This window comes from Actinacidiphila yanglinensis (genome assembly GCF_900107965.1).
Lineage (GTDB): Bacteria > Actinomycetota > Actinomycetes > Streptomycetales > Streptomycetaceae > Actinacidiphila > Actinacidiphila yanglinensis.
The window spans coordinates 287,086-344,756 of record NZ_FNVU01000009.1 but is presented as its reverse complement, the minus strand read 5'-3'; the positions used below and the strand labels follow the sequence as shown (position 1 = coordinate 344,756).

The window sequence follows — 57,671 nt, the reverse complement described above, 5'->3', positions numbered from 1 at the left end:
CACCGCGCTCGCGGTCCATCTCGACGCCGGCCGGTCCATCGGCTGGGTCACGGCGGGGCCGCTGCTGTTCGCCGGGCTCGGCAGCGGGCTGGTGATCGCGCCCAACCAGACACTCACGCTCTCCGAGGTGCCCGTGGCGCGCGCCGGCAGCGCGGGCGGGGTGCTCCAGACCGCGCAGCGGATCGGCTCGGCCGCCGGGATCGCGGCCGTCGGGTCCGTGTTCTTCTCCCGGGTCGACGCCCACCACGCCGACTGGTCCGGCGGGTTCCAGCTGGGCGTCCTCACCTCGACCGGGCTCGCCGCACTGGCCCTGGTGGTCGCCCTCGTCGACATCCTCGGCTCCACGGGTTCGACGGCGCCGGACCGCAGATAGCACGCCGGCCGCGGGATCAACGCACTCCGTGCGGCCGGAACTGCACGCTGATCCGGCCGCCGACCACCGAACGGGTCTTGGGGATCGCGTGGTCCCAGGTCCGCTGGCAGGACCCGCCCATGACGATGAGGTCGCCGTGCCCGAGCGGCCGGCGCACCGTCGCGGGACCACCGCCGCGCGGGCGCAGCAGCAGGGGCCGGGGCGCGCCGAGGGAGACGATCGCGACGAGCGTGTCCTTGTCGCTGCCCCGCCCCGTGCGGTCGCCGTGCCAGGCGACGCTGTCCCGCCCGTCGCGGTAGTAGCAGAGCCCGGCGGTGGTGAACGGCTCGCCGAGTTCCTCGGCGTAGTGCCCGGTGAGCGCGGCGCGGGCGTGCTCGAGGATCGGGTCGGGCAGCGGGTCGCCGTCGCCGTAGTGCGCGAGGAGGCGGGGTACGGCGACCACGTTGTCGTACATCTGCCGACGCTCGCCGCGCCAGGGGACCTCGGCGGCCAGGCGGGCGAAGAGGTCGTCCGCACCGGTGAGCCAGCCGGGGAAGGTGTCGATCCAGGCGCCGGCGCCGAGCCGGGTCCGGCGCGCGGCGGCGAGGTCGCCCAGGCCGGGCGCGGCCGTGTCGAAGAGGGACGCCTGCTGGTGGTGCATACCGCCAGCGTAACCGAGATTCGTACGCCCATTCGAATGAAACCGGTCACGCCCGTGCGGGAGCGCGCGGCGGCTCGTCGGCGCACGATGGAACCATGCTCTTCGCCGAGGTGGCCAGGGTCTCCAGGGAGGTGGCGCGGACGTCCGCGCGGTCCCGCAAGACGGAGCTGCTCGCCGAGTTCTTCCGCGCCGCGCAGCCGCAGCCGCAGGACGCGCCGATCGCCATCGCCTACCTGGCGGGGCGGCTGCCGCAGGGCCGGCTGGGCATCGGCTGGGCGGCGCTGCGCGACCGGGCGGAGCCGGCCGCCGAGCCGTCGCTGACGGTGCGCGCGGTGGACGCGGCGCTGACCGAGGTCGGCGCGGTGTCGGGCCAGGGCGCTCAGGCCGGGCGGCGGGCGCTGCTCCAGGATCTGTTCGGCGCGGCCACCGCGCCGGAGCAGGAGTACCTGCTGGGGCTGCTCACCGGCGAGGTGCGGCAGGGCGCCCTGGACGCGGCGGCGGTCGAGGGGCTGGCGGCGGCGACGGGTGCGAGGCCGGCCGACGTACGGCGCGCGGTGATGCTCGCGGGGGCGCTGGAACCGGTGGCGCAGGCGCTGCTCGACCGGGGACCGCAGGCGCTGGCCGGGTTCGCGCTGACCGTGGGCCGCCCGCTGCTGCCGATGCTGGCCGGCGCGGCCAAGAGCGTCGAGGAGGCGGTGGTCCGGCTCGGCGCGTGCGCGGTCGAGGAGAAGCTCGACGGGATCAGGGTGCAGGTGCACCGCGACGGCGAGCAGGTGCGGATCTTCACCCGCACCCTGGAGGACGTCACCGCCCGTCTCCCGGAGATCGTGGCGGTCGTCTCGGCGCTGCCCGCGGAGCGGTTCGTGCTGGACGGCGAGGTGCTGGCGCTGGACGCCGACGGGCGGCCCCGGCCGTTCCAGGAGACCGCCGGCCGGGTCGGCTCCCGGGTCGACGTGGCGACGGCCGCCGCCGCGCTGCCGGTGCACCCGGTCTTCTTCGACGTGCTGTCGGTGGACGGCCGCGACCTGCTCGACCTGCCGTACGCCGAGCGGCACGCCTCGCTGGCCGCGCTCGTCCCGGCCGAACTGCGGGTGCGCGGCGTGCTGGTGGCCGATCCGGGCGACGAGCAGGAGATGCGGACGGCGGAGAACTTCTTCGCGGCGACGCTGGCCCGCGGCCACGAGGGCGTCGTCGTCAAGAGCACGGGCAGTCCGTACGCGGCGGGGCGGCGGGGCGCGTCGTGGCTGAAGGTCAAGCCGGTGCACACCCTGGATCTGGTGGTCCTCGCCGTCGAGTGGGGCCACGGCCGGCGCACCGGGAAGCTGTCGAACCTGCACCTGGGCGCGCGGGCGGACGACGGCTCCTTCGTGATGCTCGGCAAGACCTTCAAGGGCCTCACCGACGCGCTGCTCGACTGGCAGACCGAGCAGTTGCTGGCGCGCGCGGTCAGCGACGACGGCCACGTGGTGACCGTACGGCCCGAGCTGGTGGTGGAGATCGCCTACGACGGGGTGCAGACCTCGCCGCGCTATCCGGCCGGGATGACGCTGCGCTTCGCCCGGGTGCTGCGCTACCGCGAGGACAAGACCCCCGACCAGGCCGACACGGTGGAGTCGGTCCGCGCCGTCCACACCGGCGGTTAGGGCCTGTCGTGTGGATCTCCGCGGCGTCGCGGGGCCCCGCACGCACATCTGCTGCGTTCTCGTCGGTCACCGACTCCCCCACAGCCCGCGGCGTGGGAAGGCCCCCCGCGTCGACTCCCTCCTCCGCCTCGCATCTGCACGCACCGGACCCCGCTCCTTCATCCACGGAGATCCACACGACAGACCCGAGGGCCCGAGCGGGCCGCACCGGCGGCTCATCCTGCTCGCGGTCACCAGCCGGCGGCCTGCGGCGCAGCGCCCACCCGCGGCGCGCGGGTGGGCGTCCTCGCCCCGCGCCCGGCCGGGCCTTCCGCGACGGGCGCCGCCCGGCGGCCCTTCCCCCCTGGTTCTCCCGGTTCTACTGGTTCTCCAGCCGCAGCCGGGCCTCCTGCTCCTGGTCGCCCGCGGCGGTGCCGACGACACGGACGGCGAACGCCTCCGCGAGGCCCTCGCGGAGCCGGTCCACCGCGCGGTAGCCGCCCTGCGCGGTGACGGTGACGGGCTGGGAGAGCTTGGCCGGGCCGGCCAGGCCCAGGGTGCGCGAGACGTCGAACGTGGCGGTCCAGACGGTGGGCTGCCCGCCCTCGGCCTCCACGGGCTCGTCGTCCACGGCACGGTCGGACGGGAAGCTGGACTGGAGCGCGGCCAGCACGACGACCGCGTCCTCCCTGGCGCAGCCGTCCAGCACGACGGCGACCTGCGCGGCGGGGTCGGGTTGTTCTTGCGCGGTACTCACGGTGAAGTCCTCTCGGAGGGACCGGGCGGGCAGGCGGTCCGCGAGCGCGGCGGGCCATGGTCAGCGCATTTCCGCTGCACGCCGGACAAAACCCCGTGCTGCGCCGAACGGGTGCGGGCTGCCCGGGTGATCCCGCGCGCCTCCGCCGCCGTACCGGCCGCGGCACGGGCTGCGGCACAATCGGGGGATGCCGCCACGTGCCACCCGTCCCACCCGCGCAGCCCGCGCCCCCCGCCCCGATCCCGTCGCCCTCCCGGCGTCCGCCGCCTGCCCCTGCGGGCTGCCGGCGACGTACGGCGACTGCTGCGGCGCCCTGCACGCCGGGCGGGCGCCCGCACCGACCGCCGAGCGGCTGATGCGGTCGCGCTACAGCGCCTTCGCCGTCGGCGACGCCCCGTATCTGCTGCGCACCTGGGCGGCGGCGAGCCGGCCGCCCGGCGTCGACCTCGACCCCGGGATGCGCTGGACCGGCCTCGACATCCTCGGCACCACGGCGGGCAGTGCCTTCCACACCGAGGGCACCGTCGACTTCCGGGCCCGCTACCGGCTGCGCGGGCAGGACGGCGAGCAGCGGGCGAACAGCCGCTTCGTCCGCGAGGGCGGACTGTGGGTCTACCTGGACGCGCGCGCGTGACCGCGGTGCCGGGGCTCGACCCGGTGGTCCGGGCGGCGCTCGCCGGCCACGTCATGGAGGTGCTGGCCCGGGCCTGCCCGGGCTCCGGGACGGACCTGCGCGGATCGCTCGCCCGCGGCACCGCCGACCCCTACAGCGACATCGACATCGCCTGGACGGTGCCGGACGACCGCTTCGGCGGCTGCGTGGACCGGGCCGGCGAGGTGCTCGCCCGGGTGCGCCCGGTGATGTCGCTGCGCGGCGACCCGGAAAGCGCCGAAACCCCCGGGCACCGCCTGCTGTTCGTGGCCTTCGAAGGGCTGCCGCCCTTCTGGCGGCTCGACCTCGACGTGCGCGCCGAGCCCGGGGCCGCGCCCTCCGCCCCGGCCGTCCGCCATCCCTGGCGGCCGGCCGCCAGCGCGCTCGCCAACGGCGTCGCCGCGGTGAAGGCCCTGCACCGCGGCGACCCGGCGACGGCGCACGCCCTCCTCACGCGTGCCTACCCGCGCGTCGGCCTGCCGCCGCACCCGAGCGGCCACTTCCCCGCCGACCTGGCCACCCTCGCGGAGGCCGCCACCGCCCTCGACTCCTCGCTCGCCTCCCAGGCGGCCGCCCTCACCGCCCTGCCGCTCCCCTGAGCCGCGCCGGCACCCGGGGTCGCGCTACGCGATCGGGTCGCGGGCGTCGTAGTGGATGAAGCCGCGCTGGAACAGCCCGATCAGCGTGATGGCCAGGATGCAGGCGAGGCCGCCGCCGACCACCGCCGCGGCCGGAGTGAACAGGTCCGACGCGGAGCCCGCGAGGAAGTCGCCGAGGCGGGGGCCGCCGACCACGACGACGAGGAAGACGCCCTGGAGCCGGCCGCGCATGTCGTCCGGCGCGGCGGACTGGAGCATGGTGTTGCGGAACACCATGGACACGGTGTCGGCGCAGCCCGCGAGCGCGAGGAAGAACAGGCCGAGCAGGAGGTTGCGGGTCAGGCCGAAGACGGCGACGGCCGCGCCCCACGAGCCGACGGCGACCAGGACCGCGAACCCCTGCCGGTTGACCCGGCCGAGCCAGCCGGAGAAGACGCTGCCGAGCAGCGCCCCGGCCGCGGGCGCGGCGGCGAGCAGCCCGACCGTGCGGGTGTCCCCGCCGAACCACAGGCCGGCGATCGCCGGGAAGAGCACGCGCGGCTGCGCCAGCACCATGGCGGCGAGGTCGGAGACGAACGTCGTCCGGAGGTTGGGCCGGGCGGCGAGGTAGCGCAGCCCCTCGACGACCGACGGCCGCCGGCGCACCGCGGCCGCGTTCGCGCCCGGCTCCCCCGGCAGCATCGCGGGCAGCCGCCACATCGCGTAGAGGGAGGCGGTGAAGGCGGCGACGTCGATGAGGTAGGCGGCCTGGTAGCCCCAGAACCCGACGAAGACGCCGCCGAGCATCGGCCCGGCCATCTGCCCGACCCCGCCGGCGAGGGAGGCGAGCGCGTTGGCGGCGGGCAGCCGCTCGGGCGGCAGCAGCCGGGGGATCATGGACGAGCGGGCCGGCGAGTTCATCGCGAAGCACACGGCCTGGAGGGCGACGATCACGTAGAGCGGCCACACCTTGTGCACGTGGACGATGGCGGCGACGGCGAGCGCGGCGGACAGCACGGTCGCGCCGCTCGCGGTGACCAGCCCGAGCCGGCGCCGGTCGACCGCGTCGGCGACCGCCCCGCCGTACAGGCCGAAGACGATCAGCGGGACCAGCGAGCACAGCCCGACCAGGCCCACGTAGAAGCTGGAGCCGGTGATCGCGTAGACCTGGAGGGCCACTGCCATCGCGGTCATCTGCTGGCCGATGTAGGAGACGGTGTTGCCGAACCACAGGCGCCGGAAGTCGGCGTGCTCCCGGAGCGGGGAGATGTCCGCGAGCAGCCTCGATCGGCGCTTGACGGGCTCCACGACGGGAGCGACGGCTATGCCGGGCCCGGGCGCCGCCCCGGACGGCCCAGGAACGTCGCGGCTGTCTTCTTCACTGTTGAGCACGGCAAACGGTAACAACCGGAACCGGCGGGAGAACCCGCGGGGTGTCGCCCCTGAGCAGGGTGGCGCACGGGTGAGCGGCCCACCCGGGTGGCCGAGGGCAGGGTGAAACCGGCTGGTGGCGCGCTCGGCGTCGGCATACGCTGACCGGGACGAACAGGCTGTCGGGGAAGTACCTGGCCCCCCGGCCCGTCCCGGAACCAGTCGCCGACTCGGCCACGCTTCCGGCACCGGCATCAGGCGCCACCGCGTCCGCACCGCCCGAAAGACGAGGACATCCAGCCGGGCGCCGTGACGCGAGGAACAGGCCGCGTTCGGCGTTTCCGGACCACGCGACGCTAAGGAGTGCGCGGTGTCAGCAGAGAAGCTCACGCACAAGGACACGACAGCCGAACGCGGTCGGGAGAGCAGGACCCTGCTCAAGGAGGAGCGCCCGCTCGACGCGTGGTCCCGGTGCGCACCGATCCGGCTCGCCGGATACGAGGACGACCCGACCGAGACCCACATCCTGCGGAGCATCGACTGAGCGACCGCCCCCAGGCGTGAGCGGGAACCCGCAGGCATGAGCACGCGCCCGCCGCCCGGACGACCTCCGGGGGCGGGCCGTGGCCGCCTCGCCCCTGCTGAGGGGGCGTCAACGGCTCCTCGTACCAGGCGTATCGACGCTCCCGGCCGCCCCACGGGTACGCGACCCGGGCCGCGCGTGTGACACGTGTCATGCGCGGATCGACGTAAATTCTGCGTGTATTCCGCATGCAGGCAGCAGGACCGGGCAAACGGCCCTCGTGTGCGCCGTTTTCGCCGAGCCTCTGAGGAGTACCCCGATGCTGATGGCCAGCCCGATCGTCCTGCGCAACCTGATGGAGCGTTACGAGACGCTCCGCGCCGTCCTCGACGAGGGACATGCGGACGGATCGGATCGTACCGAGGGCGCGGACCCGGCGGTGCGGCAGCAGTTGCAGGACACCATCTACACCCTGTGCGTGTCGACCGGCACCCGCGAGATCGGGGCCGCGCTGGCGGCCGCACGCGGGCGGATCGGGGCCGTCACGATCGACGCCTTCGCCGCGGACCCGGCCCGCGACGCCAGCGCGGCCTGAGCCCCCCCACCGCTGGCCCCACCGCACCACCGAAGCACCGAAGCACCGAAGCACCGACCGGACGACGGCGTACCGGATGGCGGCACTCGCGGAGGCGGGTCGCGCGCTCACCCGCGCGACCCCGCCGCCCGCGCAGCCGCCGACTCCCACCAGGCTCGCCAGGCAGTGGAGTTCGCCATGGCGCGGTAATCCCGCGCGTTACCGGGCCATTCCCGAAGCGGCTGTCCTCTCCTTGTCAGCGAGTGCCCGATCCTCGATCATCGGATCGATCGTGGCTGCCGAACGACGCGGGCCGGGCCGTCCGTGCGCGCCACGGGAGCCGGCCACCCGCGCGCCACCACCGAGGAGTCCGCCGTGTTGATCGATGCCCCCTCCTCCGCCACCGCCACCCCGCTGGAGACGGAGGCCGAGGCGGTCGCCGCCGAGGCGGCCGGCTACGACGGGTTCGGGGCGTCCGAGACCCGGCACGACGTGTTCACCGCGCTGGCCCTCGCCGCCCGCGCCACGTCGCGGATCAGCCTGCAGTCGTCGATCGCGGTGGCCTTCGCCCGCAACCCGATGAGCGTCGCGATCCACGCCAACGACCTCCAGCTGATCTCCGGCGGCCGGTTCCAGCTCGGCCTCGGCTCCCAGGTCAGGCCGCACATCGTGCGCCGGTTCAACATGCCGTGGAGCAGCCCCGCGGCCCGGATGGAGGAGTTCGTCACGGCGCTGCGGGCCATCTGGTCGACCTGGTCGAGCGGTGAACGGCTGATGTTCCGCGGCGAGTTCTACGAGCACACCCTGATGACGGACTTCTTCAACCCCGGCCCGAACCCGTACGGCAACCCGCCGATCATGCTGGCCGGCGTGGGGCGGCTGATGACCGCGGTCGCGGGGCGCTCGGCGGACGGGATGCTCTGCCACAGCCTCACCACCGAGAGCTATCTGCGCGAACTGACCCTGCCGGTCCTGCGCGAGGCCCGCGGCGGCTCGCTGAACGGCTTCACCGTGGGCCTGCCCGCACTGGTCGTGCTGGGCGCCGACGAGAAAGAACGCACGGTCGCCGAGCGGGCCGTGCGGGAGCGGATCGCGTTCTACGCCTCGACCCCGTCCTATCTGCCCGTGCTGGAGCACCACGGCTGGGGAGACCTGCACAAGCGGCTCACCAACATGTCGCGGCGCGGGGAGTGGGAGGCGATGGGCGCGGAGATCGACGACGCCGTGCTCGACGCGTTCGCCGTCTCGGGCGACGCCAAGCAGGTCGCCACCGCGCTGTCCGACCGGTTCGGCTCCGTCGTCGACCGGCTCTCCCTCTACCTGCCGTACTCCGCGCGCCCGGAGCTGGTGGGCGCCACGGCGCAGGCGCTGCGCACGTTCTGACCTGGCATCAGAAGCAGCGTCCCTCCCCGGCGGGCATTATCGACACCAGGCGAACACCGCCAGTGCGCGGTCACTCGTTGGGAGGAATTGGCCGACCGGCATGACTCGTTCGGCCGCGCCGCGCGTTGTCCTCGGTGCGGGCACCCCGCCCGCGAGGACTTCCCGGAAGGCAGTGAGCGTATGAACAAGGTCGCCCGAAAGGGACTGGTCACCGCGATGGTCGCGGGCGGGGTGCTCGCATCCGCCGGATACGCGCAGGCGGACGCGGCGGCCGGCGGCGAGAGCGCGGACTCGCCGGGCGTCCTGTCGGGGAACTCCGTCCAGGTCCCGGTGCACGTCCCGATCAACGTGTGCGGGAACACCGTCGACGTGGTGGGGCTCCTCAACCCGGCCTCGGGCGATACCTGCGCCAACACTTCGTCCGGCAGGTCCGGCCAGTCCGCGACGTCCGGATCGCCGGCGTCGTCCGGCCCGTCCACCGGTGCGCGCCCGGCCAGACGTCCGGGCCGGACCGCCGGCGGGTCCACGGCCGCCTCGTCGGTCGCGCGCACCTCCGGCGGCGCCCACACGGCGGACCGTGACACCGGCTCCGCCGGCGTGCTGTCCGGGAACTCCCTGCAGCTGCCGATCGACCTCCCGATCAACATCTCCGGCAACTCGGTGAACGTGGTCGGGATCGGCAACCCGGCGTCCGGCACCACCTCGGTCAACGGCGCGCCGCCCGCCGACCGGACGCCGCCTCCTCCGCCCGCGCACCAGCCGATCCCCGCGCCGCCGAACGAGGTGTCCGCCGCCGAGCCGTCGGCGGCGCCGACCCTCGCGCACACCGGCGCCGACGGCCTCGGCTGGGCCGGCGGCGCGAGCGCCGCGCTGATGCTCGGCGGCGCCGTGCTCTACCGCCGGGCCCGCCCCGCGGCGTGAACGGCCGACGCCTCGGGGGGCTTTCGGGCCGCCCGCGGCTGAGCACCCGCAGATGACCACCACGCGGCGGGTGGCCCGCACGGGCCGCCCGCCGCGTGGCGTTCCGCCTCCGTCCGGGCCGCCGCCCGATCACGTTCCCGCACGCCGGGGACCAGGAACGACACCGCTCCGCCAGGTCCCGCGCGACTCCCGACCTCTAGGGTGGAGCACGCACGAGTTCCGCATGCCGGCTTCAGCGCCGAAGCCCGCACCTGCCGTGCCGCACCCCTTACCGCATCACCGCGAAGACGTGATTCGAGGAGTCCCGCAATGGCGTTGCCGCAAGGCACGCTCAGCCACCGCTACCGTGGCGAGCATCCTCTCCGTACTCTCCTCTACCTCTTCCATCCCGACCGGCGCCGCGTCGGCATGGCCGTCGCCGCCTTCCTCGCCAAGCACGCCCCCGTATGGCTGCTGCCGCTCATCACCGCCAACGTCGTGGACGTCGTGGTCCAGCACAAGCCGATCTCCATCCTGTGGTGGAACTCGGCGGTCCTGCTGGTGATCCTGGTCCTCAACCTGCCGCTGCACCTGACGTACGTGCGCTTCATGCAGGGCTCCATCCGGCGCACCGGCACCCGGCTGCGCACCGCGCTGTGCCACCGGATGCAGCAGCTCTCGATCGGCTACCACTCCCGGGTCAGCGCGGGCGTGCTGCAGGCGAAGGTGATCAGGGACGTCGAGACGATCGAGACCGCCGCCCAGCAGACCGCGGACAACGGGCTGGCCGCGATCGCGACGCTGTCCGGCGGCCTGGTGGTCATCGGCATCCAGGCACCCGCGTTCCTGCCGGTGTACCTGATCGTGGTGCCCGCCTCGGCGACGCTGGTGGTCCGGCTGCGCCGCCGGCTGAAGGACCGCAACGAGTTGTTCCGGCAGCAGGTCGAGCAACTCTCCTCGCGTGTCAGCGAGATGACCACGCTGATCCCCATCACCCGGGCGCACGGCCTGGAGAACACCGCGCTGCACCGGATGGACCGCACCCTGGGCGAGGTGCTGCACGCCGGGCTGCGGCTGGACCGGCTCAACGGCTGGTTCGGCTCGATCGCCTGGATCCTGCTCAACGCGATCGGTGTCGCCTGCCTGTCGGTCTCGGCGATGGTGGCGTACTACGGCTGGCTGAACGTCACCCCCGGCACCGTGGTGATGCTCAGCGCGTACTTCTCCAGCCTCACCGCGTCGGTGACCACGCTGCTGACCCTCGCCCCGCAGATCGGGAAGGGCCTGGAGTCGGTGCGCTCGATCGGTGAGGTGCTGCAGGCCCCCGACCTGGAGCAGAACGACGGCAAGGCCGAAGTGGCCGGGGTGACCGGCCGGTTCGAGTTCCGCGACGTCGAACTGACCTACCCCGAGGGCGGCCGGCCGTCGCTGGCCGGCTTCGACCTCGACGTGCGGCCCGGCGAGACCATCGCCCTGGTGGGCGGGTCCGGCGCCGGCAAGTCCACGGTGCTGAACCTGGTGATCGGCTTCCTGCGCCCGACCCGCGGCCGGATCCTGCTGGACGGCGTCGACATGGAGTCGCTCGACCTGCGGGACTACCGCAGCTTCCTGTCGGTGGTGCCGCAGGACTCGATCCTGTTCGAGGGCAGCATCCGGGAGAACGTCACCTACGGCATGACCGAAGTGCCCGACGACCGGGTGCGCGCCGCGCTGCGGGACGCCAACGCGATGGAGTTCATCGACCGGATGCCCCACCGCCTGGACACGGTGGTCGGCGAGCGGGGCGCCCGGCTGTCCGGCGGGCAGAAGCAGCGGCTGGCCATCGCCCGCGCGCTGATCCGCGACCCGCGGGTGCTGGTGCTCGACGAGGCGACGTCCGCGCTGGACTCCCGTTCGGAGTCGCTGGTGCAGCAGGCGCTGGGCCGGCTGGTCAAGGGCCGCACGGTGTTCGTGGTGGCGCACCGGCTGTCCACGATCAGGAACGCCGACCGGATCGTGGTGCTGGACGAGGGCCGGATCGTCGAGATCGGCTCGCATGCCGAACTGCTGTGCAGCGGCGGCGCGTACGCCGGTCTGCAGGCGGCGCAGCTCGCCTGAGCCGCCGCACGGCGCCCCCACGCGAAGCCGGGACGCGGGGCCGGACGCGGGGCGTGCCCGGGCACCAGAGGCCCGGGCCGCCCCGCCGGCCCCGCAGGAGGAGGCGTCCTTCAGCCGCCGAGCGCCGCCGACACCATCGCGCGGGCCTCCTCCTGCACCCGGGCCAGGTGCTCCTCGCCCTGGAACGACTCGGCGTAGACCTTGTACACGTCCTCGGTGCCCGACGGGCGGGCGGCGAACCACGCGCTGTCGGTGCAGACCTTGATGCCGCCGAGCGGGGCGCCGTTCCCGGGCGCCTCGGTGAGCACCGCGGTGACGGGTTCGCCGGCCAACTCCCGGGCGGGCACCTGCTCCGGGGAGAGCTTGGCCAGGACGGCCTTCTGCTCCCGGTCGGCGGGCGCGTCGATCCGGGCGTAGGCCGGCGCACCGAACCGGGCGGTCAGGTCGGTGTAGTGCTCCGACGGGCTGCGGCCGGTGACCGCGGTGATCTCGGCGGCGAGCAGCGCCAGCAGGATGCCGTCCTTGTCGGTGGTCCACACGCTGCCGTCGCGGCGCAGGAACGACGCGCCCGCGGACTCCTCGCCGCCGAACGCGAGGGTGCCGCCGATCAGCCCGTCCACGAACCACTTGAAGCCGACCGGGACCTCGGTGAGGGTACGGCCGAGCCCGGACACCACCTTGTCGATCATCGACGAGGACACCAGGGTCTTCCCGACGGCCAGGCCGTCGCTCCACTGCTCGCGGTGCCCGATCAGGTAGTCGATGGCCACGGCCAGGTAGTGGTTGGGGTTCATCAGGCCGCCGTCGGGGGTGACGATGCCGTGCCGGTCGGCGTCCGCGTCGTTTCCGGTGGCGACGGCGTACTCGTCCTTGCGGGCGATCAGCGAGGCCATCGCGTACGGCGACGAGCAGTCCATCCGGATCTTCCCGTCCCAGTCGAGCGTCATGAACCGCCACGTCGGGTCGGCGTACGGGTTGACCACCGTCAGGTCCAGGCCGTGGCGTTCGGCGATCCGGCCCCAGTAGCCGACGGAGGCGCCGCCGAGCGGGTCGGCGCCGATGCGGACGCCCGCGCGGCGCACCGCCTCCAGGTCGAGGACGGCGGGCAGATCGTCGACGTACCCGCCGAGGAAGTCGTGCCGGCCGGTGGTGTCGGCGGCCAGTGCCCGGGCGTAGGGGATCCGGCGCACCTCGCGCAGCCCGTCCGCGATCAGGGCGTTGGCACGGTCCTGGATCCAGCCGGTGGCGTCGGAGCCGGCCGGGCCGCCGGTCGGCGGGTTGTACTTGAACCCGCCGTCGCGGGGCGGGTTGTGCGAGGGGGTGACCACGACCCCGTCGGACAGGCCGCTGGTACGGCCGCGGTTGTGGGTGAGGATGGCGTGCGAGACGGCCGGGGTCGGGGTGTAGCCGTCGGCGGCGTCGATCAGGACGGTCACGCCGTTCGCGGCGAAGACCTCCAGTGCGGTGACCCGGGCGGGTTCGGAGAGCGCGTGGGTGTCCGCGCCGAGGAACAGCGGGCCGTCGGTGCCCTGCGCAGCCCGGTACTCGCAGATGGCCTGGCTGGTGGCCGCGATGTGGTCCTCGTTGAACGCGGTGTCCAGCGCGGAGCCGCGGTGCCCGGAGGTGCCGAACGCCACCCGCTGCCCGGTCACGCCGGGGTCCGGGTGCAGGGCGTAGTACGCGGTGACCAGCCGGGGGACGTCGACCAGGTCCTCCGGCCGGGCGGGGGTTCCGGCACGCTCGTGCGGCATCCTGCACTCCTTCTCGCTGCTGGCTGTCGTGGTGGGTGACCTGCCCTGCCCGACTATTCTCACGCGCCGCCCGCGCCACGCCACGACGGCCCCGCCGGGAGGAGGGCATCTCCCGCGCGGCGCTAGGGTGGTGACGCTTCGGCGGGCGCCGTCCGGCGCCGGCCGCACGGGAGAGGCGGAGGCGATGACCACGGCTGGGCTGCCCGCGTCGGGCGGTGTACCGCTGTCGTCGGGGACCGGGCGGTGGGTGCTGGCCTGCTCGGTCCTCGGCTCGGGGATGGCCCTGCTCGACGGCACGATCGTGAACATCGCGCTGCCGCGGCTGGGCGAGGACCTCAACGCGTCGCTGGCCTCACTGCAGTGGACGGTCAACGGCTACCTGCTGACGCTGGCCGGGCTGATCCTGCTCGGCGGCGGGCTGGGCGACCGGTACGGGCGGCGGCGGGTGTTCGTGGTCGGCGTGGTGTGGTTCGCGCTGGCCTCCGCGCTGTGCGGGCTCGCGCAGGACAGCGGCATGCTGATCGCCTCCCGGGCGCTCCAGGGGGTGGGCGGCGCGCTGCTCACGCCGGGGTCGCTGGCGCTGGTGCAGTCCACCTTCCGGCCGGAGGACCGGGCGAAGGCGGTCGGGGCGTGGTCGGGCCTGGGCGGGGTGGCCGGTGCGGTCGGGCCGTTCCTGGGCGGCTGGCTGGTGGACGGGCCGGGCTGGCGGTGGATCTTCTTCATCAACGTGCCGGTCGGCGCGGTGGTCGTGCTGATCGCGGTGCGGCACGTGCCCGAGAGCCGGGACCGGAACGCGACCGGGTCCTTCGACATCACCGGCGCGGCGCTGGCCGCGCTGTCCCTGGCCGGGATCACCTACGCGCTGATCGCCGCGTCCAGCCATCCGTCGCTGCTGACGGTGGGGTTGCCGGTGCTGGCGGGGGTGCTGTGCGGTGCGGGCTTCCTGCGTACCGAACGGGTCCGGGCGCATCCGATACTGCCGCTCGGCATCTTCTCCTCCCGGCTGTTCAGCACGATGAACCTGGTGACGCTGTGCCTGTACGCGGCGATCGGCGGGGTGTTCTTCCTGCTGCCGGTGCAGTTGCAGGTCGCCGCCGGGTACACCGCGCTGCGCGCGGGGCTCGCGACGCTGCCGGTCACCGTGCTCATGCTGCTGCTGTCCGCGCCCGCGGGCGCGCTCGCCCAGCGGATCGGGCCGCGCTGGCCGCTCACCCTGGGGCCGTTGCTGGCCGGCGTGGGCATGCTGCTGCTCACCCGGGTCTCGCCCGGCACCTCCTCCTACTTCGCCGACGTCCTGCCGGCGGTGGTGGTGCAGGGGCTGGGGATGTGCCTGTTCGTGGCGCCGCTGACCGCGACGGTGCTGGCCTCCGTCGGGGTGGACCACGCGGGGGTGGCCAGCGGGGTCAACAACGCGGCCGCGCGGGTCGCCCAACTCCTCGTCGTGGCCGCGCTGCCCCTGGCGATCGGGCTGTCCAACAAGGCGTACACCTCGGCGCATGCGGTGAACACCGCGTTCGACAAGGCGATGATCATCTGCGCAGGGCTCTGCGCGGGTGGGGCCGTGCTGGCCGCGTTCCTCGTTCCCTCCGGGGCGATTCTCGCCGAGGGTGCGGAGGAGGCGGTGGAGCCGCAGTGCACGGCGAACTGTGCGTTTTCGGCTCCGCCGTTGGAGCCCGGGTCGTCGCCCGGGAGTACCCGGGTCCCCTGAGGGGCGGGGTGCCCTGACCCTCCGGGGTGGCCGGTCCTGCTGCTACGGGACCTTGCGGTCCGCGGTGGTTGCTCGCGCAGTTCCCCGCGCCCCTGGGGTTGTGCGGCTCCCTCCGCGGAAAGGGGGGCACCGACCAGGCTCGCGGGGGATGGTGGGTGCGGCTCCCTTCGCGGAAAGAGGGGCACCGACCAGGGGCGCGGGGCATGGTTGGGTGCATACGACCGCGCGGTCCCTCAACCGGTGGGACGGGGCACTCCGGGAGGTGGGGGTCCCTCCGTGAGGAGCAGCTCGAGGACGGGGAGGGCCGCGGTGAGGGCCTCCCGTTGGGGCGGGGTGAGGCGGGTCATGCGACGCGCGAGCAACTCCGCCCGCTCGCGCCGGATCCGGCCCAGCAGGGCCCGCCCCTCCTCGTGGATGCTGACCAGCCAGGAACGCCCGTCGGAGGGGTCGGGCGCCTTGCCGATCAGCCCCGCCTCGGCGAGCGGCCGCACCGTGCGGGTGAGCGTCGGCGCGGCGACCTGCTCGATCGCGGCGAGCTCACCGAGCCGGATCGGGCCGAGCTGCTCGATCCGGGCCAGCGCCGACAGTTGCGCGTAGGTCAGGTTCAGATCGTCCGCCGACGCCTGCGCGAGCTGCCGGTACAGGCGGGCGACGATCAGCGCGACAGCGGCCGGTGAGGCGCCCCCGCGCCCGTCGGTGTCGTTCATGGCGGGGGGCGCCTCCTTCGGCCGTACGGTGTCAGCTCTGCTCGTCGCGAACCTTGCGGGAGCGGACCAGGGACGCGCCCGCCGCCACCAAGGACATCACGATCGCGAGGGCGAACACCACGACCAGGCCGTCATGGAACGGCCCGGAGATGAGGTGCGGGAAGAACTCCCGCCCGGTGAGCGTGCGCGCGTTCGCCTTGGGCAGCTTGCCGAGCAGGTCGGGGCCGAGCAGCTGCTGGATCGGGTTGTACCCGAGGAACGCCGCGAACAGGGTGCCGACCGGCGGCAGGTTCGCGATCTGGTGGGCGTTGGCCGCCGGCACGTTCTGCGCCGTCAGCCCGCTGCTGAGGGTGTGCGGAAGGGAGCGGGCCAGCCCGGCCACCATGAGTGAGAAGAACACGCCGATGGACAGCACGATGCCCGCGTTCTGGAAGGTGGCCCGCATGCCGGACGCCGCGCCGCGGGCCTCCGGGGGCACGCTCGCCATGATGATCGAGGTGTTGGGCGCCGCGAACAGGCCGCCGCCCAGGCCGTTGAGGAACACCATCGCGCCGAACGCCCAGTAGCTGAAGTTCGTCGGGATCAGCAGCAGCCCGGCGAACGACCCGGCCATCACCACGAAACCGGCGGCGGCGAACAGCCGTGCCCCGTACCGGTCGGACAGCGCGCCCGCGACGGGGCCGGCGGCCAGGAAGCCGACGGTCAGCGGCAGCAGGTAGATGCCGGCCCAGAGCGGGGTGTCGTCGTAGTTGTAGCCGTGCAGCGGCAGCCAGATGCCCTGCAACCAGATGATCAGCATGAACTGGAGGCCGCCGCGGGCGATCGAGCCGAGCAGGGTGGCGGCGTTGCCGCCGGCGAAGGCCGGGTCCCGGAACAGCTTGAGCGGGAACATCGGCTCGGCGACGCGTGATTCGATCAGGCAGAACGCGACGATCATCGCGACGCCGCCGATCAGCCCGGCCAGCACCCAGGGGTTGGTCCAGCCCATGGTGTGGCCGCCGTAGGGCTGGATGCCGTAGGTGATGCCGGCCAGCAGCGCGGTCAGTCCGACCGCGAAGGTGATGTTCCCCCACCAGTCCATCTTGGCGGGGCGGCGGACACCGGTGTCGTGCAGGGAGCGGTAGGCCCACACGGTGCCGATCAGGCCGATCGGGACGTTGACCCAGAAGATGGAGCGCCAGTTCCACTCGGCGAGCAGGCCGCCGAGCACCAGGCCGATGAAGGAGCCGGCGATGCCGGCCACCATGTTCACGCCGAGCGCCATGCCGCGCTCGCCGGCCGGGAAGGCGTCGGTGATGATCGCCGCGGCGTTGGCCATGAGCATGGAGCCGCCGACCGCCTGCGCGACGCGCCAGCCGATCAGCCAGAGGGCGCCGCCGCCGCCGTGCATCGGGTCGACGGAGAGGATCACCGAGGTGATCGTGAAGATCAGGAAGCCGGCGTTGTAGATCTTCACCCGGCCGAAGATGTCGCCGAGCCGGCCGAGGGTGACCACCAGGACGGCGGTGACGAGCAGGTAGCCCATCAGCATCCACAGCAGATAGCTGACGTTGCCGGCCTGAAGCGGGTCGAGCCGGATGCCGTTGAAGATGGCGGGCAGCGAGATCAGCACGATCGAGGAGTTGATGGTGGCGATCAGCATGCCCAGGGTGGTGTTGGACAGCGCCACCCATTTGTAGTGCGGATGGTCGGCGGCGATACGCGGGGAGCGCCGCCGTATTCGGTTCGTCGTGTCGTCTTGGGTCGCCATGCGGCGGTCACACCCCAGCCGGAAAGCAGTTAGTTAACTTAGGTTAAGTAACCCTAGCATCGGGGTCGATCGCCCCACAGGGCGGAAGGACGGCGCCGATGGGGTGCGGGGAGCGCGCACCGGGCGGCCACGCTCCCCCCGCGGACGGCTCGGTGACGGGGCGTCACCGGCGCGCGGTTCAGCGGCGGCGCATCAGGATGCCCCGGACGTACGCGGCCTGTCCGGCGTGCTGGAGGTCGTCGTTGATCACGCTGATCAGGCGGACGCCGAGGGTGACCGGCGGGTCCCAGCGCTCGTCGACGACCTCGTCGAGGTCCTCGTCGGCCAGCCCGGCCAGGAAGTCCAGGCTGGCCGCGTGCACGTCGTCGTAGTAGCCGGTGAGCAGCGCGGGGTCGGCGATCCTGACCTTTCCGGCCTGCGCGGCGCTCTGGCCGTAGCCGATCGTCCGGGCCCGGAAGGGCAGGTCGAAGCGCTTGTCCCAGCCGGCGGAGGTCCAGACCTGGTCGCGCCCGGCCACCTCGGCGACGTGGTCGTCCTGGACCCGGGTGAGGTGCCAGACCAGCCAGCCGATCGAGTTGGCGCCGTCGTCCAAGCGCACGGACAGTTCCTCGGCGGTCAGCCCGTCGACGGCGGCGTGCACGGCCTCCTGGATCCGGCCGTAGGCGTCGGCGAGCAGTTCAGCGGTGTTCATCACGTGCTCCAGCGGCTTGTCGGGGTGGTTCCACCAGCCCTGACATTCTTGCCGCCCGGCCCGCCCGGCGGGCGCACCGCGGGGGGCGCGGCCGGTCGCCGGGACGGGTACCGGTCCCGGGCGGATGCCATCGTCCCCGCCCGGGACCGGTGGTTCACGGTCGCCCTGCCGTCAGGACGGAAGCGCCCACTGCTGGTTGGTGCCGCCGGCGCAGTCCCAGATCTGCAGCCGGGTGCCGTTGGCCGAGCTGGGGCCCGTGGCGTCCAGGCAGCGGCCGGAGCCGGCGTTGACCAGGGTGCTGCCGGATGTGGACCACTTCTGGGCGCTGGTGCCGTTGCAGTCGTAGAGCTGCACCTTGGTGCCGTTGGCGGTCCCGGCCGCGGTGACGTCCATGCACTTGCCGAGGGCCTGCAGGCTGCCGTCGGAACCGACCGTCCAGGTCTGCGCGTTGGTGCCGTTGCAGTCGTAGAGCTGGACCGCGGCGCCGTTGGCGGAGCTGGCGCTCGCCACGTCGACGCACTTGCCCGCGTACCCGGAGGTGATCGGGCCGGTCCCGCCGGTGGGCGGCGGGGTGGTGCCGCCACCGCCGGTGATGCCGTTGAAGGTGCTGGAGAACTGCCAGGCGGACTGCGGGGTGCCGCTGCAGGTGTCCTGCGTGGTACCGCCGTTGGTCGCGCACGCCTTGTCGCGGCCCAGCGACCAGAAGGACAGCTCCTGGATGCCGTTGGACTTGGCGAAGTTGGCCAGGTCAGTGGCATCGGAGGTGGAGAACACCTCGCTGGAGGTGTCGTTGACGCCGATCATCGGGGTGTTGCCCTCCATCGCCCAGAGCTGGGCGGAGGACTTGGTGGTCCATATCTGGCCGAGCTGGGTGTGCAGGCCCTGCGCGGCGCTGATCGCGGCGTTGCCCATGTCCTGGGAGCCGCCGTAGTCCATCGTCATGATGTTGACGAGGTTGACGTTCACCCCGTGGCTCTTGGCGTTGTTCAGCAGGCTGATCGCGTTGGACTCCAGGCCACTGGGGTCGACCGGCAGCGTGTAGTCGATGTCCAGCTTCTTGCCCTGGGCGGCGTACTGCTGCTGGAGGTCGGCCAGCGCGGTGTTGCGGCGGTCGTTGGCGGTGGTGTTGTCCAGCGCGCTGCCTTCGATGTCGAAGTCCAGCCGGGTGAGGTTCAGGCCGTCGATGACCCGCTTGTACTGGGTCTCCAGCGCCGACACCGAGGTACAGGCCAGCGCTTCCTCGCTGCCGGACGCGCCGCCGAAGGAGGCGATGACGTCGCCGCCCGCGCCGCGCAGGGTGTTGATCGCGGAGGTCCAGCTGCCGTCGGTGATCGAGGTGTCACCGTTGAACGTGGCGTTGCAGCCGCCGCCGTCGATGACGAAGGCGAGGGTGAAGTACTTCAGCCCGGTGGCGTTGCGCACCGTGGTCAGCGCCGACGGCGAGTTCCACACCTCGGCGTAGGGGGCGGCGTACTGGGCGGGGAAGCCGGGGCCGGGGTTCGCCGCCGCGTGCGCGGTGCCGCCGGCGGCGAAGAGGATGCCCGCCGCGAGCGTGGGGGTGGCGAGCAGGGCACCGAACGCCTTGAGCTTCGGACGCGGTCTTCTCATGTGGGGGAGGGCCTTCCGTGACGGACAGCCGAACCCGCGCGTTCATGTGAATGAACGGGGGACGCCGACGTGACTGACGGCGTATCGGCGAAGGTAGGACTAGACCAATGCCCCGTCAAGACCTCCGCGTTCACCAACTGAAGGCAGCCGGGAGCGGGCCCCCTTTCCGGCGCAGGGCGGAGCGGGCCCGCGTTCACGGTGCGAACGCGGACCCGCCCCGGGCCGGGCCGGCTCCTCCTGCCGCCGGCCGCCGCCGATCCCTCCGGTCAGGCTCCTCTCAGGGCAACCAGCGGGCCGTGCCCGCTAGTTGCTGACATTGATGGTGAAGGTGGACGTGGTGTTCTCGATGTCCACCGCGTTGTCGCTCTCGGTGAGCCCGTTGATCGTCACCGATCCGTCGGCCGGCCCCTGCCCGGCTTCCGGCTGCGGGTTCGCCCACAGGCCGAAACCGGACTTCGCGTCGTAGGCGTCGCCGCTCTTGTGCGCGCCGGTGACCGAGAGGTCGGAGATGACGGTGTCCGTGATCGGGTTCAGCGGGGTGCTGCCGTTCCACTTGGTCTGGAACATCACCCCGGAGTACGTCGGATCGCTGATGTCGACGTTGCTGATCCGGATGCCCTGCATCTTGAACTCCGCCGAGTAGATCCACAGCGCCGGGAAGGTCTGCGCGCCCCAGAAGTGGCCGCCGTCCCTGGCCAGCGTGATGTTGGAGAAGTTCGTCTGCGGCGAGGACTCGAAGCCCAGGGCGGGGATACCGCCGAAGGCCAGCGAACCGATCGTCACACCCGGGTAGGTGAGGCTGTCGGCGATGTAGAGGTTGCTGAAGGTGTTGCCGCCACCGCCGTAGACCGCAAGCCCCGCCGCGCGCCACACCGTCTGCACGCTGAGGTTGGAGAAGGTGTTGCCGGTCTCCTGCTCGTTGTGGTTGTCGATGGCCGGGAACAGCGCGAAGCTGTCGTCGCCGGTGGACCGCGCCTCGTCGTTGCTGACCGTGTTGCCGGTGGAGCCGTTGGTCAGGTTGACGCCGTCCGCGAAGGTGTCGCGGATCCGCAGGTTGGTGAACTGCGAGTTGTCCACGTTCGTCGCCCACACCCCGCAGATCATGTGCTCGACCCACAGGTTGTCGATCGTCAGGCCGGAGACGCCGTTCAGGTCGAAGACCTTGCCGGGCCCGTCGATGCGGCTGGTGTAGTTGCCGAAGAAGGCGAACCCGGTGAAGGTCGAACCGTTCGCGGTGCTCTGGACCGTGAAGCCGCCGTCGGTGTTCTCCTGGGTCTGCGGCGTGGTGAACTGCGTGAACCACGGGCCCGCGCCGATCACCTTGATCGAACGGCCGTAGACGGTCAACTTGCTCGACATCTGGTACGTCCCGGCCGGCAGGTAGACACCGAGCTTGGTGGTGTCCTGCCGCGCGGTGTCCAGGGCGTTCTGCACGTCCTGCTGGGTGAAGCCGGCCGGCACCACGTACTTGGTCGGGTCCGGGTTCGGCGTCGCGGTGACCTGCTCCAGGTCGATGTAGTCGATGTTGTAGTAGGCCGCGGTGTTCGCCGCGTCCTTCTGCAGCCTGATGGTGTGACCGGCCGGCACGGTGGTGCCGAGCATCACGTTCGCCTCGTCGTAGATGTGCCGCGGGCCGCCGGAGCCGGCCGAGTTGGTGGGACTCGTCTCGTCGCCGTAGAGCCACTCGTACTTCGGGGTCAGGCTGATCGTCTTCAGCAGGGTCCCGTCGACGTAGACGTCCAGCGTGGTGGAGTCGGTGCCGTCGGGGATGTTGAAGCGGGTGACCAGGGTGTTGGTGGACGCGCGGGTGGTCCACTGCACGTACTGGCCGTTGCCGCCGAGGTGCACGGCCTCGCGGCCGGACGCCTCACCGGCGGGGTCGCCGATGGTGCGGTTCGGTCCGAGGACCGTCGCGCCGCCGCCGGTGACGCCGTCCTCGGCCTCGTAGGCGTCGTACGGCATGTTGGCGCCGCGGCCCACGAAGAAGGACTGGTTCGCGGTGTTGTTGGCCTGCTTGGTCGCCACCTCGTTGGTGTCGACCGCGACGACCGTCTTCACCGTGTACTTGCCGTTGACCGCCGTCCAACTGCCCAGGCTCACCGGGGCGGTGGTGGCGCCGGCGGCGATCGCGCCGCTGTAGGAGCCGGTCAGGGTCTTGACCACGCTGCCGCTGCTCGCGTCCAGGATCGACACGGTGATGGCGTGCGCGCCAGACGCCGAGGCGACGGTGCCCTGGTTCTTGACCGCCACCGTGAAGGTGACGTTCTGGCCGGCCGACGGGTTGCCCGGCGACCACGCGGTGACCGGGAGCAGGTCGGAGGTGTCGACCGGCTTGACCACCAGCGGACTGGCCGCGGTGAAGCTGTTGTTGGTCTCGTTCTGCTCGACCACCGAGTTGGCCTCGTCGACCTTCGCGGTGAGCTGGTAGCTGCCCGCGTCCTTGGCGCCGATGTTCACCGAGGCGGTGGTGCTCGCACCGGCCGCCAGCGCGCCGACATTGGCGGTGCCGACCTTGGTGGTGCCGAGGTAGAAGTTGACGTTGGTGGCCGTCGACGCGTTGGTACCGATGTTCTTGACCGTCGAGCTCAGCGTGATCGGGTCGGTCTCCACCGGGGCGGCCGGGGAGGCGGTCAGCGTGCTCACGGTCAGGTCCGGGTTGGGCCCGGGCACCCCGATCACCTGGACCTCGGCCGCCTGGCCGCCGCCCGCACCGGAGTTGTTGCTGAAGGTCAGGCGTACGTCGGCGACCCGCGCGGTGACCGGAATGGTCACGGTGTTGCCGGTGGCCGGGTCGAAGCTGTACTGCTTGGCCGCCGAGATCTGGCTGAAGCCGGTCGCGGACTGCTCGCGGCCGTCGATCTCGATGGTCTGGGTGCGCGCACCCCAGGCGCTGGACGGGTTGAGCTTCACCACGACCTGGCTGGTGTCGACGTTCGCACCGAGCTGGAGGGTGAGCGAACTGGTGCCGGTGCCCTCCCAGTAGGTGTTCACATCGTCGTCGTTGGCGTTGGCGGCGACGAAGTTCTGCACCGTGGAGGAGGCGGTGATCGGCTTGCCGACCGCCTGGTTCGTGCCGTTGGAGGCGGTGCCGTTGCGGGTCACCGTGTTGCTGTTGCCCGACTCGTTGCCGGCCGCGTCCACGGCGCGCACGAAGTACGCGACGGTGGCGGAGTCCGGCTGGCTGTCGGTGTAGCTGAGCGTGTCACCCGCCGTGGTGGCCACCTTGGTGCCGTTGCGGAACACCTCGTAGCCGGTGACGGCCGTGTTGTCGCTGGCCGCGCTCCAGGTCAGCTTGATCTGGCCGCTCGCGGGCTGGGTGTACGCGAGGTTCGACGGCGTGGACGGCGGCTGCGTGTCCCCCGAGGTGCCGGTACGGGTCACGCTGTTGCTGGCCGCGGACTGGTTGCCGGCCGCGTCGTGCGCCTTGACGGTGTACGTCACGGTGGCGGTGTCGGGCTGGCTGTCGGTGTACGTCAGCACGTTGCCGGCCACCGAGGTGCGCAGGGTGCCGTTGGCGTAGATGTCGTACCCGGTGACGCCGGTGTCGTCGGTGGACGCGCTCCAGGTCAGCTTGACCTGTCCCGAAGCCGGTTGCGTGTAGGCGAGGTTGGCCGGCGCGGTGGGCGCCTGGGTGTCACCGGTGGTCGGCCCGTACACCTCGAACTCGGAGATCTGGCCGGCCGGCCAGCCCGTGTTGCCGGTGACGTTCAACCGGACGTAGCGGGTCGTGGTCGAGTTGAAGGTGATCGTCACCGTGTTCCCGCCGGCCGGGTTGAAGGTGTACCCGGCCGAGGCCACGATGTCGGAGAAGGTGGAGCCGTCCGTGCTGCCCTGGACCGCGAGTGTCTCGGTGCGGGTGGCCCACGAGGTGGCCGGCGGCAACTTCAGGACCACCTGGTTCACCGGGACCGCGCTGCCGAGGTCGACCCGCAACCACTGCGGGAACGCGTTGTTGGCGCTCTCCCAGTAGGTGTTCGCGTCACCGTCGACGGCGTTGCCCGAGGGGTAGACGTCGGTGTGGCTGGACTCGGCGGTGGGGCGGCCCTTGGCGAGGTTCACCGTGGAGGCGGCGGCCGCCTGCGCGGTCATCTCGGAGAGCTGCGCGGTCCGGCCGGCGGAGTTCGCCGACACGTCGGCCCGTAGGTAGCGGGCCTTCTGCGCCGGGAAGGACACCGTGACCGTGTTGCCCCTGCCCGGGTCGAAGGTGTATTTCGCGGAGCCGACCAGCGTGTCGAAGCTGACGCCGTCCTCGCTGCCCTGCAGCGCCATCGTCTCGCTGCGCTTGCTCCAGGAGGCGGGCACCTTGAGCCGGACCTGGTCGACGACCTTGTCCTTGCCGAGGTCGATCTGTGCCCACTGCGGGAGGGCCTTGCCCGAACTCTCCCAGTAGGTGGACTGGTTGCCGTCGTTCAGGTGGGCGGCGGTGTTGCTCCCGCCGGTGCTGCTGGCCGCGGCGGTCCTGGCCGCCACCGCGTGCGATCCCCCAGCCGCGGTGGCGGGGACGGCCTGGACGCCCAGCAGGAGCAGGCCGGCCGCGGTCACCCCAGCCATCAGCCGCGGAATGGAGCGCTTGGGTCTCATAGCGTCCCTCTGTGTCGTGGTCCGGATGAAGGAGACTCACTGACTGCACAATCCGAAACGTGCGGATCGAGCCATTGAAGTTGCACTGTTCCCATGCAGATCCATCGTGGATCTGCTCATAATTTGCGCGCGCGTTGGCAGAGTGTTACAGACGCGCTACGGCTCCGTCTATCCTTGTGACAGCAACGATTCGCCCGCGCGCAGCGGACCGCGGGCCACCCGGGGCAACCCGCGCGGCCGGGAAGGGGCGGACGCCTCAGTCGTCCTCTCCGGGATCCCTGCGGAAGGCGGCCCGCACCGGGGCCGAGGCGCGCAGTACCGCACTCCTGCCGCTGAGCCGGCGCCACATCATCGCCATGCGCGGATGCCGCTCGCTCATCTCCGTGGACTGCCGGTCCAGTTCCTCCACCAGCCGCTCGGAGCGCTTCTCGACGGCGAGTTCGTCCAGGATCCGGTCCAGTTCCGCCAGCAGCGCCCCGTGCAACTGCCATTGCCGCGGATGCCGCTGCACCCCGGCCAGCAGCAGGTCCGCCACCCGATCGCGCACCTCCGCGGCGCCGGCCAGGGCCTCCGCGAGCCGGTCCTCCGCGGTCTGGGCGTTCTCCGCGATCTGCGTGGTGATCAGCACCGCGAAGCTCTCGACCGCGCCCGCCACGTGGTCGAAGAGCCGTTCCAGCTCGGTGGCGACCTCCTCGGAGAAGAGCGTCTCGCCGGTGCGCTCCTTGGCCAGATCGGTGAGCGTGCGGGAGAGCACCCTCAGCACCACCGCGCAGATCTCCAGGGTGTCCAGGCCGGTGCGCAGCACCACGCGGGACAGCAGCCCCTCGCGCACCCGCGGGTTGAACCGCAGGCTGTCCTCGGCCTGCCGCAGGGACGCGTCCACCTCGGCGATGTCGTGGTCGACCCGGCGCGCCTCGTGCAGTCGGGCCGCGGCCCGCTCGACCGTCAGATGCCCCGCGACCTGTCCGCCGATGTCGCGGAAGAGCTGCCCCATCCGGTGGGCCATCGCCTCGATCGAGCCGCCGGCGGACTGCACCCACACCGGCGGGGCGAACAGCAGGTTGAACAGCAGGCCGACGCCGGCGCCGATCAGCGTCTCGTAGACGCGGTCCCAGGCGGTGGTGGCCACCTTGGTCACGCCGAGCACCAGCATCGCGGAGATCGCCACCTCCACCTCGAACTCGCCGACCCGCACCACCCGGCCGATCAGCAGCGAGGTGAGGATGATCAGGCCGAGGCTCCACCAGCTCAGGCCGACCAGCGCGCTGAAGGTGATCGCGATGAGCACGCCGACCACGACCGCGTTGACCCGGCGGATTCCGGTCATGAACGTCGAGTAGAGGGTGACCTGGACGACCAGCAGCGCGGTGAGCGGTGCGGTCAGCGGGACCGGCTGCGGCAGCAGCCAGATGGCCGCGAGGTAGGCGAAGACGGCCGCGGCCGTGGACCGGATGATCTGCGCGGCCACCGGCTCGGCCGTCCAGCGGACCAGTTTGACCATGGGTTCAGGTACGTCGGGCATCCCGTGCCCTTTCCCGCTCGCGACGATCTCATCACTGCGGGGTCAGCCTAGGGTCGATCTTTTCCCGGGCACGGAGGGCGCGCGGGCGAGCACGGTCAGCCGCGCAGCGCCGGTACGGAACAGGCGGGCACCCGCGGGCACGGCCGCGACCGGCGCCCCCGCACCGCGCTCCGCTCCCCGCCCCCGCGTCGAGCTCTTGGACGCACCAACAGCCGATGCCACGAATCTCGTTCACTTTCTTGACGTGTCATCAACACCGCCGTAATCATCACACCATTCAGAGAGCGCTCTCTCGCTCGCGACACCCAGGAGAAAGCCGTGACCGGCAACCCCCCACACCTGTCCCGACCCCATCCCCGACATCTCACCCGTTCCCTGATCTTCGCGTGCGTCGCGGCGCTGGTCGCCGCCTTCACGCTGGTGATCACGCAGAGCCCGGCGCGGGCGGCGAGCACGCTGCTCTCGCAGGGGAAGCCGGCGACGGCCTCCTCGACCGAGAACGCGGGCACCCCGGCGGCCGACGCGGTCGACGGCAACACCGGCACCCGCTGGTCCAGCGCCGCGTCCGACCCCCAGTGGCTCCAGGTCGACCTCGGCGCCACCGACACGATCAGCTCCGTCACCCTGAACTGGGAGACGGCGTACGCGACGGCCTACCAGATCCAGACCTCCGCCGACGCCACGCACTGGACGAACGCCTACGCGACCACCACCGGCAAGGGCGGCACCGAGACGGTTTCCGTAAACGGTTCCGGGCGTTATGTCCGGCTCTACACGACGCAGCGGGCCACCCAGTGGGGCGTGTCGCTGTGGGAGTTCCAGGTGTTCGGGACAGCGGGCACCTCGAACGCGGCCTGCTCCACCACGAACGCGGCACTGCACAAGACGGCGACCGCCTCCTCCACGGAGAACGGGGGCACCCCGGCCGCCGACGCGGTCGACGGCGACAACGGCACCCGCTGGTCCAGCGCGGCCGCCGACCCGCAGTGGCTGGAGGTCGACCTCGGGTCGTCCCAGCCGATCTGCGGGGTGCAGCTGAACTGGGAGACCGCGTACGCGAAGGCGTACCAGATCCAGGTCTCCGGCGACGGCACGAACTGGACCAACGTGTACTCGACCACGACCGGCCCAGGCGCGACCGAGCTGATCACGCTGTCGGGCACCGGCCGCTACGTGCGGATGTACGGCACCCAGCGGGCCACCCAGTACGGCTTCTCGCTCTGGGAGTTCCAGGTGTTCACCGGGGGCGACGGCAGCACGGGCGGCAGCACCGGCGGCGGCACGGGGGGCACCACTCCCCCGCCCGGCGACGCGACGCTGCTGTCGTACGGCAAGCCGGCCACCGCCTCGACGTACCAGGACGACGCGAACTGCGGCGGCTGCACCCCCGCGAAGGCCTTCGACCACGACCCGGCCACCCGCTGGGCGACCAGTGACGTCAACGGCTGGGTGGACCCGGGCTGGATCCAGGTGGACCTGGGCGCGACGGCGCACATCACCCAGGTGGTCCTGCAGTGGGACCCGGCGTACGCGACGTCGTACCAGATCCAGACCTCGGCCGACGGCACGAACTGGACCAGCATCTACTCGACCACCAGCGGCAAGGGTTTCAAGGAGACCCTGAACGTCGACGGCACCGGCCGCTACGTGCGGATGTACGGCACCGCGCGCAGCAACGGCTACGGCTACTCGCTCTACGACTTCGACGTGTACGGCACCGGCGGCGAACCCACCCCGCCGCCGGCCACCCCGCCGAACCCGGGCAACCCGGAGAAGACCGTCTTCGACGACGAGTTCAACGGCGCGGCGGGCAGCGAGCCGGACTCCTCGAAGTGGAGCCAGGACCCCGGCAACGGGCAGAACGGCGAGCTGGAGACGTACACCAACGGCGACAACACCACGATGGACGGCAACGGCAACCTGGTGATCGAGGCGGACAAGACCTCGACCGGGTACACCTCGGGCCGGATCAACACCTCGGACCACTTCAACTTCACCTACGGGCACGTGGAGGCCCGGATCAAGGTGAGCGGCACGCAGGGCCTGTGGCCCGCGTTCTGGCTGCTGGGCTCGAACTTCAAGACCGGTACGCCGTGGCCGCAGTGCGGCGAGATCGACATCATGGAGCACGTCGGCAAGGTCCCGGACGCCGTCTACTCCACGCTGCACGCGCCCGCCTACAACGGCGGCAACGGCGACGGCTCGCCCTACACGGTGGCCGGCAGCGACTTCTCCACCGACTTCCACACCTACGCGCTGGACTGGGACTCCAGCCACATGACGTTCTCGGTGGACGGCAACGCCTTCTTCACCGTGGACAAGGCCAACCTGGAGCAGACCAGGGGCCCTTGGATCTACGACCACCCCTTCTACATCATCCTCAACAACGCGGTCGGCGGTGACTGGCCGGGCGCCCCGGACGCCACCTCCGTCTTCCCGCAGAAGATGCTGGTCGACTACGTGCGCGTGCTGCAGTAGCGGCCCGCGCGCCTGAGGGCGACGGCCCGGCGGGCTCCTCCTGGGAGGGTCCCGCCGGGCCGTGCCGCGGTCGGGCGTACCCGGTGGATCCGGTGCGACCGGTCCCGTGCGATCCCGTCCGCGCGCGTTCGCGCAATCGCACGCGATCGCACAGGATCGCGCAACACCCCTTGCCCCGGGCATTGGTTCAGGCCAATAGTGGAGGGCCACATTCCTACCGACGGGTACGCCGGTGGTGCGACGCGCCACCCGCGCCCCCACACCCCGCAGGAGGAGTTCGTGCTCTCTCGACGATCATTCGTCAAGGTGGTCGGCGGCACCGGTCTCGCCGCGGCGGGTGCCGCGACCGGCCTCGCCACGCTGTCCCCCCGCGCGTCCGCCGCCGGTGCCTCGCTGCCGGTCTCGCTCGCCAACCGGTCCGGCAGCGGAACCGTATACGCCTACATCAGCGGTTCCGACGCATCCGGCTGGCCGGGATTCGTCGGCGCCGACGGCGCCTTCAACCGGCTGCCCAGCCCCTCGTCGGTGCTCACCCCCGTCCCCGACTACGCGATACCGCTGGGCGGTTCGGGCTCCGCGGCGACCACGGTCCCGCTCCAGGAGTACGTCATCGGCGGCCGCGTCTGGTTCTCCGTCGACGACCGCATCCAGTTCTTCGTCAACCCGCCCGGCGGCTCCGGCGGCGTACCGGGCCTGGTCCAGCCGGGGTTCACCAGCTCCGACCCCAACTGGCAGACGCAGTGGACGTTCGCCGAGTTCACCTTCAACAGCGCCAACCTCTACGCCAACATCAGCTACGTCGACATGGTGGCGCTGCCCATCGCGATGGCCAGCACCGGGGCCGGCGGCAACCAGTCGGTCAGCCCGCTGCCGGACGGCGCCCTCGCCTCCATCGCCTCCGGGCTCCAGGCCCAGCACGCCGCCGACGGCGCCCCCTGGGACCAGCTCGTCGCCACCGGCTCGGGCGGCGCGCCGCTGCGGATCCTCGCCCCGTCGCACTCCCCCACCGACTTCGGCGGCTACTGGGACCCCTACCTCGACGCGGTGTGGAGCCACTACGCGGGCACGCCGCTGACCGTGAACGCCCAGGGCAGCTCCGGCACCTACTCCGGCACGGTGTCCGGCGACGCGTTCGTCTTCGGCGGGCTGAACGACGACGGGGTGGCGTTCACCCGCCCGAGCGCGGTCGACATCTTCGGCTGCGCCAGCGGGCCGCTGTACAACTCCGGATCGGACGCGCGCGGCGCGGTCGCGGCACGGCTGGCCGCCGCCCTCAACCGCAGCTCCCTGCTGGTTGCCGGCGGCGACAACCAGCCCGACGGGGTCAGCCCCTCCGGCTACTACCAGGACCCGGTGACCAACCACTACGCCCGCCTGGTGCACCAGTACGCCACGATCGGCTACGCCTTCCCCTACGACGACGTCGGCCCGACCGGCGCCGCCCCGGTGGACGGCCACCTCCAGGACGCGGCGCCGACCTCCTGGACGCTCACCCTGGGCAACGCGGGCGGCGCGTAGCGGCACGGCCGCCGGCCGCGGCGGCCCTCGGCGATGCGCCGGGCGGCCCGGCCGAGGCGGTGGACGCCGCCGCGTGACGACTCCCGCGCGGTGGCTCCACCGCGGCGCCGCCTCCCCCGGAGCGGTCGCCACACTCGCTGACCTGGGGCGCAGCCCCCGTTTCCGCGCGGCGCCGACCCGCGGGGACCCTCCCGTGGGGTGGTCCCCGCGGGTCGGCGCCGCGCGTGGCGAGAGAATGCCGCGTTTGCCCCGTAACGTGACCACCAGCAGCGGAACGCGCCCGCGGCGGCCGCAGCTCCCGGCGCCGTGGGCCCGGGAAAGCTGAGGTGGCTGAGGCGGATGAGGCGATGAACGGTTCCGGGCACGACGGCGGCATCGGGCCGGCCGGCGCTTCCGACGCGCTGCGGCTGGCGGTGCTGGACGCCGCGGAAGGACTCGGCGAGGCGGATGTGCTGCGGCTCGCGGTGCAGCAGTGCGTCGCGGCACTCGGCGGCATCGGCGGCCTGGCGCACCTGGCCGGGCGCGAGCACGGCAGCTTGCGGCTCGCGGCGGCCGGCGGGGTACCCGACCCCGTCGCGCGGGCCTGGGAGCGGGTCGAGGGACCCGGACTCGCGCCGGTGCGGGCGGTGGAGCGGCGCCGGGTGCAGTGGTCGCCCCGGTGGCCCGACGGCCAGGCCGACCGCACCCCGCGCGGCGGGGCGAACACCGACCGAGGCGGGCGTGGGTCGAGTCGCGTGCCGGACGCGCTGCGCGCGTGCGGGGTGCTCTCGGCCCCGATCCTGGTGGACGGCACCCCCATCGGGGTGCTGTCGGTGCTGGCGGAGCACGAACCCGCGCCCGACCGGCAGCAGTTCCTCGTCGACGTCGCGGCGCTGGCCGCGGCCCGGCTCCCCGTCGCCCGGCGCTGGCGCAGCGGGACCACGCCGTGGTGGCAGCTGCCGCAGGGCGTGCGCGGGCAGGTCATGCACCAGATCAGCGTCGGCACCTGGACCTGGGACCTGGACACCGGGCTGCTCGACATCGACGAGGTCACCGAGGGCCTGGTCGAGCTGGCCGGTCTCGACCCGGACACCTGGGACCACCGGATCGAGAGCTGGATGGAGCGGATCCACCCGGAGGACCGGCCGGGGGTGGACCGGGCGATCGACGAGTCGCTGGCCAGCGGCCAGCCGTACGCGGTGGAGTACCGCGTCCTGGACGAGTCCGGCCGGGTCAACTGGCTCGAACTGCGGGGCGCCTTCGAGCACGACGAGAACGGCCGCCCGGTACGGATGGTCGGGACCGCGTGGAACGTCACCACGCGCCGCAGCCAACTGGAGTGGCTGGCCGGCCTGCTGGAGCTGAACCCGGACCCGATCCACGTGGTCGGCGCCGACAACCGCGTGCAGTGGGCCAACCAGGCCGCGCGCGAACTCGGCGGCGCCGCCAAGGACATCGTCGGCCGTACCCCCTGGGACGCCGAGCCGCTGCTGCGCGACCACGGCCTGCCCGAGCTCCTCGACCGGGCCCGGGCCGCGCCCGGCTCCGCGGCCACCACGGAGGTCGCCGTCAACCGGCGTACCTCGCGCGGCTCGGCGTCGTTCCTGGTCAAGGCGGTGGAGATCGGCGGTTTCGTGTCGATCACGATGTCCGACACGACCGAGCAGAGGCGCGCCGAGCACGCCGCCGCCGAACGCGGCCGGCGCGTCGCCGACCTCAACGCGGCGCTGGTGCGCGCGCTGAACACCGAGGACGTGGTCACGGCGATCGTCCAGCACGTGCCCCCGCTGGTCGACGCCGACGGCCTCGTCGTCCACGACCTGTCCGGGGAGTCGCCCCGGCTGGTCGGCGACACCGGCTTCTCCGCCGCGCTCGTCGATGACCTGCACGAACTGCGGCTGCGGCTGACCGCGGAGTACCGGGAGGAGGGGACGGCCACGGGCGGGCCGACCTCACCGGTGAACGCCGTGTACGCGGCGGGGGGCCGGCCGAACCGGCCCCGCTTCCTCCCCGACTCCCGCCTGTTCGAGCCGGTCGCGGCGGCGCCCGGCGCGCGCCCCGACATGCTGTCGTCGCTGCTCGGCCGGCTGGCCGAGGTGGAGGGCGTCCGCGCGTGGGCGGTGCTGCCGCTGGTCGTCGGTGACTACCGGCTCGGCTCGTGCGTCATCGGCTGGAACGCCCCGCGCACCTTCACCGAGGACGACAAGACCCTCCTCGGCACCGTCGGCGTGATCCTCGCCCAGGCACTCGGCAACGCCCGGCTGTACGAGTCCGCCCGGCACCGGGCCGAGCGACTCCAGCAGGAACTGCTGCCCGGCAACCTCCCCGTCACCACCGCCCTGCGCGCGGTCGCCCGCTACCGCACCGCCGACGGCCAGGAACTCGGCGGCGACTGGTACGACACGATCCCGCTGTCCGGCGGCCGCACCCTCGTCGTCATCGGCGACGTGATGGGCCACGGCCTGGAGCAGGCGATCGCCATGGGCATCATCCGGCACGCGGTCCTGACCGTCGCCGCCCTCGACCTGCCGGTGGACGAGATCGTGGCGCGCCTCAACGACGTCGTGGTCCGGCTGGCCCCACGGATCGACGACCCGGTGGTGTGCGCGACCTGCCTGCTCGCGCTGTACGACCCCACCACCGGCGCGTGCAGCATCGCCAGTGCCGGCCACGCCGCGCCGATCGCCCTGGAACCGGGCGGGACGCCCCACCGCCTCACCATCCCCACCGGCCCCCCGCTCGGCATGGCGCAGCTTCCCGCGCAGATCACGGAGGCCACCCTCGCCGAGGGCACCGTGCTGCTGCTGTACACCGACGGGCTGCTCGGCTCGCACGCGCCGGACTCCGACGAACTGACCGAGGTCGTCGCGCAGTTCACCGGCACCAGGCCCGCCCCGGCCGCCGGCGAGCCGGCCGGGCGCTGGCTGACCGCGCTGTGCGAGACGGTCACCGGGCAGCTGCCGCCCGATCCGCGCCGCCAGGACGACGCGGTGCTGCTGGCACTGAGCACCGGCCGGGTGCCCGCCGACCGGATGGCCTCCTGGGACCTGCCGTGGGCACCGGAGTCCGCGGGCCGGGCCCGCGAGCTGGCCTCCGAGCAGCTGGCCGCCTGGGGGCTGGCGGACCTGGCCGAGGTGGCCACGCTCATCATCAGCGAGCTGATCGGCAACACCGTGCGGCACGCGGTGGGACTGGTGCCCGAACCGTCCCCGGCCGACTCCGAGGTGGAGTCCGGGGCCCCGGCCGGCGACGACGAGGCCGAGGTCGGCCTCGGCGACCTCGGCCTGGAGGGCGGTCTCGGTCTCCACCTCGGACTCGGCCTGGACCAGGGCCCGGAGGCGAACGGCACCGGTGGGGAGGGCGTCGTCCGGCTGCGGCTGCTGCACATCGAGCAGTCATTGGTCTGCGAGGTCTACGACGGCTCGCAGGCCACCCCGCGGGTGCGGCACCCGCTGCTGGACGACGAGTTCGGCCGCGGGCTGCAGCTCGTCGCGATGATGTCCGGGCGGTGGGGCACCCGCTACACCGAGAACGGGAAGTGCATCTGGGCCCGGCTGGAGGAACCGCACCGGCCGGACGGCGGGACCGCCACGATGCCCGGCGCGGACCGCAGTTCGGGCTCCGGCCCGGACGGCGACACCGCGTGTGCCCGCGATGCCGCCGGGGACGCGTCGCCCGGCGGCGACCGGCGGCCGGCGGTGCGGCGGGCCGCCGGCTGACGCGCACCGGGCCGACGACCCCGCCGGTCAGGCCGCCAGGGTCGTCAGGATGGCGCGGGCCGCGTCGGTGAGTGCGGGCGTGAGGCGCCCGAGGTCGGGCAGGTCGGGCGCCTCGGTGTCGGGTCCGGTGCCGTAGGGGGTGGTCGTCGCCTCCAGCCGGAGGGTGACCACCGCGCCGCCGCTGCGCACCTTGAGGATGCGGGTGGGGGTGTCGAACTCCAGCAGGTACGCCCGGTCGCCCAGGTGGGGCGTCGTGGTGGTGCGGGTGGCGACCTTCAGCGTCGAGGGGTCCACGGACCGCTCCGCGTCGAACTCCGGCGCGGGGTCGGTACGCCGGTGCAGGTCGACCTCGACCTGGAGGTCGTAGGAGGTGGTCCCGCCGCGCGTGCGGGCGTCATTGGCGAGGAAGACGCACTGGGCGCGGTCGAGTTGCGGGGTGTGCTCGAAGACCGCGGGCCACACCCCGCTGGACCGCGGCGCGACGGCGCTGCTCAACGCGTCGAAGGTGTGGGCCCCGCACGGGCTCTGGCCGAGCCGGTAGCCGTGCAGGTCCGGGGCCGGACGATGCTGCGGCAGGACGCCCGCGTAGGCCAGGCCGGCACCGGCCAGCGTGACGGCGAGCGCGCCGCCGAGGGCCCCCCACACCCACCCGGGCAGCCGGGCGACCCTGCCGGGGCCGGGCGGCACGCCCTCGATCACCTCGGACCGCGGGCCGGGCAGCAGGCCGCCCGCCCCGCCGGTGACGTCCTGACGGCCGGTGCCGCCGCCGTCGCCGGTGTCCCAGGACGCCTCAGGCTCGGTGATCATGTGGTGCCCCCCACGTCAGCGTGCGAACACTGTACGTTCGGGTCGGCGAAACGTCACTGCTCCCCGGCCCCGGCGCCGGCCGGGGTCAGACCTCCAGGTCGTTCTCGATCCGCTTGAGCTGGTGGCGGGCCATCGCCAGGTTCGCCCGCTGCTTGTCGAGGGCGAGGTAGAGGAACAGCCCGCTCTTGCCGCGGCCGCTGAGCAGGCGGATCAGGTGGTACTGCCCGCCGAGGGTGATCAGGATGTCCTCGATCTGGTCCTTCAGGCCGAGCATCTCCATGGTGCGGGCCTTGGCGCGCACCACGTCGGTGTTCCCCGCGGCGGCCACCGTGAGGTCGAGGTCCTTCCCGCCGCCGAGGGTGCCCAGGGCCATGCCGCTGGTGTAGTCGACGAGGGCGACGCCGATGACGCCCTCGATCGAGGTCATCGCGTCCTTGAGGGCGGTTTCGGTGTTGGCCATGGCGTGGGTGCTTCCTTTCACGGGTGCCGGGGTGCCCGGCGGTTGGGTGGTGGTGCGGGGGGATCTGGCGTGGGCGCTGCGCGCCCGCGGTGGACGTTCGGTCATGGGTCAGGCGTCCTCCCTGTCGTCGGCGGTGCCGTCCAGCAGGTGCGCGAGGTACGCGCCGGACCGGCGGGCCTCCATGTGCAGCCGGCCCACGTTGATGCGCGGCCCGGCCAGGACAGTCAGTACGCAGGCGGACCCCGCGGCGTACAGCGCCACGTAGCCGTGCTCGCCGCGCACCAGAAGCTCACGGAACGAGCGGTCGCCGGCCGCGTCGGACAGCCGCAGCCCGATGCCGAGCCCGGCGGAGCTCAGCGCGGCGAGGGTCTCGGGGTGCGTGTCGGGGGCGTCATGGGCGAGCACCAGCCCGTCGACGCCGGAGGCGAGGACGCCGGTCACGTCGGGCAGCCTTGCCCGCAGCCGGGCCAGCTCGTCGAGTACGTCGGCTTCGTGCGCCATGAGTCTCCTTCGTCCGGCCCGTTCGGCGCGCTGCCGCGAGGCGCGCCTCATAGGTGCTCCAGGGCGTCGCGGAGCCGCCGCAGCAGCGCCGCGTCCGCGTCGTGGGCGATGTCCCGGAACCAGGCGGGCGCGGGCCCGGGCCCCGGGGCGGTGGTGGGCGGGGGGACGGCCACGCGCCCGGCCGCGGCGAGCCGCCGCACGTGCACCAGCGCGTGGAAGGCGGGCCGGCCCAGCAGGGCGGCGATGGCGGAGGGGGTGCGCACCCCGTCGGCGAGGTCGAGGACCGCGCGTTCGTGACGGGTGGCGGGCGGCAACCGCGGGTCGTGCCGGGCGCGTACGGGCGCCGCGTCGAGTTGCGGGCACGGCCACAGCGTGTCGAGGAACCTCCGGCGCCTGCGGGCCTCCCGCTCCACCTCGGTCACCGGTACCGCGCGCACCGGCCCGAACCAGTGGGACGCGCCGTGCCGGAACCGGGTCGGGCCGCCGGTGGGCGCCAGTACGAAGAAGGCCGCGTCGAACAGCGTGCCGAGCTGGCTGATCTCCAACTCCCCCTCGGCCAGCCGGTGGTGGTCCACCAGCCAGCGCGCGGTACGGCACTGGGCGCCGCCCCGGCGCACCGCCTCCTGCCACGCGTCCGCCGGTAGCCGGCCGCCGACCGTCAGCAGCACCTCGATGCCGGGGGCGGCCGGGCTCTCGGCGTGCACCACCTGCCCGTCCAGGAGGTAGAGGATGCCGGTGTCGCGCAGCAGCGCACCGGTCGCACGCTGCTCGGCCAGGCGTACCAGCATCGGCGAGAGGGGCGCGGCGGGCGCTTCGGCGGTCATGCGAGCACCAGCCCCTCGGCGAGGTCGCGCAGCCGGATCAGCGCGAGCGCGAGGTTGCCCTGCGCCCTGTCCAGCCACAGGTGCAGGAACACCCCGCCCTCGTACGGGGCTTCGACGAAGCGCAGCAGGTGGTATCCGGTGCGGGTGACCACCACGACGTCCTCGACCAGCGGGCCCTTGTCGCCCGCCGCCTCCGCCTCGGCGGCGGCCTGCGGACCGGCGAACACCGGATGCTCGGCGGCGGCCCGCGCGAAGTCGGCGGTCTGCGCGGCCATCGCCTCGTGGTCGCCGTCCGGGGCCTCTCCGACCTTGCCGAGCGCCAGCCCGCTGATCCACTCCACCAGCGCGGCCCCTCTGGCCCCGGGCAGCGTCATCGCCTCAAGCAGGCACGCGTCGATCCCGGACACACGTCTCCCCTCGGTGCACGGCCCGTCGGGCCACCGCCGGATGCGGCGGTGACGTGGAAGTTACGCACCGTGCCGCCACGTTCGGGGAGTTCTGGCAATTTCCACTGGTACGTGCGGGCGACTGTTCTAGGATGCCCCTCCGCACGCCGCCGGTGGCGTCCCGCCGCTCAGCTCAGGCCCTCGGCGAACTCCCAGAGCACGGGCAGGAACAGGTCCGGGGTCTCGACCTGGGGAAGGTGGCCGGTGCCCGGCAGCAGCCGGAACTCCGCACCCGGGACGGCCTCCGCGAAGGCCCGCCCGTACGCCTCGTCCACCACCTGGTCGCCCGCGCCCCACACCACGAGCGTGGGTCGCGTGACCTTGGCCAGCCGCTCGCGCAGTGTCGGATCACCCATGTCCGCCCCGGCGTACGCCTCGAGCGCGGCGCGGTTGGCGCCGGCGATCGCCCGCTGCTCGTCGGTGAGCGCGGAGGGGTCGAAGCGGAACTTCGCGGGGTCGTGGAAGGAGAGCCGGGACAGCTCGACCGGGGTCAGCGAGAAGGTGTCGGCGACGGGGTGGCCGGGGACGCGGATGCCGACGCCGTTGACGATGACGAAGCCGGCGGTGCGGTCGCTCTCCAGCACGGCCATTTCGGCGGCGATCCAGCCGCCGAGGGAGTTGCCGGCGACGGTGACGTCACGGACGTCGAGCGCGTCCAGCAGCGCCGCGTGGACCTCGGCGAGGCCGCCCGGGTCGGTCAACCAGTCGGGCCGCGGGGTGCCGCCGAAGCCGGGGTGGACGGGGGTGATCACCCGGCAGCGGCGCTGGTCGGCCAGCTGCCGGGCGAACGGCGCGACGGTCTGCGGGCCACCACCGCCGTGCAGCAGGAGGAAGACGCGCGGGGGGTGCTGATCGTGCGGGTTCTCCGGCGAGGCGTGGTCGTGGTGGTGGTCGTCGATGGTGACGGTGACATCGAGGTCGCCGCGCTCCACGGAGAGACGGAGCGTGCGCGTGGTGCCGGTCATTCGGATACTCCTGAATCGGGGGGAGCGGGGGGAACGGGGGGACTCGGGAAGGAGCTCAGGCGAAGTCGTCGGCGGGCACGGTGGCGTAGCGGCTCATCGTGCGGATGGTCGCCTGCGCGGTCAGCTCCTGGCCGCCGGCGATCATGTCGCGCAGATCGCGGAAGTACTGGACGTACAGGTCGGGCGTGAAGGTGTTGAGGAGCACGGCGGGTTCGTCGCCGTGGTTGGCGAAGGTGTGCGGCGCGCCGGGCGGCATCATCGCGAGGGTGCCGGCCGGGGCGACGTGGACGGTCTCCCCGACGGTGAAGTGCACCGTGCCGGAGACGACGTAGAAGCCCTCGTCGTGCTGCGCGTGCCGGTGCTGCGGCGGACCGTCGGTGTGCGGGGCGAGGGTGATCTCGCCGATGCCGATCCGGTGTCCGGTGGTGCTCCCGTCCTCGAGGATGCGCATACGCGTCGTCCCCAGCCGGATCGTCTCGCCGGCGTCCGGGCCGACCACGGAAACCTGGTTCACTGCGACTCCTTCGTAAGAGTGTGCTCTCACGAAGGTAGGCCGCTCGCATGGTTCGTGCAAGTCCACTCTCACGATGAGAGTGACATGCTAGGATGAGGGTGAACCGACAGGAGGGCACGGCAGATGACGACACAGGCCGGCACCGGTCGCAGCAACCAGAAGCAGCGCACCCGCACGGCGATCATGACGGCCGCCCGCGACCTCATCGGGTCTGGCCGCGAGGTGACGATGCCCGAGATCGCCCGGCGGTCACTGGTCTCCGAGGCCACTGCCTACCGGTACTTCCCCGACCTCCCCTCGCTGATCAGCGAGGCGCTGGCCGGCGCGTGGCCCGAACCGGCCGAAGCGCTCCGGCCGGTCGCGGACTCGGTCGACCCGGTCGAACGCGTCGCCCACGCCTGCGAGTTCCTGCTGCGCGGCACCCTCGCCCGGCAGGGCGCGGTCCGTGCGATGATCGCGGCCACCATCACCCGCCCGGAGACGGCCGCGGCCCGGCCCGGCATCCGGTTCGGACTGATCGACCACGCGCTGGCGCCGGTCCGCGAGGCGTTCGCGGCCGCGGACCCGGAAGGGCTCGCCCAGCTGGAGCGGGATCTCGCGGTGACCGTCAGCGCCGAGGCACTCTTCTGCCTCACCGACCTGTGCGGGCTCGCGCCGGACGAGGCGATCGCCAGCGCCGTGCGCACCGCGTCCACGCTGACCGCGGCCGCGCTGCGTACGGCCGCGCTCCGGCCCTGACGCCCGCGCCGCCACGGCCCTCGGCGACCACCGCGGTCAGCGCCCGAACCACACCGTGGTGACGTTGCAGAAGGCGCGGATACCCTGCGCGGACAGCTCGCGTCCGTAGCCGGACCGCTTGACGCCGCCGAAGGGCAGCGCCGGGTGGGAGGCGGTCATGCCGTTGAAGAACACCCCGCCCGCGTCGAGGTCGCGGGCGAAGCGGCGCTGCTCGTCCTCGTCCCGGGTCCAGACGTTGGAACTGAGCCCGAACGGCGTGTCGTTGGCCAGCGCGACGGCCGCGTCGAGGTCGCGCACCCGGTAGAGGGTGGCGACCGGGCCGAACGCCTCCTCGCGGTGGATGCGCATCTCCTCGGTGACGCCGGCCAGCACCGTGGGCTCGTAGAACCAGCCCTCGGGCAGCGACGCGGGACGCTGTGCACCGCACAGCGCCTGGGCGCCCCGGGACACCGCGTCCTGGACGAGCTCCTCCACGTCGGCGCGGCCCTGCTCGGTGGACAGCGGCCCGATGTCCGTGGTCTCGGCCATCGGGTCGCCCACGGTCAGCCGCTCCATGGCCGCCACGAAGCGCGCGGTGAAGGTGTCGTACACGTCCTCGTGCACGATGAAGCGCTTGGCGGCGATGCAGGACTGGCCGTTGTTCTGCACCCGCGCGGTGACGGCGGTGGAGACGGCGTAGTCGAGCTCGTCGGCGGCCGACGGCATCACCACGAACGGGTCGCTGCCGCCGAGTTCCAGCACGGTGGGCTTGATCTCGTCGCCGGCCGCGGCGGCCACCGCACGGCCGGCGCCCTCGCTGCCGGTGAGGGTGGCGGCGGCCACCCGGGGGTCGCGCACGACGCCCTCGACCGCGCCGGAGCCGACCAGCAGGGTCTGGAAGCAGCCGTCGGGGAAGCCCGCCCGGCGGAAGAGGTCGCCGAGGTAGAGCGCGGTCTGCGGGACGTTCGAGGCGTGTTTGAGCAGGCCGGTGTTGCCCGCCATCAGCGCGGGGGCGGCGAAGCGGACCACCTGCCACAGCGGGAAGTTCCAGGGCATCACCGCGAGCACCACGCCGAGCGGCCGGTAGCGCACCACCGCGCGGTGGGCGCCGCTGTCCTCGACGTCGTCCGGACCGGGGTGCTCGTCGGCGAGCAGCCCCTCGGCGCGGTCGGCGTACCAGCGCATCGCCTTGGCGCACTTGGCCGCCTCCGCGCGGGCGGCGGCCAGTGTCTTGCCCATCTCCGTGGTCATGGTCCGCGCGATCTCCTCGCGCTCCTTGTCCAGCAGGTCCGCCGCCGCGCGCAGGAGGGCGGCACGCGTGGCGAAGTCCGTCTCGCGGTACTCCCGGAAGGTGCGGTGTGCCTTGGCGATCCGCTCCTCGACGGCGGCCGCGTCCATCGGCTCGAACGTCTTCAGAGTGCGGCCGGTCGCGGGGTCCACGGTGGCGATGGGCATGTGCTGCTCCTCCTCTGCCCCCCGGTGCGCTGCGGGTGTGCTGTGCGGGTGCGCCGCCGGTTCCGCGCCATTCCCCGGCGATTCCGCCGGTCCCGCCGCGGGGCCGGGCGCCGCGTGCGGGCCGACCGGTCGCCCGGCCGGAACGCGCACCCGTACCAGCGGTGCCTACCCGGCCGGCACCGGCGCATGCGCCCGGGCCCCATCCTCGCCCGGCCCGCCCGGCGCCGCGACAGCACGACGGCCGTCCGGAGGCGCGCGCGGGGCCTCGCCCGCGGCCCGCCCGGCATCCAGTCCCGCAACAGGCCCGGCCGCCCGTACCGGACCGCGCCTCCACGGCGCGGAGACCCGGCGCGCGGCGCGCTGTGCGGGCCGGGGAGCGGAGTGCTTGCGGCGGCCGAAAACACACCCGCGTCGGGGGACGTTCACCGATTCGTCACACCAGACACATGCTTCTCGGGCTCTACGCGCGCAGAATCGTGTCGCACGCCGAGTCCTGGCGCGCCCCGAGGCACGCCAACGCACCGCACCGCACTGCCGCTTCCACCGACGGTTCCCCATGCACCGCCCCCACCCTGGAGGTTGACGGATGCCCGCTTCCCGCGTCCCCCGCTCGTCCCGTACCACCCCCGCGTCGCGCACCGCCCACGCCACCCGCGTGCCGCGGCTGCCGCGCGTCCCGCTGGTCCCCCGCAGCCGCGTGCTGGTCGGCTCGATCGCCGCGCTGGGCGCGGTGGCCGCGCTCGGCGCGCTGGGACTGTCCGGCGGCAGCGCGCAGGCCGCTTCCGGCGCCCAGGCCGCGGCCGCCCCGGCCGCGACCACCCATCGCGTGCTGTTCGACAACACCAAGGCCGAGACGGCCGGCAACGCCGACTGGATCATCAGCACCAGCCAGCCCGACCCGCTGGGCCAGAACTCCGCGCCGAGCAAGGAGACCGACTGGACCGGGGCGCTGTCGTCCTGGGGTGTCGCCCTCCAGAAGGCGGGCGGCTACCAGCTGGCGACGCTGCCCTCGGGCCGGACCATCACCTACGGCGACTCGTCCAACGCCCAGGACCTCAGCAACTTCGACACCTTCGTGATCGACGAGCCCAACGTCCTGCTCAGCAGCGCGGAGAAGACCGCGGTGATGAAGTTCGTGCAGAACGGCGGCGGCCTCTTCCTGATCTCCGACCACAACGGCAGCGACCGCAACAACGACGGCTACGACTCGCCGAAGGTGATCAACGACCTGCTGACCAACAACGGGGTCGACAACACGGACCCGTTCGGGTTCTCCGTCGACTCGCTCGACATCAGCAGCGACACCCCCCGGGCGATCAGCGACAGCTCGGACCCGGTCCTGCACGGCCCGTTCGGCACCGTGACCGGCAGCATCATGGCGGACGGCACCACGTTCACGCTCAAGCCGTCCGACAACTCGTCGGTCAAGGGCCTGCTGTACCGCACGGGTTACTCCGGCAACACCGGGGCGTTCTTCGTCACCAGCACCTTCGGAAGCGGCCGGGTGGCGATCTGGGGCGACAGCTCCCCGGTCGACGACGGCACCGGCCAGTCGGGCAACACCCTGTACGACGGCTGGAACGACCCGGGCGGCACCGACGCCGCGCTCGCGCTCAACGCGACCGCGTGGCTGGCCGGCGGCGGCAGCGGCACCACCACCGGCGGCACCAGCACCGGCACGTCGACCGGCACCTCCACGGGTACCTCGACCGGGACGACGACCGGGGGCACCACCGGCGGCTCGGGCGGCTGCACCTCCGCCCAGCTGCTCGCCAACCCCGGTTTCGAGTCGGGAAGTTCGGGCTGGACGGCGAGCAGCAAGGTGATCACGAACGCCACCGCGCAGCCCGCGCACAGCGGCTCGTACAAGGCGTGGCTGGACGGCTACGGCGTGGCCACCACGGACACGCTGGCGCAGAGCGTGTCGATCCCGTCCGGGTGCGCGGCCACGTTGAGCTTCTGGCTGCACATCGACACCGCCGAGACGGGCACGACCGCCTACGACACGCTGAAGGCGCAGGTGGTCAACTCCTCGGGCACGGTGCTGTCCACGCTGGCGACGTACTCCAACACCAATGCGGCGTCCGGCTACACGCAGCGCACCTTCGACCTGAGCGCCTACGCGGGCCAGACGGTGACGGTGAAGTTCACCGGCGTGGAGGGCTCGAAGCTCCAGACGTCCTTCGTCGTCGACGACACGGCGCTGAACGTGAGTTGAGCGCCGGCCGCCGTCAGGCGGTGAACGCGCCGCCGACCCTGCCGGGTTCGCCCTTCGGGGCGGGCCCGGCGGGTCCCGCGGGATCGCTGCGCTCTTCGGGGCCGTCCCGGTCGTCCGCCTGCTCCTGGTGCCCGTCGGGACCTGCCTCGCTCTCCTCGGGGCCGAACTCGCACCACACCGCCTTGCCGTCGCCGCGCGGTTCCACGCCCCAGGTCTCCGAGAGCGCGTCGATCATCAGCAGGCCGCGACCGGAGGTGGCCGCCTCGCCGGGGCTGCGGCGGCGGGGCCAGACGCTGGAGCGGTCCTGCACGGAGAGCCGGACCCGGCGGACGGGCTCGGGCAGCACCTCCAGCGTGAGGACGGCGCCGCCCTCCGTGTGCAGCAGGACGTTGACCAGGAGTTCGCCGGCCGCGACCTCGATGTCGTCGGCGAGCTCGGCCATGTGCCAGGCGGTGAGGGCCTGGCGCAGTGCGAGCCGGGCCTCGGCCAGCCCCTCGGGGTCGGCCTGGTGGACGTACTGGTGGATGCGCGGGGCGCGGGTGGTGCCGGGGTCCGGGGAACGCCGCAGGATGAGCAGCGCGACGTCGTCGCTCGAACCCCAGCGCTGCCAGAGCGTGTCCGCGAGGTGGTCGGCGAGTTCCTCCGCGCGTTGCGGGCCGGTGTGCACGGCCTCGGCAAGCGCTTCCATGCCGATGGTGATGTCGCCGGCGCGCTCCTCGACCAGGCCGTCGGTGCAGAACACCAGGGTCTCGCCGGGGACCAGGTCGAGCCGGGTCTCGGGGAACTCCTGGATGTCGAGCGAGGTGGCCAGGCCCAGCGGCAGGCCGCCGCGCACGTTCGGCCAGCCGGTACGGCCGTCGGTGTGCCGGATCAGCGGGCCGAGGTGGCCGGCGCGGGCGGTCCACAGGGCGCCGGTGGCGAGGTCGACCTGCGCGTAGGCGCAGGTGGCGAAGCGCTCGGTGTCGAGTTCGGCGAGGAAGCGGGAGGCGCGGGCGAGCACGGTGGAGGGCGGATGGCCCTCGGCGGCGTACGCGCGCAGCGCGATGCGCAGCTGGCCCATCACGGCGGCGGCGTGCGTGTCGTGGCCCTGGACGTCGCCGACCACCAGGCCGACCCGGCCCTGCGGCAGGGCGACGACGTCGTACCAGTCGCCGCCGACCTCGCGGCCGCTGGAGGCGGCGTGGTAGCGCACCGCGATCTCGGCACCCTCGAAGCGCGGAAGGCGCCGGGGCAGCATCGCGGACTGGAGCCCGGTCGCGAACTCGCGTTCCTGGTCGAAGAGGATGGCGCGCTGGAGCGACTGGGCGAGGATGCCGGCCAGCGCGACGCACAGCTCGCGGTCCTCGCGGCTGAAGGAGTTGCGGTCGCGGTAGAACAGGGCGAGGCCGCCGAGCGCGCGCGCCTGGGCGATCAGCGGGAGGAAGGCGCACGCGTCCATCCCGATCCGGTCCGCGAACGGGCGGGCCAGCGGGAAGCGCCGGCCGAGCTCGTCGGTGTCGCCGAAGAAGCGGGGCTGCTGGGTCAGCACCGAGTCGGCGAGCGGCAGCGACTCGATCAGGCGCACCGGCTCGAACGGCGGCACGTCGAGCAGCAGATCACCGCTGGAGGCGACGAACTTCATGGTGGCGCCGTCGACGAGGGACAGCGTGAGCCCGTCCGCCCCGAACCGCTCGACGCCGCCGGCGCCGGTCAGGACGGCGATGACGTCGTCGACGGTGACGGCGTGCGACAGGGCCTCGGTGGTGCGGCCGACGACAGAGGAGAACCGGCGGCTCGGCGGGCCGGGCCCGACGGCGGACGCGGCCCCGGCAGCGGCGTCCGCGCCGGCGCCTCCGCCGTCTCCGGCGGGGACGAAGGAGATGTCGGCGGGCGGGGAGTGGGTGAGCTCGTCGGTGGCGTCCCTGATGATGCCGACGACGCGGTGGGCGTAGCCCTGGTCGTCGCGCAGGATGGTGCCCTGGGTGTGGGTCCACTGCTTGACGCCGTCGCGGCGGGTGACCTGGAAGTAGCCGCCGTAGCTGCGGCGCCCGGACTGCACGGCGCGGCGCAGCTCGCGATCGATCCGGTCGCCCTCCTCGGGGGTGATGCGCAGCACGAGCGCGTCGGGGCTGCGGTTGAACTCCTCGGGGCGCAGGTCGAAGACCTGCAGGCCCGCCTCGTCCAGGTCGAAGATGCCCTGGTCGAGGTCCCAGTCGAAGCTGCCCATGCCGTTCATGGCCAGCCGGTCCTCCGGACGGATCGCCGGGGAGGCGCGGCGGCCGGACGTCGAGGGGCCGATGCGGGGGTCGTAGCGAGTGCGGACGGGGGGCTTGCGAGCTGTCATCCAACTGCTCCGGGTCGGATCTGCGGCTGGTGACCATGGGCGCGGGCAGAACTGTCAGGCCGTTCTCATCGTCTTCCGCTGGATGTGCCGTGATTGCCGTGGTTGCCGCGATTCAGGTCATTGTCGCTATTATCACCCGATCGCTGGCGAGGTGTGCGGGGCAGGGACGGGGAAGTCGGCAGGGAGGAGGAGACCGGCAGGGGCGGGGGCATGGGTGGGGACGGGGAGCTCGTGGTGACGCCGAGGGTCTGGGCGAACATGCTCAGCGCGACCAGGCCGGGGCGGGCGGGCCACGGGTCGGGCGGCTCGACCCCGGGGAACCGCTCCACCAGCGCGTCGAAGACACGGTAGGCGCTGCTCTCGTCGCGGGCGGTGATCACGACGTGCACGAGACCGTGGCCCGGTCCGTCGGCACCGCCGAGGCGCTGTCCAGGGGTTTCGCGGTTCATGGGCACGGATTCGGCTCCTTTCCGCGGGATTCGGTTGACCGGAGGGACATGGCGGGTGCGGGCACGGTTGCCGATCTTCGCCGGGTTCACCCGCACGGGACGGAAGCCGCATGTGCGGGCGGGCATCGGGTAAGCGAGTGGGCGTCAAGGGCGGGGCGTCTCCGCGTGCCCGCGTACCAGCGACCTGGGAGGACCTGATGACCGAGCCGTATCCCACTCCCACACCTCCGCGTCCCGGCGACCCGGCGCCCGGCCCCGACCCGACGCCGGTTCCCGCCCCGCATCCCGTGCCCGGGCCGGGGCCGAATCCGGTGCCGACACCGCCGGGCCCGGAACCCACACCCCCGTCCCCGGCGCCGGACCCCATCCCGCCGACGCCCCAGCCGGAACCCGCGGCGCCCCCGCTCACCTGAGGTGAGCCGCACGGCGTGTGCGAGGGTGAGCCGACCAGTCGTCGAGTGGCGGGAGCCCGGATGCCGGAGCCGACCGTACGACCCCTGCTCGTCGTCGACGGCGCGAACGTGGTCGGTTCCGTGCCCGACGGCTGGTGGCGTGACCGGCGTGCGGCCGCGGAGCGCCTGCGCGACGCGCTCGTGCCGTACGCCGGGGCCGGCCTGCCCTCCGACGCCGGCGTGCCGCCCTGGGCGGTGGGCGTCCCGCTGGAGATCGTCCTCGTCGTGGAGGGCGCCGCGCGCGGGGTCGACCCGCTCCCGGACGTGACCGTCGCGTCCGCTCCCGGCAGCGGGGACGATCTGATCGCCGAAGTGGCCCGCGCGGCGCGCTCGGCCGACCCGGACCGCCCCTGCCTCGTCGTCACCGCGGATCGTGGGTTGCGCTCCCGCGTGGCCGCGGTGGGCGCGGCGTTCACCGGGCCCCGCGCAATTCGGCGCTCCTGACCCCCCGAATCCCCCCTTCTGCCCGGTCGAGGGACCATCTCCCGGTGGTGGGGTTCCCCCGGGGGGTACCTTCCGCCGTTCCGGGACCACCTGTCGGTGGCCGGTTGCTCGCGCGGTTCCCCGCGCCCCTTGGTTGGTGGCCCTCTTTTCGCGGAGGGACCCGCACAAACCAGGGCGCGGGGAACTGCGCGACGAGCCCACCACCGGGGGGTGGTCCCTCAACCGGGCAGGACGGGGCAGCCGGGCGGGTCAGGGGCACCCCGATGTCCGAAAAGTGCCGGACGGGTCCGGGTGCCCCGGGGATACTGGGCCCCATGACCACGGAAGACAGCCGCTACGAAGCCGTGCGCAGCAGAGACGCCCGCTTCGACGGAACCTTCTTCTTCGCGGTGTCGACCACGGGAATCTACTGCCGCCCGAGCTGCCCCGCGGTCACCCCGAAACGCGAGAACGTCACCTTCTTCGCGACGGCCGCGGCCGCGCAGTCCGCCGGCTACCGGGCCTGCCGGCGGTGCCGCCCGGACGCGGTGCCGGGCTCGGCGGACTGGAACGCCCGCGCCGACGTCGTGGGCCGCGCGGTGCGCCTGATCGGCGACGGCGTGGTGGACCGGGAAGGCGTGGCCGGGCTGGCCGCGCGGCTGGGATACAGCGCGCGCCAGGTACAGCGCCAGCTCAACGCCGAGCTGGGCGCGGGCCCCATCGCCCTGGCCAGGGCGCAGCGCGGGCACACCGCGCGGGTGCTGCTCCAGACGACGTCGCTGCAGGCCGCGGAGATCGCCTTCGCGGCCGGGTTCGCGAGCGTGCGGCAGTTCAACGAGACGATGCGGGAGATCTACGCGGCCACCCCGACCCAGTTGCGATCGGCCCGCGGCGGCTCCGGCCGGGCCGGCGGGCTGGGCCCCGACGGCGCGGCGGGAGTACCGCTGCGGCTCGCTTACCGGGGGGCCTACGACAGCGCGCAGGTCTTCGACTACCTGGCGGCGCGGACGGTCGAGGGGGTCGAGGAGGTCGTGGCCACGGACGGCGGCGGCCGCACCTTCCGGCGGACACTGCGGCTGCCGCACGGCGCGGGCGTCGCGGAGGTGGCCGAACGAGGCGGCGCCGGGCGGTGGTTGGGGTGCCGGCTGCATCTGGAGGACCTGCGGGACCTGACCACGGCGACCCAGCGGATGCGGCGGCTGTTCGATCTGGACGCGGACCCGTACGCGGTGGTCGAGCGGCTCTCCGGCGACGTGGAGCTGGCGCCGCTGGTGGCGCGCCGCCCCGGGGTGCGGTCGCCGGGCGCGGCCGACCCGGAGGAGCTGGCGGTGCGCACGGTGCTGGCCGAGGGGCTGCCGGCGGCCCGCGCCCGGCGGGCCGCCGACGCACTGGCGGCGGCGTACGGCCGGGCGCTCGCGGTGCCCAGCGGCGGCCTCACGCTGCTGTTCCCGCGGCCGGGCGACCTGATGGACGCGGACCTGGCGGCGGTGGACGTGCCGGGCGAGCGGCGCGCCGCGGTGCGCGAGGTGTGCCGCGCCCTGGTGTCGGGGGCGCTGCGGCTGGACCCGGGCGCGGACCGCGACGAGGCCGAGCGGGCCCTGCTGGCGCTGCCCGGGGTGCGCCCGCGGACGGCGGGATACGTGCGGATGCGCGCGCTGGGTGACCCGGACGTGCTGCTGGACCCGCGGGCGGCGGGGGCGGCCGGCTGGCGTCCGTGGAGCTCGTACGCGACGCACCACCGCTGGCACGCGCGGCGCACGCGGGAGCCGCGGGTCCCGCTGCCCACGGCCTGACCGGGGGCGGGCGGCCCGGACCTCAGCGGCGGGGCCTCAGCGGTGCTCGCGCTGGCGCTCGCGGCGGCGCCGCTCCTCGTCGAGCAGGGCCATGAACTTCCGCGTGCTCTCCTCGGCTTCGCCCTCCTCCTCGTCCCGGACCGGCTCCTGCTCGCGGAGTTGGCGCTCCTGGACCATGGCGGGCGGGACGGGGTCGGCGTCGGAACGCCGCGGGCCCTCGGGCCCGTCGGGGCCGATCCGGATCAGGCGCTCGACCCGAATGATGCGGAAGTGCCGCCCGGCGACGTCGAGTTCGTCGCACTGCTCGGTGTCGAGGTGGTCGGCGGCCCGCTTGTAGAGCTCGTGCTCGTCGTCGGTGAGTTCGCGCTGCCACGGCACCATCACGCGCAGCTGCACCGCCAGCCCGTCCCGCGCATCACGGGGGGTCGCGGCGGTTCCGGTGGACTGAGGACGCCAGCGGCCGCCCTCGCGCTCGGCGGCCATGAAGGTGGCGGGGAGCAGCACGCCGCCGGGATGGGTGCGAGTGGCGGCGTGGGAGTCCTCGCGGACGTCGCGGGGCACGGTGCCGTTCTTCCGCAGGGCGGTGAGGAGTTCGACCCGCAGCACGCCGGGCGACAGCGCCGCGTCGCTGCCGGAGGCGATGACCAGGCCCGCCGCCGGGTCGAGCGCCGGCTGCGCGGAGTCGGTCCGGTCCGGGTCGGTGGCGCGGGGCGGTTCGGGTCCGTCGGGACCCATCCGGATGAAGCGCTCGGCGCGGACCACACGGTAGCGCTCGCCGGCGACCGTCACCTCGTCGAGGCGTTCCCAGTCGAGGCGTTCGGCCGCGGCGGTGAACCGCGCGCGGCCGGTCTCGTCCCCTTCCGCGGCGCTCCGCTCGGCGCGGGCGCGGAAGTGGGCGCCGAGCGCGTCGCGCGCGTCCTGGGGCGCGAGGCCGGTGAAGCCGGGGCGCAACATCCAGCCACCGTCGGCCCGTTCGCCGGCGATGCCGAAAACGGGTCCGCCGGCGAAGAGCGTGGACGGGTAGGCCTTGCGGGCCTTCCAGGTCTCCACGTCCGCGGGTGCGGCCAGCACCGCCGCGACCGGTGACGGGGGTGCGGTCGACCGCGGCCCTCCGGGCCCGGTCACTTCCTCCTGCGCGTCGCCGTTCGCCTTCATGCCACCAGGATGCCCGTCCGGCCGTCCCGAGGACGCCGATTCGGCCAAACCCGCGGTCCTGTCAACCCGCGTCCACCGGCCCGTACGCGTCCGCTTCGGCCCCCTGCGCGCGGTTTTGACGGCACGTCGACCGGATTCCGCTTATCCGCCGGGGGAGTTGGCCGCGGCCGGCGGCAAGCCGGTCGTTCAGCCGATGAAGCGCGCGATGCCCGCCGGGGAGAGCAGGTGCTGGACCGCGAGCCGGCGCGCGCCCTCGATGCCCGCGCGCCGGCCCAGCAGGGTGGTCTCGATGGCCACGGTGCGGGTCGCCAGCGGCAGCGCGCGGCGGTAGACGGCGGCCCGGATGTCCGCGAGCAGGTCGTCGTGGAGGGAGGCGATGGAACCGCCGAGCACGATGGTGTCGGGGTTGTAGAAGCTGACCAGGGACGCGAGGACGTCGCCGATCCGCTGGGCGGCGAGCCGGACCTGGCGGCGGGCCAGCGGGTCGCCCGCGGCGACCAGGCGCACCACGTCGGCGGCGTGCTCGGCGGGCACGCCGGCCGCGCGGAGCCGGGCGGCGACCGCGGCCCCGGACGCCACCGCCTCGACGCAGCCCGTGTTGCCGCAGTGGCACAGCACGTCGTCGTGGCCGGGTACCGCGATGTGCCCGATGTCGCCGGCCGCGCCGGTCGCGCCGCGGTGGACCACGCCGCCGGAGACGATGCCGCAGCCGATCCCGGTGCCGACCTTGACGTACAGCAGGTGGGCGGTGGCGGGCCGGTGGCCGTACTCGCCGAGCGCCATCATGTTGACGTCGTTGTCCACCAGGACGGGCGCGCTCCGCCGGCCCGCGAAGAACCCGGGCACCCGGTAGCCGTCCCAGCCGCGCATGATGGGCGGTCGGACCACGGTGCCGGTGCTCGCCTCGACCGGGCCCGGCACGCCGATGCTGATGGCGCGGACGTGCTCCGCGGGGTGGCCGGCGCTGTCGAGCAGCCGCCCGATCTGGGCGTCCAGCGCGGTCAGTACGGCCTCGGGGCCGTCGTTGATGTCCAGGTCCTCGGTGGTCTCCGCCAGTACGGCGCCGCCGAGTTCGGAGATCGCGACGGTGGCGTGGGTGGCGCCGAGGTCGACCGCGCACACCACGGCGGCGTGCGAGGCGAGTTGCAGCGAGAGCGGCGGGCGGCCGCGCTCGGTGGCCACCGTGCCGGTCTCGACCAGCAGGCCGCGGTCGATGAGCAGGTCGACGCGTTGCGCGACGGCGGCGCGGGACAGGCCGGTGGCGGTGGCCAGTTGGCTGCGGCGGGTGGCACCGCCGGCGACGAGCCCGGCGAGTTCGCTCAGCGAGGTGAGCTGCCGGTCGGCTGCTGCGGTCACGTGTACGCCTGTCCCTCTCGGTCGGTCCTGCTCGGCCGGTACGGCCCGGCCCGATGTGCTGCGGTTGGTCGCCCCGGGCCGGCGTCGCTCGGTCGGGCCGGGCTGCTGCGGTCGGGGCTGTACGGCCCGGGCGGGGCGGACCACTCCCGGCAGACCCGCTTCCGTCGAGCCCGCGTCCGTCCGGCCCGCTCCACCGCAGTCGGGCCCGCTCCGCCCGTGCCCGCCGCGGTGCGGTCCGGGCGGACCGCTCCCGGCCGACCACGACGGTCCCCGGTACCGCGTCACCCGGTACTCCCCCGGCTCCACCCGCCCGACCGGGCCGATTTATGACAGAAGTTAGCGTAAATCTTGCCATTGTCAACCGAAACACCGATGGCTAGCGTTTCCACCAAGCCGAAATGGAGGGAAGTTTGGTGGCACATTCGGGGCCCATCGCAAGCAATCCGTCGACCGGCCTGCACCGGTCGACGCCGTCGGGCAGGTCGGACAGGTCGACGCTGCGCACCGCGATCGCCGGTGCGGGCATGATCGGCCGGGTGCACCTGGACGCCGTACGGCGCAGCGGTGCCCCGGTGGTCGGCATCAGCGCCTCCACGCCGGCCCGGGCGAAGGAGGCCGCCGCGGCGCTGGGCGTGGAGCGCGCCTTCGACTCGTCGGAGGAACTGGTCACCAGCGACGACGTGGACGTGGTGCACATCTGCACCCCGAACGACGCGCACGCGCGGCTGGCCGAACTCGCGCTGCGCGCGGGCAAGCACGTGGTGTGCGAGAAGCCGCTCACCACGTCCTCGGCCACCGCCGACGCACTGGCCGCGCTGGCCGCGAGCAGTGGCAAGGTGGCCGCGGTGCCGTTCGTCTACCGCTACCACCCGATGGCCGCCGAGGCCCGCGCGCGGGTGCGCGACGGCCGGGCCGGGGACGTACGGCTGCTGCACGGCCACTACCTACAGGACTGGCTGCTGCTGCCGGAGGACACGAACTGGCGGGTGGACGCGGTGGCCGGCGGCCCGTCCCGGGCCTTCGCCGACATCGGCTCGCACTGGTGCGACCTGGTGGAGTGGGTGACCGGGCACCGGATCGCCGAACTGACCGCGCTCTCCCAGACCGTGCCGCGCACCGGCGGCACGCCCGCCACCGAGGACGTCGTCCAGCTGCTCTTCCGTACCGACCTCGGCGCGAGCGGGTCGGTGACCGTCTCGCAGATCTCGCCCGGCCGCAAGAACCGGCTGTGGTTCGAGGTGGACGGCAGCCGCACCTCCCTCGCCTTCGACCAGGAGGCACCGGAGTCGCTCTTCGTCGGCAGCCGCGGGGAGAACGCCACGGTGCTGCGCGACCCCGCCACCCTCTCCCCCGAGGCGGCCCGGCTGTCGGTGGTGCCCGGCGGGCACCCGATGGGTTACCTCGACTGCTTCGCGGCGTTCGTCCGCGACGTGCACGCCGCCGCGCGGGCTGCCGACGGAAGTGGGGAGGTCGTGGCCACGTCCGGCACGGATCCCGCCCCCGACGGCACGGCGGAGCCGGGCACCGGGCACACTGGAGAGCGCTCTCCAGAACCGACCGGCCCGACTGCCGACCCGACCGCCGATCCCCCGTCCTTCCCCACCTTCGCCGACGCCGCCCGCATGGTGCGCCTGACCGAGGCCGTCCTCGGTTCGGCGGCCGACCGGACCTGGAAAGAGGTCTCCTGAGATGAAGCTGGGCTTCCTCACCGCCTGCCTTCCGCAGCTCCCGCTCGCCGAGATCGCCGGCTGGGCCGCCGCCCACGACTACGACGCGCTGGAGGTCGCCACCTGGCCGTCCACCGGGTCGCGCGACTTCGAAGCCAGCCACATCGACGTGACCGGCTTCGGCAAGGCGGAGGCGGACCAGGTCCGCGCCCTGTTCGAGCAGCACTCCCTGACCCTGTCGGCGCTGGCCTACTACGAGAACAACCTGCACCCCGACCGCGGGCGCCGCGCCGAGATCGCCGCGCACGTACGGGCCAACGTCGACGCGGCCGCGCTGCTCGGCGTGGAGTACGTCGGCACCTTCATCGGCCGCCACCCCGGCCTGTCGGTGAAGGAGAACATCGCGCAGGCCGAGCGCGAACTGCCCGCGCTGGTCGAGTACGCGGGCGAGCGCGGCGTGAAGATCATCATCGAGAACTGCGTAATGGAGGGCTGGCACCCCGACGGCTACCCCGGCAACCTCGCCTACTCCCCCGAGCTGTGGGAGTGGATGTTCGGCCTCGGCTTCTACCTCAACTACGACCCCTCGCACCTGCTGTGGCTCGGCATCGACCCCGTCGCGGCCCTCAAGCCCTATCTGGACCGCATCCCGCACGCGCAGGCCAAGGACGCCCAGCTCGACCCGCGGGCCCGGGACAGGTTCGGGTTCTTCGGCCGCACCGTGGAGCGCACCGACGGCTGGGACAGCGGCTGGTGGCGCTACCGGGTGCCGGGCCTGGGCGACGTGGACTGGCGGCGGCTGGTCGACACCTTCTACGAGGGCGGCTTCACCGGTGTGCTCTCCGTCGAGCACGAGGACCCGGTGTGGAGCGGCGACGTGGAGCGGGTCACCCGCGGCCTGGAGATCGCCCACCGCACGTTGCGCCCCCTCATCCTCGGCTGACGGCAGGCGGCCGCCGGACCGCACCGACCCGCCGGCACCTCCGCATCCCCCCGCACCCGCACCCGCACTCGCACCCGCTGCAGTACTTCCAGGAGGCATCGCTTCGATGGCCAAACCCTTGAGCATCCAGCTCTACACCCTCCGGGACCAGATCGCCGCCGACCGCGACGGCACGCTGACCCGGCTCGCCGAGATCGGCTACCGGTCCGTGGAGGCGTACGACCCCACCGCCGACCCGGCCGGCTTCCGCAAGCTCGCCGACGACCTGGGCATCGGGGTGTCCAGCACCCACGCCTACGCGCTGTTCGACAAGGACGCCGGCGAGGTCTTCGACGCGGTCGCCACCGTGGGCACCGACCTGGCGATCATCCCGGGCGGCATCGACCACGACGAGTTCACCTCCGCCGACGGCCTGCGCCGGACCGCGGACCTGCTCAACGGCTTCGCCGCGAAGGCCGCCGAGCGCGGCATCAGGATCGGGTACCACAACCACTGGTGGGAGATCGAGCCGCGGTTCGAGGGCCGTACCGCGCTGGAGGTGCTGGCGGACGAGCTGGCGCCGGAGGTGTTCCTGGAGGTCGACACCTACTGGGCGCAGGTCGGCGGCGCCGATGTCCCGGCGCTGCTGCGGGCGTTGGGCGACCGGGTGCTGGCCCTGCACGTCAAGGACGGCCCGGGGGTGAAGGACGAGCCGCACACCGCGGTCGGCAAGGGCGTGATCGACGTGCCGTCGATCCTGGCGGCGGCGCCGGACGCGCAGCGGATCGTGGAGCTGGACTCCTGCGCCACCGACATCTTCGAGGCCGTCGCGGACAGCCGCGCCTACCTGACGGCGCTGGAGGAGGGGCTTTCATGACCAACGGTTCGGGTTCCGGCCCGGTCGGCGTCGCGCTGGTCGGTGCGGGGGTGATCAGCACGCAGTACCTCACGGCGCTCTCGACGTTCCCGGACGTGCGGGTGCTGGCCGTCGCGGACCTGGACGTGGAGCGGGCCCGGGCGCAGGCAGCGGCACACGGGGTCCCGCACGCGGGCGACGTGGCGTCGGCGCTGGCGATCCCCGAGGTGGAGATCGTGGTCAACCTGACGATCCCGGCGGCGCACGCCGAGATCGCCTCGGCCGCGCTGGAGGCGGGCAAGCACGTCTACGGCGAGAAGCCGCTGGCGCTGGCGCCCTCGGACGGGGCGAAGATCCTCGCGCAGGCGCAGTCGCTGGGCCTGCGGGTGGGCAGCGCGCCGGACACGTTCCTGGGCGCGGGACTCCAGTCGGCCGCGCGGGCGGTCGCCTCGGGGCTGATCGGCGAGCCGGTCAGCGCGGTCGCGGTGACGCAGGGGCCGGGCCCGGAGAGCTGGCACCCCAGCCCGGAGTTCCTGTTCCAGTACGGTGCCGGGCCGCTGTTCGACATCGGCCCGTACTACCTGACCGCGCTGGTGGCCCTGTTCGGGCCGGTGGTGCGGGTCGCGGCGAGCGCGCGGCAGGCACGCACCCACCGGGTGATCGGTTCGGGTCCGAAGGCGGGAACCGAGTTCGCGGTGGAAGTGCCCACGCACGTCCACGCGTTGCTGGACTTCGCAGCGGGCCCGAGCACCTCGGCGACGTTCAGTTTCGACTCGTCCGTGCCGCGGCGGATGATCGAGGTGACCGGCACCGAGGGCACGCTGTCGCTGCCGGACCCGAACACCTTCGAAGGGCCGCTCCAGATACGCGGGTTCGGCGACGAGGACTGGCGGGACCTGCCGGTGGAGGGGACGACGGCGGGCCGCGGGATCGGCGTGCTGGACATGGCGCGCGGCATCCGGTCCGGTGCGCCGCACCGGGCGTCGGGTGAACTGGCCCAGCACGTCCTGGAGTTGATGGCCACGGTGACGGACTCCGCGGAGCGGCACGGCTTCGTGGAGCTCGAATCCCGCGCTCCGGAGGTGGAGACGCTTCCGGACGACTGGGACCCGGTGGCGGCGACGTTGACCTGACCTGCGTCGCCGTCACCGCGGCAGGCCCGGCAAGGGCCTTCCGGACGCCTGGCCGGCCCACCCGTGGGGGGATGGGTCGGCCAGGTCTTTTTCCGTGCGCCTCCGGTCCGTTCAGCGGCCGGTGAGCCGGTCGCGGACCAGCCGGGCGGTCTCGGAGGGGGTGCGGCCGACCTTGACGCCCGCGGCCTCCAGGGCCTCCTTCTTGGCCTGCGCGGTGCCGGAGGAGCCGGAGACGATGGCGCCGGCGTGGCCCATGGTCTTGCCCTCGGGCGCGGTGAAGCCGGCGACGTAGCCGACGACCGGCTTGGTCACGTTCTTCTCGATGAAGGCCGCGGCCCGCTCCTCGGCGTCGCCGCCGATCTCGCCGATCATCACGATCAGGTCGGTGTCGGGGTCGGCCTCGAACGCGGCGAGCGCGTCGATGTGGGTGGTGCCGATGACCGGGTCGCCACCGATACCGACCGCGGTGGAGAAGCCGATGTCCCTCAGCTCGTACATGAGTTGGTAGGTCAGCGTGCCGGACTTCGAGACCAGGCCGATCCGGCCCGGCTTGGTGATGTCGGCGGGGATGATGCCCGCGTTCGACCGCCCGGGGCTGATCAGGCCGGGGCAGTTGGGGCCGACGAGGCGGACCCCGGCGGCCTGGGCGCGGGCGCGGAAGGAGACCGTGTCGTGCACGGGCACGCCCTCGGTGATGACGACGACGAGGGGCACCCGGGCGTCGACGGCCTCCTCGACGGCGTCCTTGACGAAGCGCGGCGGCACGAACAGGACGCTGACGTCGGCGCCGGTGGCGTCGACGCCCTCGCGCACCGAACCGAAGACGGGGACCCGGGTGCCGTCGAAGGAGGCGCGGGTGCCCGCCTTGCGGGGGTTGACGCCGCCGACGACGGTGCTGCCCGCCTCGATCATCCGGCGGGTGTGCTTCATGCCCTCGGAGCCGGTCATGCCCTGTACCAGGATGCGGCTCTCGCGGTGGAGGAGGATCGACATGTCAGCGCCCTCCCTGCCGGCCGGCGGGGACGGGTCGTGACCCGGCGGTCGTCCCGGCGGGTGGGTCCGCGGCCGGTTCGGGCGCCGCGTTGGCGAGGTCGGCGGCGAGCCGGGCCGCTTCGTCCATGGTGTCGGCCTGGGTGACCAGGGGGTGCGCGGCCGCGGCCAGCACCGCCCGGCCCGCCGCGGCGTTGTTGCCGTCGAGGCGGACCACCAGCGGCTTGGTCAACTCGACCTCGGCCAGGGCCTGCACGATGCCCTCGGCGACGGCGTCGCACGCGGTGATGCCGCCGAAGACGTTGACCAGCACCGCCCGCACGTCGGGGTCGCCCAGGACGACGCCGAGCCCGTCGGCCATCACGCGGGCGGAGGCGCCGCCGCCGATGTCGAGGAAGTTCGCCGGGTCGGCGCCGCAGCGGGCGACCACGTCGAGGGTGGACATCACGAGCCCGGCGCCGTTCCCGATCACGCCCACCCGCCCGTCGAGCTTGACGTAGTTCAGCCCCTTGGCGCGGGCGGCCGCCTCCAGGCCGCCGCCCGGGGCGCCGTCCTGCTCGGCGTAGGCGGCGTGTTCCGGGTGCAGGACGGCCGCGTTGTCGTCCAGGGTGATCTTGCCGTCCAGGGCCAGCACCCGGCCGCCGGCGGTGCGCACCAGCGGGTTGACCTCGACCAGCAGGGCGTCCTCGGCGACGAACACCCGCCACAGGGCGACGAGTACGGGTTCCGCCTCGGCGGGCAGTCCGGCGGCCTCGGCGATCTGCCGGGCCTTCTGCGGGGTGACGCCCTCCTCGGCGTCGACGGGGATGCGGGCCAGGGCGTCCGGGCGGGTCGCGGCGACCTCCTCGATGTCCATGCCGCCCTCCGCGGAGGCGATCGCGAGGAAGGTGCGCTCGGCCCGGTCGAGGAGGTAGGAGACGTAGAACTCCGCCTCGATCTCGACGGGTTGGGCGAGCAGCACGCGCCGCACCGGGTGGCCCTTGATGGTCAGGGCGAGGACGGCGGCGGCGTGCGCCTGCGCCTCGTCGGGAGTGGCGGCCGGCCGTACCCCGCCGGCCTTGCCGCGCCCGCCGGCCTTGACCTGCGCCTTGACCACGGCGGCGCCGCCGAGCCGGCGGGCGGCGGTGCGGGCCGCCGCCGGGTCGTCGGCGAGGTGCGCGGCGGGCACGGGAACGCCGTGCCGGGCGAAGAGTTCGTGTGCCTGGTACTCGAAAAGGTCCATCGTCTACACGCCTTCCGGTGGAACGGGACTGACGGGTCTGACGGGAAAGCCGGTGCACGCCCCTGGACATCGACCGTGGCGATGCGGGATAACACTCTGCATACAGTATTCGTGTCCTGTATGCAATGTACAGAAGCGCGTGCGGCACCTTGTGGAAGGGACTGAACTCGTCATGCCCGACGGCACTTCCAGCACCTCCGGAGCCCCTGGCACCCCCGGCACCCCGGACGGCCCAGGCCCCTCGACGACCCCGACGCTCTCCGGCGGCCACCTCGTCGCCAAGGCGCTCAAGGCGGAGGGCGTCGACGTCGTCTACACCCTCTGCGGGGGGCACATCATCGACATCTACGACGGCTGCGTGGACGAGGGCATCGAAGTCGTCGACGTCAGGCACGAGCAGGTGGCCGCGCACGCGGCCGACGGCTACGCGCGGCTGACCGGCCGCCCCGGGGTGGCCGTGGTGACGGCCGGGCCCGGCACCACCGACGCGGTCACCGGCGTCGCCAACGCCTACCGCGCGGAGAGCCCGATGCTGCTCATC

At 73.3% G+C, this 57,671-nt stretch carries 46 protein-coding genes (2 of these 46 only partly in view); 22 read left to right on the top strand and 24 right to left on the bottom strand.

The annotated features are described in order from the left end of the window. Positions 1-373, top strand: partial view of an MFS transporter gene (locus C4U44_RS22565; RefSeq protein WP_235032257.1) — the end only. It extends 1,103 nt beyond the left edge of the window; the window shows 373 of its 1,476 coding nt (coding positions 1,104-1,476); the start codon falls outside the window, past its left edge; it ends in the stop codon at positions 371-373. Between the two features lie 16 nt (positions 374-389). On the opposite strand, the gene C4U44_RS22560 is transcribed toward C4U44_RS22565, so the two are convergent. Next, positions 390-1,013, bottom strand: coding sequence for an alpha-ketoglutarate-dependent dioxygenase AlkB family protein (locus tag C4U44_RS22560; RefSeq protein WP_103887774.1), 624 nt, complete (start codon positions 1,011-1,013; stop codon positions 390-392). Between the two features lie 95 nt (positions 1,014-1,108). On the opposite strand from C4U44_RS22560, the gene C4U44_RS22555 reads away from it, so the two are divergent. Further along, complete coding sequence (locus C4U44_RS22555; protein WP_103887773.1) at positions 1,109-2,656, top strand: ATP-dependent DNA ligase; 1,548 nt, start codon at positions 1,109-1,111, stop codon at positions 2,654-2,656. A gap of 358 nt (positions 2,657-3,014) precedes the next feature. On the opposite strand, the gene C4U44_RS22550 is transcribed toward C4U44_RS22555, so the two are convergent. Continuing rightward, a complete protein-coding gene (locus tag C4U44_RS22550; RefSeq protein WP_103887772.1) occupies positions 3,015-3,392 on the bottom strand; it encodes a hypothetical protein in 378 nt (125 codons plus the stop codon). Between the two features lie 187 nt (positions 3,393-3,579). Here C4U44_RS22550 and C4U44_RS22545 point away from each other — a divergent pair, with 187 nt between their 5' ends. After that, complete coding sequence (locus C4U44_RS22545) at positions 3,580-4,026, top strand: YchJ family protein (RefSeq protein ID WP_103887771.1); 447 nt, start codon at positions 3,580-3,582, stop codon at positions 4,024-4,026. Continuing rightward, the gene (locus C4U44_RS22540; protein WP_235032256.1) at positions 4,023-4,643 is read left to right on the top strand and encodes a nucleotidyltransferase domain-containing protein; all 621 of its coding nucleotides are present in this window, start codon (positions 4,023-4,025) and stop codon (positions 4,641-4,643) included. Before C4U44_RS22545 ends, C4U44_RS22540 begins: the two co-directional genes overlap by 4 nt. A gap of 24 nt (positions 4,644-4,667) precedes the next feature. Here C4U44_RS22540 and C4U44_RS22535 read toward each other — a convergent pair whose 3' ends face one another. Beyond that, positions 4,668-5,930, bottom strand: a complete 1,263-nt coding sequence (locus C4U44_RS22535) for an MFS transporter (RefSeq protein WP_235032255.1) — start codon at positions 5,928-5,930, stop codon at positions 4,668-4,670. Between the two features lie 433 nt (positions 5,931-6,363). Here C4U44_RS22535 and C4U44_RS41605 point away from each other — a divergent pair, with 433 nt between their 5' ends. The 5 genes from C4U44_RS41605 (at position 6,364) to C4U44_RS22515 (ending at position 11,470) form a co-directional block, all read left to right on the top strand. Then, positions 6,364-6,537 (top strand): hypothetical protein, encoded by a 174-nt coding sequence (locus C4U44_RS41605; protein WP_160145083.1) that lies wholly within the window; start codon positions 6,364-6,366, stop codon positions 6,535-6,537. A 298-nt stretch (positions 6,538-6,835) separates the two neighbouring features. Beyond that, positions 6,836-7,111, top strand: coding sequence for a DUF5133 domain-containing protein (locus C4U44_RS22530; RefSeq protein ID WP_103887769.1), 276 nt, complete (start codon positions 6,836-6,838; stop codon positions 7,109-7,111). Between the two features lie 354 nt (positions 7,112-7,465). Further along, a complete protein-coding gene (locus C4U44_RS22525; protein ID WP_103887806.1) occupies positions 7,466-8,473 on the top strand; it encodes a TIGR03617 family F420-dependent LLM class oxidoreductase in 1,008 nt (335 codons plus the stop codon). Between the two features lie 180 nt (positions 8,474-8,653). Next, positions 8,654-9,394 (top strand): chaplin, encoded by a 741-nt coding sequence (locus C4U44_RS22520; protein ID WP_103887768.1) that lies wholly within the window; start codon positions 8,654-8,656, stop codon positions 9,392-9,394. Between the two features lie 309 nt (positions 9,395-9,703). Then, positions 9,704-11,470 (top strand): ABC transporter ATP-binding protein, encoded by a 1,767-nt coding sequence (locus C4U44_RS22515; RefSeq protein WP_103887767.1) that lies wholly within the window; start codon positions 9,704-9,706, stop codon positions 11,468-11,470. Positions 11,471-11,580: 110 nt separating this feature from the next. Here the strand turns inward: C4U44_RS22515 and pgm are convergent, their stop codons facing one another. Continuing rightward, positions 11,581-13,221 (bottom strand): phosphoglucomutase (alpha-D-glucose-1,6-bisphosphate-dependent), encoded by a 1,641-nt coding sequence (pgm, locus tag C4U44_RS22510; protein WP_103887766.1) that lies wholly within the window; start codon positions 13,219-13,221, stop codon positions 11,581-11,583. Positions 13,222-13,405: 184 nt separating this feature from the next. On the opposite strand from pgm, the gene C4U44_RS22505 reads away from it, so the two are divergent. Continuing rightward, entirely contained in the window at positions 13,406-14,929 is a 1,524-nt protein-coding gene (locus tag C4U44_RS22505) for an MFS transporter (RefSeq protein ID WP_103887805.1), read from the top strand. 233 nt (positions 14,930-15,162) lie between these two features. Here C4U44_RS22505 and C4U44_RS22500 read toward each other — a convergent pair whose 3' ends face one another. From C4U44_RS22500 to C4U44_RS22475, 6 genes are all read right to left on the bottom strand, one after another. Beyond that, entirely contained in the window at positions 15,163-15,636 is a 474-nt protein-coding gene (locus C4U44_RS22500; protein WP_103887765.1) for a MarR family winged helix-turn-helix transcriptional regulator, read from the bottom strand. A 31-nt stretch (positions 15,637-15,667) separates the two neighbouring features. Next, on the bottom strand, positions 15,668-17,386 hold the full coding sequence (locus C4U44_RS22495; protein WP_103887764.1) for an MFS transporter: 1,719 nt from the start codon (positions 17,384-17,386) through the stop codon (positions 15,668-15,670). A gap of 178 nt (positions 17,387-17,564) precedes the next feature. Further along, on the bottom strand, positions 17,565-18,077 hold the full coding sequence (locus C4U44_RS22490; protein ID WP_103887763.1) for a mycothiol transferase: 513 nt from the start codon (positions 18,075-18,077) through the stop codon (positions 17,565-17,567). 171 nt (positions 18,078-18,248) lie between these two features. Then, positions 18,249-19,685, bottom strand: a complete 1,437-nt coding sequence (locus C4U44_RS22485) for a chitinase (protein ID WP_103887762.1) — start codon at positions 19,683-19,685, stop codon at positions 18,249-18,251. 303 nt (positions 19,686-19,988) lie between these two features. Continuing rightward, entirely contained in the window at positions 19,989-24,266 is a 4,278-nt protein-coding gene (locus tag C4U44_RS22480; RefSeq protein WP_103887761.1) for a discoidin domain-containing protein, read from the bottom strand. Between the two features lie 256 nt (positions 24,267-24,522). After that, positions 24,523-25,788, bottom strand: coding sequence for an FUSC family protein (locus C4U44_RS22475; protein ID WP_103887760.1), 1,266 nt, complete (start codon positions 25,786-25,788; stop codon positions 24,523-24,525). A 339-nt stretch (positions 25,789-26,127) separates the two neighbouring features. Between C4U44_RS22475 and C4U44_RS22470 the strand changes: the two genes are divergently transcribed. The 3 genes from C4U44_RS22470 (at position 26,128) to C4U44_RS22460 (ending at position 33,482) form a co-directional block, all read left to right on the top strand. Further along, positions 26,128-28,266: a discoidin domain-containing protein gene (locus tag C4U44_RS22470; RefSeq protein WP_456052791.1), complete on the top strand. Its 2,139-nt coding sequence runs from the start codon at positions 26,128-26,130 to the stop codon at positions 28,264-28,266. A 279-nt stretch (positions 28,267-28,545) separates the two neighbouring features. Beyond that, complete coding sequence (locus C4U44_RS22465) at positions 28,546-29,784, top strand: beta-1,3-glucanase family protein (RefSeq protein WP_103887759.1); 1,239 nt, start codon at positions 28,546-28,548, stop codon at positions 29,782-29,784. A gap of 326 nt (positions 29,785-30,110) precedes the next feature. Next, entirely contained in the window at positions 30,111-33,482 is a 3,372-nt protein-coding gene (locus C4U44_RS22460) for a SpoIIE family protein phosphatase (protein ID WP_146088314.1), read from the top strand. 27 nt (positions 33,483-33,509) lie between these two features. Here the strand turns inward: C4U44_RS22460 and C4U44_RS22455 are convergent, their stop codons facing one another. The 7 genes from C4U44_RS22455 to C4U44_RS22425 all read right to left on the bottom strand — a co-directional run bounded on the left by C4U44_RS22455 (position 33,510) and on the right by C4U44_RS22425 (position 37,999). Continuing rightward, positions 33,510-34,289 (bottom strand): hypothetical protein, encoded by a 780-nt coding sequence (locus C4U44_RS22455; RefSeq protein WP_103887757.1) that lies wholly within the window; start codon positions 34,287-34,289, stop codon positions 33,510-33,512. Between the two features lie 85 nt (positions 34,290-34,374). Further along, on the bottom strand, positions 34,375-34,749 hold the full coding sequence (locus C4U44_RS22450) for a hypothetical protein (RefSeq protein WP_103887756.1): 375 nt from the start codon (positions 34,747-34,749) through the stop codon (positions 34,375-34,377). 108 nt (positions 34,750-34,857) lie between these two features. Then, entirely contained in the window at positions 34,858-35,250 is a 393-nt protein-coding gene (locus C4U44_RS22445) for a roadblock/LC7 domain-containing protein (RefSeq protein WP_235032254.1), read from the bottom strand. 47 nt (positions 35,251-35,297) lie between these two features. Further along, positions 35,298-36,074 carry a hypothetical protein gene (locus C4U44_RS22440; protein WP_103887754.1) on the bottom strand — a complete coding sequence of 259 codons (777 nt, stop codon included), beginning with the start codon at positions 36,072-36,074 and terminating at the stop codon, positions 35,298-35,300. Continuing rightward, complete coding sequence (locus C4U44_RS22435) at positions 36,071-36,481, bottom strand: hypothetical protein (protein WP_103887753.1); 411 nt, start codon at positions 36,479-36,481, stop codon at positions 36,071-36,073. The genes C4U44_RS22440 and C4U44_RS22435 overlap by 4 nt, the downstream gene beginning before the upstream one ends. A gap of 167 nt (positions 36,482-36,648) precedes the next feature. Next, positions 36,649-37,485, bottom strand: coding sequence for an alpha/beta fold hydrolase (locus C4U44_RS22430; protein WP_103887752.1), 837 nt, complete (start codon positions 37,483-37,485; stop codon positions 36,649-36,651). Between the two features lie 55 nt (positions 37,486-37,540). Then, a complete protein-coding gene (locus C4U44_RS22425; protein ID WP_103887751.1) occupies positions 37,541-37,999 on the bottom strand; it encodes a cupin domain-containing protein in 459 nt (152 codons plus the stop codon). 123 nt (positions 38,000-38,122) lie between these two features. On the opposite strand from C4U44_RS22425, the gene C4U44_RS22420 reads away from it, so the two are divergent. Beyond that, complete coding sequence (locus tag C4U44_RS22420) at positions 38,123-38,737, top strand: TetR/AcrR family transcriptional regulator (protein WP_103887750.1); 615 nt, start codon at positions 38,123-38,125, stop codon at positions 38,735-38,737. A 36-nt stretch (positions 38,738-38,773) separates the two neighbouring features. Here C4U44_RS22420 and C4U44_RS22415 read toward each other — a convergent pair whose 3' ends face one another. Then, positions 38,774-40,171 (bottom strand): NADP-dependent succinic semialdehyde dehydrogenase, encoded by a 1,398-nt coding sequence (locus tag C4U44_RS22415; protein ID WP_103887749.1) that lies wholly within the window; start codon positions 40,169-40,171, stop codon positions 38,774-38,776. A gap of 586 nt (positions 40,172-40,757) precedes the next feature. On the opposite strand from C4U44_RS22415, the gene C4U44_RS22410 reads away from it, so the two are divergent. Beyond that, the gene (locus C4U44_RS22410; protein ID WP_235032253.1) at positions 40,758-42,389 is read left to right on the top strand and encodes an immune inhibitor A; all 1,632 of its coding nucleotides are present in this window, start codon (positions 40,758-40,760) and stop codon (positions 42,387-42,389) included. 13 nt (positions 42,390-42,402) lie between these two features. Here the strand turns inward: C4U44_RS22410 and C4U44_RS22405 are convergent, their stop codons facing one another. Together C4U44_RS22405 and C4U44_RS41165 are read right to left on the bottom strand one after the other, a co-directional pair. After that, positions 42,403-44,604 carry a SpoIIE family protein phosphatase gene (locus tag C4U44_RS22405; RefSeq protein WP_235032268.1) on the bottom strand — a complete coding sequence of 734 codons (2,202 nt, stop codon included), beginning with the start codon at positions 44,602-44,604 and terminating at the stop codon, positions 42,403-42,405. 173 nt (positions 44,605-44,777) lie between these two features. Then, on the bottom strand, positions 44,778-45,161 hold the full coding sequence (locus C4U44_RS41165; RefSeq protein WP_146088313.1) for a hypothetical protein: 384 nt from the start codon (positions 45,159-45,161) through the stop codon (positions 44,778-44,780). Positions 45,162-45,634: 473 nt separating this feature from the next. Here C4U44_RS41165 and C4U44_RS22390 point away from each other — a divergent pair, with 473 nt between their 5' ends. Together C4U44_RS22390 and C4U44_RS22385 are read left to right on the top strand one after the other, a co-directional pair. After that, positions 45,635-46,057, top strand: a complete 423-nt coding sequence (locus tag C4U44_RS22390) for an NTP pyrophosphohydrolase (RefSeq protein WP_103887745.1) — start codon at positions 45,635-45,637, stop codon at positions 46,055-46,057. Positions 46,058-46,371: 314 nt separating this feature from the next. Next, complete coding sequence (locus tag C4U44_RS22385; RefSeq protein WP_103887744.1) at positions 46,372-47,829, top strand: DNA-3-methyladenine glycosylase 2 family protein; 1,458 nt, start codon at positions 46,372-46,374, stop codon at positions 47,827-47,829. A 36-nt stretch (positions 47,830-47,865) separates the two neighbouring features. On the opposite strand, the gene C4U44_RS22380 is transcribed toward C4U44_RS22385, so the two are convergent. Then, on the bottom strand, positions 47,866-48,984 hold the full coding sequence (locus tag C4U44_RS22380; protein ID WP_103887743.1) for a DUF5954 family protein: 1,119 nt from the start codon (positions 48,982-48,984) through the stop codon (positions 47,866-47,868). A gap of 186 nt (positions 48,985-49,170) precedes the next feature. After that, positions 49,171-50,340: an ROK family protein gene (locus tag C4U44_RS22375; protein WP_103887742.1), complete on the bottom strand. Its 1,170-nt coding sequence runs from the start codon at positions 50,338-50,340 to the stop codon at positions 49,171-49,173. A 413-nt stretch (positions 50,341-50,753) separates the two neighbouring features. Here C4U44_RS22375 and C4U44_RS22370 point away from each other — a divergent pair, with 413 nt between their 5' ends. From C4U44_RS22370 to C4U44_RS22355, 4 genes are all read left to right on the top strand, one after another. After that, positions 50,754-52,028 (top strand): Gfo/Idh/MocA family protein, encoded by a 1,275-nt coding sequence (locus C4U44_RS22370; RefSeq protein ID WP_200823350.1) that lies wholly within the window; start codon positions 50,754-50,756, stop codon positions 52,026-52,028. 1 nt (position 52,029) lies between these two features. Then, positions 52,030-52,950 (top strand): sugar phosphate isomerase/epimerase family protein, encoded by a 921-nt coding sequence (locus tag C4U44_RS22365; RefSeq protein WP_103887740.1) that lies wholly within the window; start codon positions 52,030-52,032, stop codon positions 52,948-52,950. A 106-nt stretch (positions 52,951-53,056) separates the two neighbouring features. Then, positions 53,057-53,806 carry a sugar phosphate isomerase/epimerase family protein gene (locus C4U44_RS22360; RefSeq protein ID WP_103887739.1) on the top strand — a complete coding sequence of 250 codons (750 nt, stop codon included), beginning with the start codon at positions 53,057-53,059 and terminating at the stop codon, positions 53,804-53,806. Then, positions 53,803-54,918, top strand: coding sequence for a Gfo/Idh/MocA family protein (locus C4U44_RS22355; RefSeq protein WP_103887738.1), 1,116 nt, complete (start codon positions 53,803-53,805; stop codon positions 54,916-54,918). The genes C4U44_RS22360 and C4U44_RS22355 overlap by 4 nt, the downstream gene beginning before the upstream one ends. 111 nt (positions 54,919-55,029) lie before the next feature. Here the strand turns inward: C4U44_RS22355 and sucD are convergent, their stop codons facing one another. Both sucD and sucC read right to left on the bottom strand, forming a co-directional pair. Continuing rightward, a complete protein-coding gene (gene sucD / locus C4U44_RS22350; protein WP_103887737.1) occupies positions 55,030-55,911 on the bottom strand; it encodes a succinate--CoA ligase subunit alpha in 882 nt (293 codons plus the stop codon). A gap of 1 nt (position 55,912) precedes the next feature. After that, complete coding sequence (sucC, locus tag C4U44_RS22345) at positions 55,913-57,130, bottom strand: ADP-forming succinate--CoA ligase subunit beta (protein ID WP_103887736.1); 1,218 nt, start codon at positions 57,128-57,130, stop codon at positions 55,913-55,915. A 172-nt stretch (positions 57,131-57,302) separates the two neighbouring features. Here sucC and C4U44_RS22340 point away from each other — a divergent pair, with 172 nt between their 5' ends. Beyond that, positions 57,303-57,671, top strand: the beginning of a protein-coding gene (locus C4U44_RS22340; RefSeq protein WP_103887735.1) for a thiamine pyrophosphate-binding protein. It continues 1,374 nt past the right edge of the window; the window shows 369 of its 1,743 coding nt (coding positions 1-369); the start codon lies at positions 57,303-57,305; its stop codon lies off the right edge, out of view.

Bases quoted from the DNA above. Each gene is read 5' to 3' on its own strand.
- C4U44_RS22560 (WP_103887774.1), bottom strand. From the start codon at position 1,013: ATGCACCACCAGCAGGCGTCCCTCTTCGACACGGCCGCGCCCGGCCTG.
- C4U44_RS22555 (WP_103887773.1), top strand. From the start codon at position 1,109: ATGCTCTTCGCCGAGGTGGCCAGGGTCTCCAGGGAGGTGGCGCGGACG.
- C4U44_RS22545 (WP_103887771.1), top strand. From the start codon at position 3,580: ATGCCGCCACGTGCCACCCGTCCCACCCGCGCAGCCCGCGCCCCCCGC.
- C4U44_RS22530 (WP_103887769.1), top strand. From the start codon at position 6,836: ATGCTGATGGCCAGCCCGATCGTCCTGCGCAACCTGATGGAGCGTTAC.
- C4U44_RS22520 (WP_103887768.1), top strand. From the start codon at position 8,654: ATGAACAAGGTCGCCCGAAAGGGACTGGTCACCGCGATGGTCGCGGGC.
- C4U44_RS22515 (WP_103887767.1), top strand. From the start codon at position 9,704: ATGGCGTTGCCGCAAGGCACGCTCAGCCACCGCTACCGTGGCGAGCAT.
- pgm (WP_103887766.1), bottom strand. From the start codon at position 13,221: ATGCCGCACGAGCGTGCCGGAACCCCCGCCCGGCCGGAGGACCTGGTC.
- C4U44_RS22505 (WP_103887805.1), top strand. From the start codon at position 13,406: ATGACCACGGCTGGGCTGCCCGCGTCGGGCGGTGTACCGCTGTCGTCG.
- C4U44_RS22500 (WP_103887765.1), bottom strand. From the start codon at position 15,636: ATGAACGACACCGACGGGCGCGGGGGCGCCTCACCGGCCGCTGTCGCG.
- C4U44_RS22495 (WP_103887764.1), bottom strand. From the start codon at position 17,386: ATGGCGACCCAAGACGACACGACGAACCGAATACGGCGGCGCTCCCCG.
- C4U44_RS22490 (WP_103887763.1), bottom strand. From the start codon at position 18,077: ATGAACACCGCTGAACTGCTCGCCGACGCCTACGGCCGGATCCAGGAG.
- C4U44_RS22485 (WP_103887762.1), bottom strand. From the start codon at position 19,685: ATGAGAAGACCGCGTCCGAAGCTCAAGGCGTTCGGTGCCCTGCTCGCC.
- C4U44_RS22480 (WP_103887761.1), bottom strand. From the start codon at position 24,266: ATGAGACCCAAGCGCTCCATTCCGCGGCTGATGGCTGGGGTGACCGCG.
- C4U44_RS22475 (WP_103887760.1), bottom strand. From the start codon at position 25,788: ATGCCCGACGTACCTGAACCCATGGTCAAACTGGTCCGCTGGACGGCC.
- C4U44_RS22455 (WP_103887757.1), bottom strand. From the start codon at position 34,289: ATGATCACCGAGCCTGAGGCGTCCTGGGACACCGGCGACGGCGGCGGC.
- C4U44_RS22450 (WP_103887756.1), bottom strand. From the start codon at position 34,749: ATGGCCAACACCGAAACCGCCCTCAAGGACGCGATGACCTCGATCGAG.
- C4U44_RS22445 (WP_235032254.1), bottom strand. From the start codon at position 35,250: ATGGCGCACGAAGCCGACGTACTCGACGAGCTGGCCCGGCTGCGGGCA.
- C4U44_RS22440 (WP_103887754.1), bottom strand. From the start codon at position 36,074: ATGACCGCCGAAGCGCCCGCCGCGCCCCTCTCGCCGATGCTGGTACGC.
- C4U44_RS22430 (WP_103887752.1), bottom strand. From the start codon at position 37,485: ATGACCGGCACCACGCGCACGCTCCGTCTCTCCGTGGAGCGCGGCGAC.
- C4U44_RS22420 (WP_103887750.1), top strand. From the start codon at position 38,123: ATGACGACACAGGCCGGCACCGGTCGCAGCAACCAGAAGCAGCGCACC.
- C4U44_RS22415 (WP_103887749.1), bottom strand. From the start codon at position 40,171: ATGCCCATCGCCACCGTGGACCCCGCGACCGGCCGCACTCTGAAGACG.
- C4U44_RS22410 (WP_235032253.1), top strand. From the start codon at position 40,758: ATGCCCGCTTCCCGCGTCCCCCGCTCGTCCCGTACCACCCCCGCGTCG.
- C4U44_RS22405 (WP_235032268.1), bottom strand. From the start codon at position 44,604: ATGAACGGCATGGGCAGCTTCGACTGGGACCTCGACCAGGGCATCTTC.
- C4U44_RS41165 (WP_146088313.1), bottom strand. From the start codon at position 45,161: ATGAACCGCGAAACCCCTGGACAGCGCCTCGGCGGTGCCGACGGACCG.
- C4U44_RS22390 (WP_103887745.1), top strand. From the start codon at position 45,635: ATGCCGGAGCCGACCGTACGACCCCTGCTCGTCGTCGACGGCGCGAAC.
- C4U44_RS22385 (WP_103887744.1), top strand. From the start codon at position 46,372: ATGACCACGGAAGACAGCCGCTACGAAGCCGTGCGCAGCAGAGACGCC.
- C4U44_RS22380 (WP_103887743.1), bottom strand. From the start codon at position 48,984: ATGAAGGCGAACGGCGACGCGCAGGAGGAAGTGACCGGGCCCGGAGGG.
- C4U44_RS22365 (WP_103887740.1), top strand. From the start codon at position 52,030: ATGAAGCTGGGCTTCCTCACCGCCTGCCTTCCGCAGCTCCCGCTCGCC.
- C4U44_RS22360 (WP_103887739.1), top strand. From the start codon at position 53,057: ATGGCCAAACCCTTGAGCATCCAGCTCTACACCCTCCGGGACCAGATC.
- C4U44_RS22355 (WP_103887738.1), top strand. From the start codon at position 53,803: ATGACCAACGGTTCGGGTTCCGGCCCGGTCGGCGTCGCGCTGGTCGGT.
- sucD (WP_103887737.1), bottom strand. From the start codon at position 55,911: ATGTCGATCCTCCTCCACCGCGAGAGCCGCATCCTGGTACAGGGCATG.
- sucC (WP_103887736.1), bottom strand. From the start codon at position 57,130: ATGGACCTTTTCGAGTACCAGGCACACGAACTCTTCGCCCGGCACGGC.